This is a genomic window from Paenibacillus sp. J31TS4 (genome assembly GCF_018403265.1).
Taxonomy (GTDB): Bacteria; Bacillota; Bacilli; order Paenibacillales; family NBRC-103111; genus J31TS4.
The window spans coordinates 1319281-1375439 of record NZ_BOSI01000001.1; the positions used below are offsets into that span (position 1 = coordinate 1319281).

Annotated in this window: 56 protein-coding genes (2 of these 56 only partly in view); 22 read left to right on the forward strand and 34 right to left on the reverse strand. The window is 60.1% G+C overall.

Features of this window, described 5'->3' with window-relative positions; all coding sequences use genetic code 11:
• From KJS47_RS06015 to KJS47_RS06030, 4 genes are all read right to left on the reverse strand, one after another.
• Positions 1-703 carry the beginning of a SpoIID/LytB domain-containing protein gene (locus KJS47_RS06015; RefSeq protein ID WP_213523648.1) on the reverse strand. It extends 5114 nt beyond the left edge of the window, so only the first 703 of its 5817 coding nucleotides appear in the window; its start codon is at positions 701-703; its stop codon lies beyond the left edge, outside the window.
• Positions 704-1063: 360 nt separating this feature from the next.
• The gene (locus tag KJS47_RS06020; RefSeq protein ID WP_213523650.1) at positions 1064-2050 is read right to left on the reverse strand and encodes an ABC transporter permease; all 987 of its coding nucleotides are present in this window, start codon (positions 2048-2050) and stop codon (positions 1064-1066) included.
• A gap of 1 nt (position 2051) precedes the next feature.
• Positions 2052-3560, reverse strand: coding sequence for a sugar ABC transporter ATP-binding protein (locus KJS47_RS06025; protein WP_213523652.1), 1509 nt, complete (start codon positions 3558-3560; stop codon positions 2052-2054).
• A gap of 101 nt (positions 3561-3661) precedes the next feature.
• A complete protein-coding gene (locus tag KJS47_RS06030) occupies positions 3662-4762 on the reverse strand; it encodes a sugar ABC transporter substrate-binding protein (RefSeq protein ID WP_213523654.1) in 1101 nt (366 codons plus the stop codon).
• Positions 4763-4972: 210 nt separating this feature from the next.
• Here KJS47_RS06030 and KJS47_RS06035 point away from each other — a divergent pair, with 210 nt between their 5' ends.
• The 3 genes from KJS47_RS06035 to KJS47_RS06045 all read left to right on the forward strand — a co-directional run bounded on the left by KJS47_RS06035 (position 4973) and on the right by KJS47_RS06045 (position 6860).
• The gene (locus KJS47_RS06035) at positions 4973-5791 is read left to right on the forward strand and encodes a class I SAM-dependent methyltransferase (RefSeq protein WP_213523656.1); all 819 of its coding nucleotides are present in this window, start codon (positions 4973-4975) and stop codon (positions 5789-5791) included.
• Between the two features lie 80 nt (positions 5792-5871).
• On the forward strand, positions 5872-6444 hold the full coding sequence (locus tag KJS47_RS06040) for an RNA polymerase sigma factor (protein WP_213523659.1): 573 nt from the start codon (positions 5872-5874) through the stop codon (positions 6442-6444).
• Positions 6441-6860 (forward strand): hypothetical protein, encoded by a 420-nt coding sequence (locus KJS47_RS06045; protein WP_213523661.1) that lies wholly within the window; start codon positions 6441-6443, stop codon positions 6858-6860. The genes KJS47_RS06040 and KJS47_RS06045 overlap by 4 nt, the downstream gene beginning before the upstream one ends.
• Before the next feature lie 158 nt (positions 6861-7018).
• On the opposite strand, the gene KJS47_RS06050 is transcribed toward KJS47_RS06045, so the two are convergent.
• Together KJS47_RS06050 and KJS47_RS06055 are read right to left on the reverse strand one after the other, a co-directional pair.
• On the reverse strand, positions 7019-7750 hold the full coding sequence (locus KJS47_RS06050) for a polymer-forming cytoskeletal protein (RefSeq protein WP_213523662.1): 732 nt from the start codon (positions 7748-7750) through the stop codon (positions 7019-7021).
• Positions 7751-7754: 4 nt separating this feature from the next.
• Positions 7755-8399: a DUF4004 family protein gene (locus KJS47_RS06055; RefSeq protein WP_213523664.1), complete on the reverse strand. Its 645-nt coding sequence runs from the start codon at positions 8397-8399 to the stop codon at positions 7755-7757.
• Positions 8400-8655: 256 nt separating this feature from the next.
• Here KJS47_RS06055 and KJS47_RS06060 point away from each other — a divergent pair, with 256 nt between their 5' ends.
• Together KJS47_RS06060 and KJS47_RS06065 are read left to right on the forward strand one after the other, a co-directional pair.
• On the forward strand, positions 8656-10419 hold the full coding sequence (locus KJS47_RS06060) for an ABC transporter ATP-binding protein (RefSeq protein WP_213523666.1): 1764 nt from the start codon (positions 8656-8658) through the stop codon (positions 10417-10419).
• 69 nt (positions 10420-10488) lie between these two features.
• Positions 10489-11043, forward strand: a complete 555-nt coding sequence (locus tag KJS47_RS06065) for a GNAT family N-acetyltransferase (protein WP_213523668.1) — start codon at positions 10489-10491, stop codon at positions 11041-11043.
• Here the strand turns inward: KJS47_RS06065 and KJS47_RS06070 are convergent.
• From KJS47_RS06070 to KJS47_RS06085, 4 genes are all read right to left on the reverse strand, one after another.
• Positions 11036-11740 carry an AIM24 family protein gene (locus tag KJS47_RS06070; protein WP_213523669.1) on the reverse strand — a complete coding sequence of 235 codons (705 nt, stop codon included), beginning with the start codon at positions 11738-11740 and terminating at the stop codon, positions 11036-11038. The two genes, KJS47_RS06065 and KJS47_RS06070, sit on opposite strands and share 8 nt — an antisense overlap.
• A 19-nt stretch (positions 11741-11759) precedes the next feature.
• Positions 11760-12218 (reverse strand): CDK-activating kinase assembly factor MAT1, encoded by a 459-nt coding sequence (locus KJS47_RS06075; protein ID WP_213523670.1) that lies wholly within the window; start codon positions 12216-12218, stop codon positions 11760-11762.
• A 193-nt stretch (positions 12219-12411) separates the two neighbouring features.
• Positions 12412-13056: an SdpI family protein gene (locus tag KJS47_RS06080; RefSeq protein ID WP_213523671.1), complete on the reverse strand. Its 645-nt coding sequence runs from the start codon at positions 13054-13056 to the stop codon at positions 12412-12414.
• Positions 13053-13334: an autorepressor SdpR family transcription factor gene (locus tag KJS47_RS06085; protein WP_213523672.1), complete on the reverse strand. Its 282-nt coding sequence runs from the start codon at positions 13332-13334 to the stop codon at positions 13053-13055. Before KJS47_RS06085 ends, KJS47_RS06080 begins: the two co-directional genes overlap by 4 nt.
• A 218-nt stretch (positions 13335-13552) precedes the next feature.
• On the opposite strand from KJS47_RS06085, the gene KJS47_RS06090 reads away from it, so the two are divergent.
• Positions 13553-15022, forward strand: a complete 1470-nt coding sequence (locus tag KJS47_RS06090) for an ATP-binding protein (RefSeq protein WP_213523673.1) — start codon at positions 13553-13555, stop codon at positions 15020-15022.
• A gap of 73 nt (positions 15023-15095) precedes the next feature.
• Here the strand turns inward: KJS47_RS06090 and KJS47_RS06095 are convergent, their stop codons facing one another.
• Positions 15096-15953, reverse strand: a complete 858-nt coding sequence (locus tag KJS47_RS06095; RefSeq protein WP_213523674.1) for a metallophosphoesterase — start codon at positions 15951-15953, stop codon at positions 15096-15098.
• A gap of 85 nt (positions 15954-16038) precedes the next feature.
• Positions 16039-16308 (reverse strand): hypothetical protein, encoded by a 270-nt coding sequence (locus KJS47_RS06100; RefSeq protein WP_213523675.1) that lies wholly within the window; start codon positions 16306-16308, stop codon positions 16039-16041.
• A 387-nt stretch (positions 16309-16695) separates the two neighbouring features.
• Between KJS47_RS06100 and KJS47_RS06105 the strand changes: the two genes are divergently transcribed.
• Positions 16696-17583, forward strand: a complete 888-nt coding sequence (locus tag KJS47_RS06105) for an arylamine N-acetyltransferase family protein (protein ID WP_213523676.1) — start codon at positions 16696-16698, stop codon at positions 17581-17583.
• Positions 17584-17758: 175 nt separating this feature from the next.
• Here KJS47_RS06105 and KJS47_RS06110 read toward each other — a convergent pair whose 3' ends face one another.
• Complete coding sequence (locus KJS47_RS06110) at positions 17759-18718, reverse strand: hypothetical protein (RefSeq protein WP_213523677.1); 960 nt, start codon at positions 18716-18718, stop codon at positions 17759-17761.
• Between the two features lie 220 nt (positions 18719-18938).
• Here KJS47_RS06110 and KJS47_RS06115 point away from each other — a divergent pair, with 220 nt between their 5' ends.
• Complete coding sequence (locus tag KJS47_RS06115) at positions 18939-19034, forward strand: YjcZ family sporulation protein (protein ID WP_213523678.1); 96 nt, start codon at positions 18939-18941, stop codon at positions 19032-19034.
• Positions 19035-19098: 64 nt separating this feature from the next.
• Here KJS47_RS06115 and KJS47_RS06120 read toward each other — a convergent pair whose 3' ends face one another.
• Both KJS47_RS06120 and KJS47_RS06125 read right to left on the reverse strand, forming a co-directional pair.
• On the reverse strand, positions 19099-19899 hold the full coding sequence (locus tag KJS47_RS06120; protein WP_213523679.1) for a Cof-type HAD-IIB family hydrolase: 801 nt from the start codon (positions 19897-19899) through the stop codon (positions 19099-19101).
• Positions 19896-20645: a pseudouridine synthase gene (locus KJS47_RS06125; protein ID WP_213523680.1), complete on the reverse strand. Its 750-nt coding sequence runs from the start codon at positions 20643-20645 to the stop codon at positions 19896-19898. The genes KJS47_RS06120 and KJS47_RS06125 overlap by 4 nt, the downstream gene beginning before the upstream one ends.
• A 223-nt stretch (positions 20646-20868) precedes the next feature.
• On the opposite strand from KJS47_RS06125, the gene KJS47_RS06130 reads away from it, so the two are divergent.
• Positions 20869-21348, forward strand: coding sequence for a thioredoxin family protein (locus tag KJS47_RS06130; protein ID WP_213523682.1), 480 nt, complete (start codon positions 20869-20871; stop codon positions 21346-21348).
• Positions 21349-21418: 70 nt separating this feature from the next.
• Here KJS47_RS06130 and KJS47_RS06135 read toward each other — a convergent pair whose 3' ends face one another.
• The 3 genes from KJS47_RS06135 to KJS47_RS06145 form a co-directional block, all read right to left on the reverse strand.
• A complete protein-coding gene (locus KJS47_RS06135) occupies positions 21419-21853 on the reverse strand; it encodes a DUF309 domain-containing protein (protein ID WP_213523684.1) in 435 nt (144 codons plus the stop codon).
• Between the two features lie 99 nt (positions 21854-21952).
• Complete coding sequence (yjbM, locus tag KJS47_RS06140; protein WP_213523685.1) at positions 21953-22753, reverse strand: GTP diphosphokinase; 801 nt, start codon at positions 22751-22753, stop codon at positions 21953-21955.
• Positions 22754-22778: 25 nt separating this feature from the next.
• Positions 22779-23897, reverse strand: a complete 1119-nt coding sequence (locus tag KJS47_RS06145; protein WP_213523686.1) for a quinone-dependent dihydroorotate dehydrogenase — start codon at positions 23895-23897, stop codon at positions 22779-22781.
• Between the two features lie 234 nt (positions 23898-24131).
• Here KJS47_RS06145 and KJS47_RS06150 point away from each other — a divergent pair, with 234 nt between their 5' ends.
• Positions 24132-24272, forward strand: a complete 141-nt coding sequence (locus tag KJS47_RS06150; RefSeq protein WP_213523687.1) for a hypothetical protein — start codon at positions 24132-24134, stop codon at positions 24270-24272.
• 94 nt (positions 24273-24366) lie between these two features.
• Here the strand turns inward: KJS47_RS06150 and KJS47_RS06155 are convergent, their stop codons facing one another.
• The 3 genes from KJS47_RS06155 to KJS47_RS06165 form a co-directional block, all read right to left on the reverse strand.
• Entirely contained in the window at positions 24367-25821 is a 1455-nt protein-coding gene (locus KJS47_RS06155; RefSeq protein WP_213523688.1) for a L,D-transpeptidase family protein, read from the reverse strand.
• 179 nt (positions 25822-26000) lie between these two features.
• On the reverse strand, positions 26001-26234 hold the full coding sequence (locus KJS47_RS06160; protein ID WP_213523689.1) for a ferredoxin: 234 nt from the start codon (positions 26232-26234) through the stop codon (positions 26001-26003).
• A 150-nt stretch (positions 26235-26384) separates the two neighbouring features.
• Entirely contained in the window at positions 26385-27686 is a 1302-nt protein-coding gene (locus KJS47_RS06165) for a DNA polymerase IV (protein ID WP_213523690.1), read from the reverse strand.
• A 266-nt stretch (positions 27687-27952) separates the two neighbouring features.
• On the opposite strand from KJS47_RS06165, the gene cimA reads away from it, so the two are divergent.
• Positions 27953-29569, forward strand: coding sequence for a citramalate synthase (gene cimA, locus KJS47_RS06170; RefSeq protein WP_213523691.1), 1617 nt, complete (start codon positions 27953-27955; stop codon positions 29567-29569).
• Between the two features lie 235 nt (positions 29570-29804).
• Here the strand turns inward: cimA and KJS47_RS06175 are convergent, their stop codons facing one another.
• The gene (locus KJS47_RS06175; protein WP_213523693.1) at positions 29805-30341 is read right to left on the reverse strand and encodes a TlpA disulfide reductase family protein; all 537 of its coding nucleotides are present in this window, start codon (positions 30339-30341) and stop codon (positions 29805-29807) included.
• 173 nt (positions 30342-30514) lie between these two features.
• Here KJS47_RS06175 and KJS47_RS06180 point away from each other — a divergent pair, with 173 nt between their 5' ends.
• A complete protein-coding gene (locus KJS47_RS06180; RefSeq protein WP_213523695.1) occupies positions 30515-31867 on the forward strand; it encodes an MFS transporter in 1353 nt (450 codons plus the stop codon).
• A 303-nt stretch (positions 31868-32170) separates the two neighbouring features.
• Positions 32171-32617 carry a M67 family metallopeptidase gene (locus KJS47_RS06185; protein ID WP_213523697.1) on the forward strand — a complete coding sequence of 149 codons (447 nt, stop codon included), beginning with the start codon at positions 32171-32173 and terminating at the stop codon, positions 32615-32617.
• 36 nt (positions 32618-32653) lie between these two features.
• On the opposite strand, the gene KJS47_RS06190 is transcribed toward KJS47_RS06185, so the two are convergent.
• Complete coding sequence (locus tag KJS47_RS06190; RefSeq protein ID WP_213523699.1) at positions 32654-33400, reverse strand: exonuclease domain-containing protein; 747 nt, start codon at positions 33398-33400, stop codon at positions 32654-32656.
• Positions 33397-34494 carry a DUF294 nucleotidyltransferase-like domain-containing protein gene (locus KJS47_RS06195; RefSeq protein WP_213523701.1) on the reverse strand — a complete coding sequence of 366 codons (1098 nt, stop codon included), beginning with the start codon at positions 34492-34494 and terminating at the stop codon, positions 33397-33399. The genes KJS47_RS06190 and KJS47_RS06195 overlap by 4 nt, the downstream gene beginning before the upstream one ends.
• Before the next feature lie 528 nt (positions 34495-35022).
• On the opposite strand from KJS47_RS06195, the gene KJS47_RS06200 reads away from it, so the two are divergent.
• Complete coding sequence (locus tag KJS47_RS06200; protein ID WP_213524985.1) at positions 35023-35439, forward strand: MerR family transcriptional regulator; 417 nt, start codon at positions 35023-35025, stop codon at positions 35437-35439.
• Positions 35440-35481: 42 nt separating this feature from the next.
• On the forward strand, positions 35482-36171 hold the full coding sequence (locus KJS47_RS06205) for a zinc metallopeptidase (protein WP_213523703.1): 690 nt from the start codon (positions 35482-35484) through the stop codon (positions 36169-36171).
• Positions 36172-36323: 152 nt separating this feature from the next.
• On the opposite strand, the gene gltC is transcribed toward KJS47_RS06205, so the two are convergent.
• Complete coding sequence (gene gltC, locus KJS47_RS06210; protein ID WP_213523704.1) at positions 36324-37217, reverse strand: glutamate biosynthesis transcriptional regulator GltC; 894 nt, start codon at positions 37215-37217, stop codon at positions 36324-36326.
• Between the two features lie 155 nt (positions 37218-37372).
• Here gltC and tpx point away from each other — a divergent pair, with 155 nt between their 5' ends.
• Positions 37373-37876, forward strand: a complete 504-nt coding sequence (gene tpx, locus KJS47_RS06215; RefSeq protein ID WP_213523706.1) for a thiol peroxidase — start codon at positions 37373-37375, stop codon at positions 37874-37876.
• 216 nt (positions 37877-38092) lie between these two features.
• Here the strand turns inward: tpx and KJS47_RS06220 are convergent, their stop codons facing one another.
• The 8 genes from KJS47_RS06220 to KJS47_RS06255 all read right to left on the reverse strand — a co-directional run bounded on the left by KJS47_RS06220 (position 38093) and on the right by KJS47_RS06255 (position 46523).
• Entirely contained in the window at positions 38093-38482 is a 390-nt protein-coding gene (locus tag KJS47_RS06220) for a DUF1499 domain-containing protein (RefSeq protein ID WP_213523708.1), read from the reverse strand.
• Positions 38483-38668: 186 nt separating this feature from the next.
• Positions 38669-39598 (reverse strand): 1-phosphofructokinase, encoded by a 930-nt coding sequence (pfkB, locus tag KJS47_RS06225; protein ID WP_213523710.1) that lies wholly within the window; start codon positions 39596-39598, stop codon positions 38669-38671.
• A gap of 32 nt (positions 39599-39630) precedes the next feature.
• On the reverse strand, positions 39631-41223 hold the full coding sequence (locus tag KJS47_RS06230; protein ID WP_213523712.1) for a UDP-glucose--hexose-1-phosphate uridylyltransferase: 1593 nt from the start codon (positions 41221-41223) through the stop codon (positions 39631-39633).
• A 76-nt stretch (positions 41224-41299) separates the two neighbouring features.
• Positions 41300-42286: a UDP-glucose 4-epimerase GalE gene (gene galE / locus KJS47_RS06235; RefSeq protein WP_213523714.1), complete on the reverse strand. Its 987-nt coding sequence runs from the start codon at positions 42284-42286 to the stop codon at positions 41300-41302.
• Between the two features lie 81 nt (positions 42287-42367).
• Positions 42368-43534 (reverse strand): galactokinase, encoded by a 1167-nt coding sequence (locus tag KJS47_RS06240; RefSeq protein WP_213523716.1) that lies wholly within the window; start codon positions 43532-43534, stop codon positions 42368-42370.
• An 82-nt stretch (positions 43535-43616) separates the two neighbouring features.
• Positions 43617-44483: a class II fructose-1,6-bisphosphate aldolase gene (fba, locus tag KJS47_RS06245; RefSeq protein ID WP_213523718.1), complete on the reverse strand. Its 867-nt coding sequence runs from the start codon at positions 44481-44483 to the stop codon at positions 43617-43619.
• Positions 44484-44595: 112 nt separating this feature from the next.
• Entirely contained in the window at positions 44596-45369 is a 774-nt protein-coding gene (locus KJS47_RS06250; RefSeq protein ID WP_213523720.1) for a DeoR/GlpR family DNA-binding transcription regulator, read from the reverse strand.
• Positions 45370-45665: 296 nt separating this feature from the next.
• On the reverse strand, positions 45666-46523 hold the full coding sequence (locus KJS47_RS06255) for a sugar phosphate isomerase/epimerase family protein (RefSeq protein ID WP_213523721.1): 858 nt from the start codon (positions 46521-46523) through the stop codon (positions 45666-45668).
• 220 nt (positions 46524-46743) lie between these two features.
• On the opposite strand from KJS47_RS06255, the gene KJS47_RS06260 reads away from it, so the two are divergent.
• From KJS47_RS06260 to KJS47_RS06280, 5 genes are all read left to right on the forward strand, one after another.
• The gene (locus tag KJS47_RS06260) at positions 46744-48999 is read left to right on the forward strand and encodes a helix-turn-helix domain-containing protein (protein ID WP_213523722.1); all 2256 of its coding nucleotides are present in this window, start codon (positions 46744-46746) and stop codon (positions 48997-48999) included.
• Between the two features lie 150 nt (positions 49000-49149).
• On the forward strand, positions 49150-50094 hold the full coding sequence (locus KJS47_RS06265; protein WP_249716133.1) for an ABC transporter permease: 945 nt from the start codon (positions 49150-49152) through the stop codon (positions 50092-50094).
• A gap of 9 nt (positions 50095-50103) precedes the next feature.
• Positions 50104-50964 carry a carbohydrate ABC transporter permease gene (locus KJS47_RS06270; RefSeq protein ID WP_213523723.1) on the forward strand — a complete coding sequence of 287 codons (861 nt, stop codon included), beginning with the start codon at positions 50104-50106 and terminating at the stop codon, positions 50962-50964.
• A gap of 67 nt (positions 50965-51031) precedes the next feature.
• Positions 51032-52576, forward strand: coding sequence for an extracellular solute-binding protein (locus tag KJS47_RS06275; RefSeq protein ID WP_213523724.1), 1545 nt, complete (start codon positions 51032-51034; stop codon positions 52574-52576).
• A 138-nt stretch (positions 52577-52714) separates the two neighbouring features.
• Positions 52715-54037: a phosphodiester glycosidase family protein gene (locus KJS47_RS06280; RefSeq protein ID WP_213523725.1), complete on the forward strand. Its 1323-nt coding sequence runs from the start codon at positions 52715-52717 to the stop codon at positions 54035-54037.
• Positions 54038-54143: 106 nt separating this feature from the next.
• Here the strand turns inward: KJS47_RS06280 and KJS47_RS06285 are convergent, their stop codons facing one another.
• Positions 54144-55133, reverse strand: coding sequence for a hydroxyacid dehydrogenase (locus KJS47_RS06285; RefSeq protein WP_213523726.1), 990 nt, complete (start codon positions 55131-55133; stop codon positions 54144-54146).
• A 379-nt stretch (positions 55134-55512) separates the two neighbouring features.
• On the opposite strand from KJS47_RS06285, the gene KJS47_RS06290 reads away from it, so the two are divergent.
• On the forward strand, positions 55513-56159 hold the 5' portion of the coding sequence (locus tag KJS47_RS06290; protein ID WP_213523728.1) for a Gfo/Idh/MocA family protein. The gene runs 379 nt beyond the window's last position; only the first 647 of its 1026 coding nucleotides appear in the window; the start codon lies at positions 55513-55515; its stop codon lies off the right edge, out of view.

The window sequence follows — 56159 nt, forward strand, 5'->3', positions numbered from 1 at the left end:
GGATCGCGGAGCTGCCGCCGTCGGGAGCGACAACGACTTCCACGACGCCGCTTGCCTGCGACTTGGTCGTGGCGCTGAATTTGTCGTTGTATAGAACAAGATGATTGGTCATGCCGGTTGTGAACGGACGGTTCACGCCGCTCAGCTTGGCGGTCCCTCTGCCTTCGGAAGCCGCGGTCCCCGTCATGGCAACGGCAGCCTCGAAGAAGTAGGTGCCGTCCTCCCGGATCGCGAGAACCGAGCGGGACGAGGCGGGCGCGGTGACGATCTCGCCGCGCGTCATCTGCAGGCCGATCGGGGCGCCCGCGTATGTAGGATCGGTATTGTAAAAGTCCATATTGAACGCGCCGACCGCCCGATAGTTCTCGGCATCGACCAGCTTGGCCTGGTTACGGACGGTATCGGTGGCGACGACCCGGCCCTTGGGCGAGGTGACCTCCAGCTTGATTGCGGGATTGGACGGATCGATCTCCATCCGGTTTACCCGTTCGGTATGGCCTCCGCCCTCTAGCAGCAAACTCTGGTGCTGGACGCCGGGGGCGACCGGGTAGCCGTCCTGGCGGACGACGGTGAAGCCGGACGATTCGGCGCGGGCCGTGCCTGTGCCGCCCGGCAGTACCGGGAGCGCCAGACTCCAGAGCATCGCCAGGGCGGCGGCCGCCGAGACGGTCCGACGGGCGCGTTTGGTTATCCAGACGTTCATAGCTACACTCCTTACCTTAATAGAATGCATGGCAGGTTCCTTCTGAATCGCTTAGCGTACTCGGTCAGCTGTCTTGCGCGAGCTTCTATCGGCTTTGAGCAGGCATACCCCCTTTCTGATAATAAAGCGCTTCCAAGATGTTACAAATTCATTCTATTTTTTATGTAACAATAGTTCAATCCTTTTTTTATTGGTTGAACTTTTTTTTCGCGACGAGCTGACAGATTACACGCAAACCCGCGCCCCGCCTGAAAAAAAAGAAGCCCGCCTGCAGGCGGGCCTCCCAGTGAGGAACGGCGTCTCTTATTGTCGAATCCAGGCCTTCGCATGCGGCTAGGCCCTTCCTTGAAAAAAGCACCGTCACGCTCTCCTCCGGTTCAAGTGGACGAACGTCGCCGCCAACGCCAGGATGAGAACGCCTCCCTTGATGATGTCGAAGGCGTAATACGGCATGTTCAGCATCGTGAGGCCGTTCAGCAGCACCCCGATAAGCACGGCGCCGAAGAACGTGCCGATCACGTTCGGCTTGCCCGCCCCGAGCACCGAGTAGCCGACGAAGACAGCCGCCACCGCTTCCATCAGAAGCGAGGCGCCGGCGTCGATTTGTCCCGTTCCGGTTCTCGCGGCGAACAGGATGCCTCCGACGGCGGCGAACGCTCCGGAAGCGACGTAAGCGAGCAGCCGGACCCGGTCGACCCGGATGCCCGACAGGCGCGCGGCCTCGCGGTTTCCGCCCGTCACGTACAGCTGCCTGCCCCAGCGGGTGTACTTGAGCAGCACGTGGACGAGCGCAACGGCGGCGACCATGAGCAGCACCGGCACGGGCAGTCCCAGCCATTTGCCTTTGCCGATCCACAGGAACGACTCGGTGAAGACGCCCGGGGCTTTGGTGCCGTCCGTCATCTGCATGTTGTTATAGACGGAGTAGCCTTTGGTGTACGTGCGGTGGATGCCTCCGATGACGTACATGACGGCCAGCGTCGCCAGCAGATCGGGGATTTTGACCTTGATGATAAGAAAAGCGTTGAGCAGTCCGATCAGGATGCCGATCGCGAGCGGCACCGCCAGCACGACGACGAGCGGCTGCTCGTACCAGACCATAAGCGCGGCGGCGACAACCGTCGTAAGCGAAACCGTCGAACCGACGGACAGATCGAAGCCGTCCACGATCTGGGACAGCGTCACCCCGATCGCCACGAATGTGACGATGGAGATCGAGCGGAGAATATCCGTGAGGTTGTCATACGTCAGGAAGTGCTCGTTCAGCAGCGAGAACAGGACGATGACGGCGGCGATCACGGCAAGCGCTCCGTATTTGAAGGTGGCGTCAAGCCATTTGGACGACATGTTAGCGGGCCTCCCCTGCACTGGCGTAAGATAAGATAAGTTCCGCGGTTGCTTCCGCGGCCGGCAGCTCCCGGACGACCGATCCGTAGCTGAGGACGAGAATCCGGTCGGCAATGCCGATCGCCTCGGCCAGCTCCCCGGTCAAATAGACGATGCCCTTGCCCTGTGCGGCGAGCCGTCCCATGAGCCGGAACATGTCGCTCTTCGCTCCGACGTCGACTCCCTTGGTCGGCTCGTCGAACAGGAACACCTCGGCGTCGGTCGGCAGCCATTTGCCCACCGCCGCCTTCTGCTGATTCCCTCCGCTCAGCCACTTCACCTTGTGCTCTTGCCGGGCGGGTGTGATGCCGAGCTGGGCAATGAGCCGCCCGGCCAGCTCGCGCGCCTCGCTCCGGCGGACGAATCCGAAGGAGCTGACGCGGCCAAGCGACGGCAGCGTCAGATTGTCCGCGAGCGATTCCTCGACGAAGACGCCCTGCCGCCGGCGCTCCTCGGGCACGAGCACGATGCCGGCGCGGATCGCGTCCGCCGGGCTCCCGAGCCGCAGCGGCCGGCCGCCGAGACGGATCTCCCCGGCGTCCGCCGGATCGGCGCCGAACAGCAGGCGGGACAGCTCCGTCTTCCCCGCCCCGACCAGCCCGACGATGCCGAGAATCTCTCCGCGCCGCAGCTCGAAGGACACGTCCTTCACCTTGCTGCCGCGTTTCAAGCCGCGCACCTCGAGCAGCGTCTCGCCGATGGGGACGATGCGCTTCGGGTATTCCTCCTCGAACGGTTTGCCCAGCATAAGCCGGACCACCTCGGCCGAATCCGTCTCGGTGGTCTCGAGAGTCGTTACTTTGCCGCCGTCCCGCATCACCGTCAGCCGGTCGCACAGCTCGAATACTTCGGCGAGCCGGTGGGAGATGAAGACGCAGCCGACACCCGCGTCCCGTACGCTCCGGATCCGCTCGAACAGCCGCTTCGTCTCCTCCAGGCCGAGCGGCGCCGTCGGCTCGTCGAAGACGATAACCTTGGCGTCGTTTGCCAGCGCCCGGGCGAGAAGCACGAGCTGCTTCTCCGCGATGGTCAGATCGGCGGCTTTGGTGTCGACCGGCCTTTCCAGGCCGAGCGAGGCCAGCAGTCCGGCCGCCTCCCGGCGCAGCCGGGCCCAGCGGATCCACCGGCTGCCCGACGCGATCCGGTCGAGGAATACGTTCTCCGCCAGGTCCGCCTGCGGCACGAGCGCCGTGTCGACCTCCTGGTAGACGCAATGAATGCCATGGCGGATCGCATCGCTCGGCTCCTTCCACGTCAGCCGCTCCCCGTTCAGCACGAGCTCTCCCTCGTCCGCCGTATAGGCACCCGCCAGCACCTTCATCAGGGTACTTTTGCCCGCGCCGTTTGCTCCAAGCAGGCCGTGGATCTCGCCGGCCCGGAGTTCAAAATCCACGTCCTTCAGCGCCAGAACGCCGGGAAAGGCTTTGCGGATTCCTTTCATCGCCAGCAGAGGCTCTTGTGTCTTCGTCATAGTGCCATCCTCCTCGTCCGTTCACGCTACCGGTGGAAGCAGAGCGTTCACAAGCACACCCACCGGCGGCGGCCGATGGGTGTGCTAGCTTCCTGTGCCGATTATTTCTTCTCAGCTGCCTTCAGCCAGTCGGTGTAGCCCTGCTCGCTGCTGCCCCAACCCTTGACGTGCTTGGACAGCTCCGCCGTCGAGATCTTCTGCTCCGGCAGGCTCGCCCGGTCGACGAGAACCGGCGGGAGAACGACCTTGTCCGGCGCCTGGTCCCCATGCAGCTTCTGGTACAGGTAGCGCACCTGCACCCGCCCGATGTCCTTCGGATCGACGGCCGCCGAGGCGACCCACGGACCCGATTTGTCCTGGATGAGCTGCAAATCCTCGTCGCTCATGTCGATGCCGTATACCTTGATCTCCGTGCGGCCGGCCTGCTTGATCGCCTGGGCAGCGCCCTTGGCGAACTCGTCCCATGCAGCCCACACGGCTGTAATGTCACCCTTGTTCGGATACTTCTTCAGAATGGCCTCCATCTGGGACTGCGCGTCGAGCATCGGGTTGTTGGCGTTGCCGAACGCGGCAATCTCCTTGATGCCCGGATTCTTGGCCATAAATTCCTTGTAGGCAGCCTGCCGGCGCTCCATCGGCGGGAAGCCGGCAACCCAGATTTTGACGATCGTTCCCTTGCCGCCTGCATCCGCCGCCAGCTTGTCCAGCGTTACCGCGGTCAGCTTGGCGTCATCCTGCTGGAGGTTGACAACGCCGGCTACCGGAATGTCCGAATCGAACGCGACGACCGGGATGTTCTGGCCGACCGCCCGCTGGACGCCCGCTGCCAGCGCCCCGGCGTCGCCGTGGTCGATCAGAATGCCGTCCGGCTTCTGATTGATCGCCGCGTCCAGGTTCGAAGCCATCCGGGCGAGATCGTTGTCGGAAGCGAGCACCGTTACTTTGCCGCCGAGCTTCTCGACCTGCTCCTTGACGCCTTCTATGTATTGGGCAGAGAAGGTTCCCGTATTAAACCTCATGACAAGCGCAATTTTTTTGCCGGACAGCGGATTGGACGTGCTGCCGCTCGCTCCCGCTTCTCCAGATGCGGACGGGCTGATTCCCGTCGACGCCTCCTTGCCTCCGCCGCAGCCGGCCAGCCCCAACGCCAGTACCAGCACTATGGCCAGCCAAGCGGTCCAACGAACGTTTCTTTTCAACATGGTTTCCCCCTCCGAAATAACCCACTAATTTAATGGGTTTTATATGAATTGAAAAAATGATACCACCGACCCCCGGTTCCGTCAATTGAAATTTTGCACCTCCTCCTCTCGCCTCCTAATGCGGCTTTTGGTATACTCTTTCAAACATGCCGCACGCTGCCCTAACAACGGGTACGATGCGCAAGTTCGTTAGAAAAAGGAGGACTTCTCATGGATGCCATTGTCCGTTATTATTCTTCGTTCGATGAGTGGGGCCGGCTCGACCGGGAGCCGCTCGAATTCCGGGTAAACTGGCATATGATCCGCAAGCATTTGCCGCCCGAAGGACGGGTGCTCGACAACGGAGCGGGACCAGGCAAATACGCGATAGAGCTCGCCCGGCTCGGCTACCGTGTGACGCTTTCGGATCTGACGCCCCGCCTCGTCCGGCAGGCGGAGGAGAAGGCCGCCGAGCTGGGCCTGTCGGACCGCTTCGAGGCGTTCCTTACGCTGGACGCGCGTCAGCTGGCCGGTCTGGACGACGGAATGTTCGACGCGGCTCTCATGCTGGGGCCGTTCTATCATCTGCAAACCGAGGAGGACCGGTCCGCGGCGGCCGCCGAGCTGAACCGGGTCGTCAAGCCGGGTGGCGTCGTCTTCGCCGCCTTCATGCCGAGAAGCCGGTTCACGCTCACCTCGATCCAGACTCCCCGGCATTGGAAGCCGCACGATACGATGGACGCTATCGAAGCCTTCCGGGCGTCCGGCCGGTTCGATCACGCGGACGAGGGCCGGTTTACCGGGGCGTACTATTTTCAAGTTGGGGACGTCGTGCCGTTCATGGAGGCGCACGGCTTCGAAACGCTCGGGCTGATCGGCTCGTCCGCCGGCACAGCCGGACAGATGAGCCCGGAGCAATGGCAGTATTGGCGGGAGCGCGGCGAGGAGGAGTGGAATCGGCTGCACGCTATGCTGTACGAGATGGCCGCCGATCCTGCGCTGCTCGGCCTCTCGTCCCACCTGCTGTACATCGGGCGCAAGAGGACGTAAGCGAGAGAGGAAGAAAGTTTCGTTATCTATTGAACAATTCGCTCGTCTGTCCGTTGTAACTGTTTAGAGGGGGGACGACGATGGAAGAGCGGGAGCAAGTCCTCTACAGGCTGGCGAAACGGGGAGACAAAGAAGCACTGCAGGATCTGCTCCGGTCACTTATGCCGGACGCCGCGCGGTTCGTCCGCCGCCTGCTTCCTGGCAGCGGAAGCGTCGAAGAGATCGTCCAGGATGCTTCCCTTGCGCTGTATCGGAATCTGGGGAAGGTCGATTCTGCAGAAATGGTCCGCCCTTACCTGTTTCGAATCATTCGCAATCTCTGCTACGACGAACTGCGGCGAAGAGGCCGTTTTGCCATCGTATCGCTCGACGAGGCAGGTTCGGATTGGCTGGAGAAGACAAGCGACGGCGTGCTGTCTCCGGCCGAGCGGATCGAGGCGGACTGCGAATACAGCGAGCTGCGCGAAGCGATCTTCCGGCTGCCGGAGGCGCAGCGCCAGACGCTCATTCTGTACAGCTATGAGGAGTTCTCGTATGCACAGATTGCCGCCTGCATGAGGACCGATATCGGCACTGTCAAGTCGAGACTGCATTATGCCCGCAAGCAGCTGCGCAAGGAGCTCGCCCTACTGAAGGAGGAGGAAGACGAATGAATGACCAGATTCTTGTATCGTTAATGCAATTGATTGCGCCCGCACGCACGCTGCGGGAGGACTTGGACAAAGGGTTAACGCTGGAAACACTCGACGGTATGGGAGAGTACGTGCTGTCTGCTTTCCGTACTCTACGCGACCGAGTGGTACAGCTGACCTCCGACGAATACGTCCGCTCTCTCGCCGAGCAGATCCCGGGTGAAGCGACCGACAGACAAAAGCAGACGGTCGCCTTCCTCGCCGCCGGGCAGCTCGTCTCTTATCTGGAAGCCAAAACGGGCGTAGGCGGCTTGTCCCACAGCCACGGAGGGGATAATTATCAGATGGCGCCGGTTTTCAACGGGAGCAAGTTCACCCTCTCTTCCCAAGAAGACGTAGACAAGCTGGAAGGCCTGTTCAAAAGCAAAGCCAAATAATCGGAAGGTCCCCGGCCATGCTGCGCTTCGCAATGAACGAGATAACGCTCGGACGAGGAACTATGACTCCTTTCCCGAACAAGCAAAAAGGAGGCCCCCAGGGGACGCCTCCTTTTGCTATGTTCCTCTCTTGTTACGAATGTGAGAGCCGGTTGACCTTAGCCGGCGATCTGCTCCCCGACCGAAGCCTCCGGCGAGACCTCCAGCGTGCCGGTATACTCGACATGGCCGATCTGGCAGCCAGGCCCGATCTGGACATCGTGGCCGCGGACCGTGCGGGCGCGCGTATTCTCGATGTAGATCGTCGTCCCTTCGATCGTCTCGGCCTCGCACATATGCGTCGTGCGGCGGATCCAGAAGAGCAGCGGCCGCAGGAAGAAGCTGCTGAACCCTTCGTCGCGGATCCGGATCGATTCGCCGCCGATCTCCCGTACGCGGGACGGCCCCGACAGGCGGGCGTCTACGTTGTTTGCATTCAGCTCGCCCTCGATCGCGAACGTGCCGTCTATTTGAAAGTCCTCGGCCTGCATATTCCCTCCGACCTTGAGGCTGCCGCTTATCTTCACAGTCTCCGTCTTCAGATGGCTGCCGCACGAGAGCGTGCCGGAGGAGTTGATCTCCACGACATCCAGCTCGTCACCCACCCGGAACGAGCCGGACACCTTGAGCCGCTTGCCGGACAGGCTTCCCTCCAGCTTGCCGGAGCCGCTAACCTTGAACTCTCCCGCCTCGACATTGCCGTCCATTTTGCAGGAGCCCGAGATTTTGACCGTCTCGGCCTCTACGTCTCCATTAATGCGTCCCGAGCCCGAGATCGAGACGTGATCGTAGCTCCCGCCGCTCAAGACCCCGCTGCCCGACAGCTTGGCGTCTCTTCTTTCATTCGTCATCCTGTCATTCCTCCATAAACGGATTGAATTGTTTGTTCAGCTGCTTGGCCAGCTCCTCCAGCCGGAAGTCCGCTGCAACCGGAACAGCCGGGTCGAGCAGCACCGTCTGCGCGCCCGAGGCAAGCAGATGCGTATTGCGCCCGCCCTCCCGCCAGATCAAAAGCCGGTAGTCGGTTCCCGCCATGGCCGGGATCCAGCTGCGGACACAGGCGGCCAGCCGGTCGATGTCCGCCTCCCGCGCCGCGCCCTGCTTGACGAGCAGACAGCCCGCGTACAGGAACAGGAGCTCATGGTACGAGAACCTGCTCTTGCCGAGCCCGCGCTCGAATTGGGACGCTGTCCCCGCATCGTACCAGGCGAACCGCTCGACTTCCTCGTTTCCATAGGACGCATTGGTCCGCTCCGGCGAGAGGAGCCGGCTCAGCTCTTCCAGCGAATACTGATCCTTGAGCTGCTGGATCGCCGCGATCCGCTGGAGGATCTTGTCCCGCGGGAAGTAGGTCTCCTGTCCAGTAAAGGACGACTGCTTGCGAAACCACGCCTCGGGGATGAGATTCTGCCGCTTCCACCGATAAAGCTGTCCGTAAGAAATGCCCGTCGCCTGCAGCAGCTCCTTCTTGGATATCCATGCCTCCATGCTTGCTTCCATCGGTATCCTTCCTTCGTGTTGAGCTAATGTCAATATAACAAAACATTGTTACGTTAACAAGGGGCGAGACACCTTTTTTTCCCTTTTCTGCTCTCCTCCCTCCCGACCCAGGTCCGTCTTGGCATCTGCTCTATCGCCCAAGTCAGGTCGGGTGAGACTATGACTCGAGCAAAACTTTCCCTTTTCGTCGACCAAGCGTCTCCTTATACTAAAAGCATTCCAGCTTCCTGAATATGTAAAATGGGGGACGATCCTATTGAGTACCGGCAAGCGCAGCGTGATCGCTTTGGTCAAACGACCGGGCTTTCGCGGTTTCCTTGCTCTATGCAGCAAGTATAAGAAGCTGTACCTGCTCGTCGTCCTGCTCCAAGCAGCGGGAACCGGCTGCACGCTGTTGATAGCCGAATGGAGCCGGCGGCTGTTCGACGGAGGCACCTCCTTGACCATCCCCGAGACGATCCGGCTCTTGGCCGGGCTGTTCGGCTTCGTTGCAGGCGGTCTCCTGCTCGCTCTAGCGGCTCGGATCGGCAACCAGATCATTAACACCAACGTCGTGTATGCGATGAGACAGATGGTGCTCACCCGGCTGACCCAGCTGTCGTTAAGCTACCACGAGCGCAGGCACAGCTCGGAGTCCAATCATCTATTGTTCGGAGAGCTGGAGCTGGTCAAACAATTTCTCGTCTTCGATGTGCTCCGGCTTCTCTCGCTCCCTCTCGCGTTTTTGTCCGTGGGCGTCTACTTGCTGACCGTCCAGCCGATGCTGGGCATCGTTGCGCTTCTTGTCGGGCCTCTGCAGCTGATCAGCAATCTGGTGATCAAGGAATCGTTCAAGGATCTCGTGGCGAAGCAGCAGCAGTGGGGGAGCAAAGTATTCTTCCATATGGGAGAAGCTCTTGCCGGGATGCGGGAAATTAAAATGAACCGGCTGGAGCCGTCGGTGCTGACCAAATTCCGGGCCGTCTGCGAGGAGAGTATCCGACTATGGATTTCCATTGAGAAGATGGAGGCAGTCCGAGAGCTGATCCGTGCCATTCCGGACCGATTGGGGTATCTGATCGGCATGACTGTCGGAGGTATCCTTTTGGTGAATGGGGAGATTGGGGCGGGGGCACTGGTCGCTTTTTTGACCTTGCTGGACAAAGCCTCCGAGCCGTTCACCAGCCTGGTCCGTATTCTTCAATCGCTGCAAAAAGTGACGACTGGCGCGGAAAAGCTGCTCGCTCTAATGGAGTCGGAGCCTGAGCAGATGGAGCGGGGCGTTTGCCTGCCCGACGCTCCGCCTTCCCTGACGTTTGAACAGGTTTCTTTCGCCTACGAGGAAGACTTACCCGTCCTGAACGCGGTTAGCTTTCATGTTCCGGCAGGCCGGACGCTTGCGCTTGTCGGACCTAGCGGGAGCGGAAAGAGTACGCTGGTCAAGCTGCTCTACCGGTTCTATGAACCGACGGCAGGGAGGATCCTATGGAACGGCATTCCTCTCTCCTCCTGCTCCCTGCATAAGCTGCGCGAGAATCTGGCGATGGTGGCGCAGGACGTCTACCTGTTCGACGGGACCGTGCGGGACAATATCGCCATCGGCGTGTCCGAGGCGGACGGATCGGCGGTCGAACGAGCGGCCGAGCTCTCGCAGTCGGCTTCGTTCATCCGCCGGCTGCCGGACGGCTTCGAGACGCGGGTCGGCGAACGGGGGATTCGGCTGTCCCAAGGGCAGAAGCAGCGGATCGCCATCGCGCGCGCCGTTCTGCGCCGCGCTCCTCTGCTGATCCTTGACGAGCCGACCTCCTCGCTTGATCTCGAGACGGAGGAATGGGTTCAGCGGGACCTGAACAAATGGGCGGCAGGCAGCACCAAGCTCGTCATCGCGCATCGCTTGTCGACGATCCGGCACGCGGACCTGGTGTTGTTTTTGGAGGATGGGGAGGTCAGAGAGTTCGGGCCGCCTGACGAGCTGCTGCAGAGGAACGGCCGTTTCGCCGCTTACTGGCGAAAGCAGGAGATCCCGCACTTTGCTCGTTGAAAGGGACCTTTACAGCGCCGATGAGGGACGCCTATACTAACTAACAATCCCTGGAAAGGAGCGCTATCCATGAAGCTGGAAACGGAGAGGTTGATCCTGCGCGAGTTTGCGCTGGAGGATGTGGCGGCCGTCCATAGCTATGCCGGCAACCCGCTGGTCGCCGCCCATATGATCTGGGGCCCCAACACAGAGCAGGAGACGTTCGCGTTCGTCTGCCGGACGATCGAGATGAGGGAGCGGGAGCCCCGGGTCGACTACGAGCTGGCGCTCGAGCGCAAGGAGGACGGGGTCGTAATCGGCGGCTGCGGCTTCCACCTGTCGGAGCCCCGGCAGGCGGAGATCGGCTACTGCCTGCATCCGGCTTACTGGCGTCAGGGGTACGCCTCCGAAGCGGCGGCAGCGCTCCTCGCGTATGGCTTCGGCGAGCACGGCCTGCATCGTATCTTCGCCACTTGCCGGCCGGCCAATATCGGCTCGGCCAAGGTGATGGAGGCCGTCGGCATGACCTATGAGGGGCGTCTGAAGGAGCATATGTGGCATAAGGGCGCCTGGCACGATTCGCTGCTGTACGCCATTCTTGAGCAGGATTACCGGCCGCGGAGCCGGCCAGGCGACGCTACTTGATGAAGACGCTGCCGAACGGGATGACCTCTCTCAGAATGCGGCGCAGGACGCCGTCCTCCCGCATCTGGCTCTCCAGCGAGGGATCCGCGAGACCGGTCTGCACGAGTACGCTGCCGGTGCCCGTCACCTTCCATTGGTAGTTCATATGCTGGGCGGCGAGCGCGTTGCCGTAGACGCACAGCTCGAGACGGGCGTCCTCCGGATAGGCCATCAAGGAGCCGAGGTCGACATGGAGCGGCTCCTCCGGCACAAGCGGCATCTCCATGACGGCACCCTGGGCGACCATGCCGACAACGCCCGCTCCGCGGAACCGCATGCGCGCCCATTCCCGGGTGGCGAGCAGCTGGGGCAACCGCTGCAGCATGCTCTTCATCTCGAGACCCGACGAGTAGAACAAGACATGGCGAACCGGCACGAGAAGGGACTCTCCCTCCTGCAGCCGGACGCCGTAATACGTATAGCCCGGCGGGACCGCCAGCATCGCCGTACACGGCCCCGTCAGGTCCGACTGAATGATCTTCTTCTTGCGGTACATGCCCTTCCAGTCGAGCAGCCGGTCCTCCCGCTGCCCCGAGCTTCCTCGGAACGCCGCGATCAGGCGCGGACGGAGCACATGCAGCCGCTCTCCCGCCTCCAGCCTCGCCTGGACCCCTTGGGCGGCGGAGGTTCCTCCCGCCGATTCGGTGCGGATGTTCATGCGCCTTCCTCCTGTCTGTCTAATGCCTGCTGCGAAGGGCGACGCGGGCGAGCCGGCCGAGCAGAAAATAGCCGGCGGCGAGCCCAGCGACCGTCAGAACGATCGTCCGGATTCGGGACGCCTTCTCCCGCCGCGCTTCCTCGCTCGTCCTGAGCTCGTCCACCATGGAAGCCAGCTCGCGGTTTTTCTGCTGCAGCCGTTCGTTCTCTTCAAGCAGCTGCCGCTGGGAGGCAGCCATCTGATCGGCCGCCTGCCGCGCGGCCTCCAGCTCCTCCATGGAACGCTGAACCTGTCCCTGCACTTCCTGGTAGCTGTCTCTCATTCGGTCGACCTCCTGCGGCAGCTGGAAGAATCCCTTCACCCGGTCAACGACCCCCGCCTGGGCGGGCGCCGCGCCGGCTGTCAGCAGAACCCCCGCCGCCAGCAGCACGGCCGCCGGCTTCCAAACCCGGCGCCCCGTTCGCGTCGCTTGTCTCATTCTCCCAGCCTCCTTCTTCTCGGTCTCTCTATCTGTTTACCCGCTCGAAGCGGCTTCTTCTCTCTTACGCTGCTTGTCCCCGGATCGTTTCACGCTGGGCAGGCAGCGTTCGTCTAGCACGTCTCTCTTCCTTTTTATCTGGAAGACGCATATGTCCGCCTCTCTCGCAATATAGTACTTAGTAGGCGAGGCTCTACTCGCCGGCTCCGAGACGGCGGCGGTAGTAGTAATAGGAGCTGCCTGTCGACAGGACGAGCACGGCGATCGTCACACTGGCCGTCACCCATACGCGGGCGTCATGCCCGAGGAACGATCCGAGAATGAGCAGCAGGCCGCCGGCGGCGAACAGCTTGCCACTGAGTGCGTGCGTCCGGCTCCAGACGTCTTCGCTTGCGAGCGACCAGGGCGTCCGAATGCCGAAGACGTGATTCGGCTTCACCTTGGGCAGATAGATGCCGAGCAGCAAAAAGAGGATACCGAGCAGAATCGGCAGGACGAGCGTCATGTCCTTCATGTAGCCGACCGCATAGGAAAGCGTCAGCAGATGAATGAAGAACAGACAGCCCAGCACCCCGTTCAGCAGCGCGTCCAGTCCGTCTTCGGGCGGCGTCTGGCTGTTCCGCCTGGCCTCCATAGCCGGGAGCAGACGAAGCAGCACAAAGGTTAGCACCATCAGAAACGGCGTGAAAAAAGCCCCGAACTGGCGCGACGAGTACCCGTTCGGCTCGCCGGAGAAGCTCCAATGCGTCGGAATGCGGTCGGGCAGCTGCGGAAAAAACCAAATGCCGGCGGCCAGGGCCGCAGCCAGCAGGACGACAGGCAGAACCCATTTGGTCATGGTGATCGCTCTCCTTCCCTAAGCTCGAATGGAAGAATCCAACCGAGAAGATCTTGCAGCACCGACTTGTTCAAGGAATAGCAGATATGCTGGCCCCGCCGCTCGTCCTGCACCAGACCTGCCTGCTTCAGCTGGCTCAGGTGGTGCGAGATGCTAGGCTTCGTCATGGCGAAACGGTCCGCAATTTCGCCGGCCGTCAGCTCCCCCTGACGCAGCATCTCGAGAATCATCCGGCGGGTCGGATCCGCCAAAGCTTTGAAAATGGCATTAAGAGGCACGGTTCACCTTCTTTCGGCATGTCCGCCTTTTAATTAGACAATTACCTAAATATCTAATTAAAATTATACTAGTAATTCCTGCTGTTGGAAAGAGGGGAGAAAAGAAAGAGAACGGAGGGCCGTGTGCTTTCGTCCAAAAATTTGATTATAATAGGACAATGGCCAAGCCGCCTGCGCGGCAACTTCGCGCATTATCCGAAAGCAAGAGGACCGCTTCCATGGAATTCGCCAAGCTGTTCTTCGCGAACATCAGCACTCTGTTCACGCTTACTTATCTGGCCAATCTGGCCCATAAATATATGATGGTTCGCCTCCCGGCCGAGCTGCGCCGGGCCGCGTTCGTTTTGCTGGCCGTCTTGGCCGGCTGGACCTCAATCTACTACGGCAACAATCTGTTTCCCGGCGTGATCTTCGACCTTCGCTTCATCCCGATTATTGTCGCGCCGCTGTTCGTCCGAAGCCCGCTCGAGATCGTCTCGATCGGCGTCGGGATCGGGCTCGCCAGGCTTTCGTTCGGGCTCAATTACGCCGCGTGGGTGGGAGCGCTCAATCCGATTCTGCTGAGCCTGCTGTGCGCCTATCTGAACAACCGGTTTCTCCGGGAGCAGCGATCGTTCTTCTACCGGATGTCCCTGATCGCCCTGGCCGTTAATCTGCTGAATGTGATCGTCCTTGCGACGATCGGCGTTCTGCCCGCTGCAGTCTATCTCAGCACCGTCGTCCCTCATACGTTCCCGCTCTGCCTGTTCTTTTCGTTCTTCTTCGTCTTCCTGCTGAGAGACTTCCAGAAAGACTATATCCGATCGGTCGAGCTGAACGCCGCGAATCGGAAGCTGGAGCAGCAGCTGCGGATCATCCGGGAAGGGACGGACGAGCTGATGAAGACGAAGGGAGAGCTCGAGAAGAAGGCGAGCGAGCTGGAGCTCAGCTCCAAGTACAAATCCGAATTTCTCTCGACTATCTCGCACGAGCTGCGCACGCCGCTCAACAGCGTGTTGGTGCTCTCCGAGATGCTCGCCGAAAACCAGAGCGGAGGCCTGAACGCCGAGGAGCTGCAGTTCGCTTCCATCATTCATACTTCGGGGAAGGAAATGCTGGAGATGGTCACCTCGCTGCTGGACCTGACCAACGTCGAGGCGGGCAAGCTGCTCGCGGAGCCCGGAGAGGTCAATATGGGGGAGCTTCAGGCGGTGCTGGGCCGGCTGTATGCGCCGGTCGCGGCCGAGAAGAGAATTCTATACGAGGTAGAGGCGTATCCTGGCCTGCCGGCCATTCTGCCGACCGACGAAAGAAAGCTCCAGCAGATTCTGAAGAATCTGATCTCCAACGCGTTCAAGTTCATCGAGTCGGGCTTTGTCCGGCTGACGATCCGTCCCGCCAGCCCGCTCGAAGTGCTGCGAACGGAGAGCGAGCGCCCGATCGGCGAGTGGATCGCCTTCTCGGTCGCCGACTCCGGGCCCGGAATTCCGGCCGAGCAGCAATCGCTGATCTTTGAAGCGTTCCGGCAGGGAGACGGCGCCCTGACCCGGCGTTACGGCGGCATCGGGCTCGGCCTATCGGTCGCCCGTGAATTTGCCCGGCTGCTCGGCGGCTTCATTCGGCTCGAGAGCGAGCCGGGGAGGGGGAGCGTCTTCACGCTCTACCTGCCGCGGTTTACTCTCGAGCCGCCGAAGTCGCCCGCGGGCTGAGCCCTTCGCGATGCCGCAGCGCCAAACCAAAGAAGCCATCCGGGGGGATGGCTTCTTTGGTTTGGGGGTTCCGCTAGCCGGAAGGAGAGTCCGGCACGAGCCGGTAGACCGCAAGCTCCGGCGGACAGTGGAGGCGCAGCGGGAGATGGACGGTGCCAAGCCCCCGCGAGATGCCGAAGCGTCCGCCGTCCGGCAGCAAGCGCGTGCCGATATGGTACCGTCCGTAGGCGCTTAGCGTGCGACCGAAGGGCCGGATTTGACCGCCGTGCGTATGTCCCGCCAGCAGCAAGTCGAAGGGAAGCCTCCGTTCCTTAATGCCCTTAATAATCGACGGACTGTGAGCCAGCATAAGCAGGAAGGCGGGAGGAGAGGAATCGCTCCCAAGGCCCGCACGGTGCCGAGTGACGTCTGCCGGTGAAGGAAAGCGCGCCAAGCTGTACAGCGAGTTGTCGAAGCCATAGACGGCGATCCGGCCGCCGCCCGCCTCGAGCTCCGTCCATTGATTGGCGAGCACCCGGAGTCCCGCCGATGCGATCTGCTCGAGCGCTCGGTCACCGTCAACCGGACGCTTGCGGAGCACCCCGGTCGCTTCTTCACGCTCATAATTGCCCGGAACGAACAGGACGGGGAGTGGGCTCCGGACGCGGCGCAGCTCCTTGAGTACGGCCGGCAAGTCTGCTTGTCGGGAAGCCAAATCCCCGGTCACGACGACGAGATCCGGCTTTTGCCGGTTGACCAGGTCGGCCAGCCTGCCGTTCAAGTAACGGAGCCGACCGTGGAGATCGGTCACCTGTACGATTGTCACCGGCTCGCGCACCGAGGCGGAAGGGAGGGTGCAGCGCGTCACCCTAACATACAGCGTGCCCGACAGCCAGACGACCGCAGAGGCTGCAAGTGCCGCTCCTAGCGAGAGCGACAGCCAGATTCCCATTCCATCTACTCCTTTCCCGCAGGACAAAGCCTATCGAATCTATGAAAACCGTTTTCATACCAGCACAGCAGGTACGCAACGCAGTTTATCCGATCGGCTCCGGCTGCTCTTTTTTCTTCCGGTACAGCTCTACCATATTGTGTCTCACATTCTCCTCCCGCAGCCGCTCCTCCACGCGCGCGACTGTCTTCGCCAGCTCGTCCGCCACGCTGTCAGGAAGCTCCGCTTCTCCGACCGATTTGACGACGAACAGCAGGCACTGCAGCATATCCTCCATCGCCCCGCTTTTCTCCCCGTTCAAGACCATATCCGTAAGCAGGACGAGATGCTCCAGCTGTTGCTGCGTAACCTTCATATCTCTTGCCTCCGATCCCGCGCGGGCGGCCGGTCCTCTCCCTGACGGAAGTCCTGCCCGCGCGTCTAGGTAACGGGTCTATTATCCCAGTTTTGGAGTCTGGAGAAAAGAGGGAATTCTCCATTCTTCGCCAAAACTCGTCAGCGCTTCCCCCCTTCCTGCGTGCTCTGAACGAATCCTGGACGCTCTTCCCTCGGAAGACCCAACGGCCAGCCTAAACCGGCAAAACGGGGACTTGCGCAACCGCGGCCGCCGAAGTATGGTAAAGACGAACGAGGAAGCCGCGGGCTGCCCCCGATCCTAGTCCGCGGACACAACTTCCTCCCGTCGGTTGAACCCCCAGCGGGCCCGCCGGCACCGATATGTTAAGCGAAAGGGGACATTCCCATGCATGAGTCCAGCCCGACACGGGAAGCGTTAGGCGCACGCCATATCCAAGCCTACCTGGAGAGGATCGGATTTCCCGGCCAGCCCGACGGAAGCGCGGAAGCGCTTGCGCTTCTGCAGCAATGCCATTTCCGCGCCGTTCCTTACGAGAATTTCGATCTGCTGCAGCGGATTCCGCTGTCGCTGGAGCTGCCTGACCTGTATGACAAAATCGTGGTGCGGCGGCGCGGCGGCTACTGCTTCGAGCTGAATGCGCTGTTCGGCTGGCTGCTCCGGGAGCTGGGGTATCCAGTGACCGACTGGATGGCGAGATTCTGGCGCGACGAGCCCCAGCCCCCGCCCAAACGACGGCATCATGTCCTGCTCGTCGAGGCGCAGGGCGAGCGTTACCTATGCGATGTCGGCGTAGGCGGAGTGGTCCCTCTCCGTCCGCTTCGGCTCGTGCCGATGGTCGAGCAGGAGCAGGACGACGAGACCTACCGGCTGGAACGGGACCCGGAGTTCGGCTGGATGCTGCTCGAACACAAGCACGGCGTATGGAGCCGCATCTATTCGTTCACCGAGGAGCCCCAGCTGCCCAAGGATTATGTCATGCCAAGCTTCTGGTGCGAGCAAGCGCCGGAATCCATCTTCCGCCGAGGCGCCATCGCCGCCATTCGGACTCAGGACGGCCGCGTCACGGTCGCGGGCCGTGAATTCCGGCTGTTCGGCCGAGACGGCGTACGCACCTTCACCCCCGCTACCCAAGCCGAGTACCGGGAAGCGCTGCGAACGTATCTCGGCATCGACCTGAGAGAAGCCAGTTTCCTGTATAGTGATTCCTCACCTGGAATCAAAAGCGGCAATCGTATGATTTGTATGCCGGATACCAAGGGAAAGCGAATCTAGACAACAGCGATACTGGAGAGAAGGCAACCATCGATTCTCTTGCTGCCTACAAAAAATTAACCGATAGCGTTCTTGCTAATGTATCCAAGAATTAGGGTTCGATTCACCAAATACCCCTGGTTCCTCATGAGGAACCAGGGGTATTCACCACGTTATTGAGTCGCCAGGAGAACCGTCAGTGCACCTGTTCGTTCACGAGCTCAATTTCGTCGATCAGCTTGTTGCGGTGCAAAAATGACAGGTGAAGCGATTCGACATCCTGCTCCTTCTCCACCTCGCGCAGAATGCGCGAGGCGATGACGCCGGCATCGTCCGTCCGTCTCGTCTGCTCCAGCTCAATGAATCCGCTCAGCCGGGGCTCACCGACGTCGACGGTTGCCGTGGCGATCGGCAGGCCGCCCTCCGCCTGATCATAAATTTCGAAGGTTAGCGCGTCCCCGTCGTCACGAGCCAGCACCGCCGTATACTCCTCTTCCGGCCAATAGAAGAAAGAGTCCTCCTCCTCATCCTCCGAAGCTTCGTACTCCTCGTCGTCGAGAAGGTCTTCATGCGTCAGCTCGATCGTCTCCAACAGGTCGTCGCCGTATACGTGATGAATCGTCAGCGTATCGATCTCCTCTTCGTCGCAATCGAAGACGAGCTCTTCGGTAATCGCCTCGATCTCCTCTTCCTCGGGAAGCAGGAACCATTCCACGATGGCGCTTGCTTCCCGATCGCTCACTTCCATCGCTACATCGGCCACATGGTCGTCGTCGTCGTCCAACACCTGGTATTCGATGCGCGTCACCGGCTCGTCTTCGTCTTCCCAGACGGCGGCGTCTCCCTCCGAGACCCATTCGTCCAGCTCTTCTTCCGACTGCTCGAGCATGACGAACGGACTGCATGTCAGGATGACGCTGCTGTCCGGCGCATCGAGCGCATCCGCCAGCTCCCGCACATAGTCCTGCACGAAGCTGCGGATTTGGTCGCGCTCGTACGGAGTCACCGACTCTTCGTCGAGCTGCACGGCGCCGGCCACGCGGTCGCTTTCCCGGTAGACGAGCAGCAGCGTCCCCGCGAACCTGCCGCCGATCAGGAGGTCGTAGGCTTCGCCTCCAGGTGTTTTCATATCAGGTCTCAGCATAATGTCAGCCATGATGGAATCCCTCCCGGAAGGAATGGAATATGGAGCCTGGTAAAGCCGGCTTTCCCCGTTAGCGTGCCCGGGCAAGCCCGGATTCACTCTCCTAGTCATTCGTCCATTCGTTTCCGGTACAACCGCATACGGTAATGTATGCCGATGGCGGAGCCCGTTCCGGGCTAGGAGGGTTCCTGTCTCCCCGCTTCGGCTGTCCAGAGAAAAGGAGGTCCACCCTATGTCCGCATTTGCCGGCGCCGGTTTTACCAGCACAGGAGCCATCCTGGTGCTGTTCATTCTACTCGTCATCATCAGCGCTTCCTTCTTCATCTGATGATTCAGCCGAATCGGCGGTTTCCGTCGGAATGACGAACTCCTTCCAGGCTAACGCTGCGGCGTTAGCCTTTTTCCAGTCCGAAATGCTTGGCCAGCGCTTTGGCGACGCCTTCTTCGTTATTCGATTCTGCGACCTCGTCGGCGGCCGCCTTGACATCGTCCGGTGAATTCTCCATCGCGATGCCGAGGCCCGCGTACTCGAGCATGCTCAGATCGTTGTAATAATTGCCCATGGCGAGAATCTGGCTGGGGGCGACGCCCTTAGCCTCCGCCAGCCGCCGCAGAGCGTTGCCCTTGCTGGCATCCGGATGCACGATGTCTATGAAGAACCGGTGGCTGCGAAGCAGCAAGAGAGGGCTCTTCATCTGCCGCCATTCGGACTCCACGCGGTCCATCACCTCCTCGGGAGCAAACACCGTGAATTTGACCAGCGGCTCCTCAAACGCGGTCAGGTCCGGGTGCAGAAGCGGCTCGTGCATGAAGTCCTCGTACATCAGACGGGCGTCCTCAGGCAGGTTCTCGACATACAGCTCGAATGGCGTGCAGTAGTCGAAGTGAATGCCTTCTCGGCGGCAGTACGTGACGAACGGAAGCACTTCGGCGGCCGGGAACGAGCATTCGTGCAGCAGCGTGCGGTCGCCCGCATGCACGGTCGCCGCCCCGTTATGCGTCACGACCGCGCCGTCGATCCCCAGCTCCTCAAGAATCGGACCGGTATTGGAGATGCTCCTTCCGGTACAGAGCACGATGTCCGTCCCCCGTTCGTATACCCGCCGGAGCGTCTCGGCCGTCCGGGGACTGAGCCGGTGCTCGTCATCGAGCAGCGTCCCGTCCACATCCAGTGCCACCATGCGATAAGTCATTGCGATTCTCCTCCTTTCAATCCGTGCAGCTCCTCCTCGGATAATTCGCGGTACGTCCCCAGCTTCAGCTCCGGATCGAGCCGAAGAGTGCCCATCGTCAGCCGCTTCAGGTAGATAACGCGCTTGCCCACCGCCTGGAACATCCGCTTGACCTGATGAAATTTCCCCTCATGGATCGTCAGCTCGATGCGCGAACGCGCGCCTTCCCTCGACTCCTCTGCCTCCAGCACGACGAGCTGTGCGGGAAGCGTCCGGTACCCGTCGTCCAGCTCAACGCCATCGGCGAACCGCATCCGATCCTCCTCCCCCACGAGCCCTTCCACCTCGGCATAATACGTCTTGGGGACGTGCTTGCGCGGAGAGAGCAGATTATGCGCGAGTTTGCCGTCGTTGGTGAGCAGCAGCAGCCCCTCGGTATCCTTGTCCAGCCTACCGACCGGGAACAGCTCGTAATGCCGGATGCCGGCATCCAGCAGATCGAGCACCGTCCGGTCCCGGTTGTCTTCCGTCGCCGAGACAACTCCTGGCGGCTTGTTCATCATCACGTAGAGGAATTCCCGGTAGCGGACCGTTTCCCCATCCACCTGAATCGTCTCATGCTCCGGGTCGGTCTGCCGGCCGCTGTCCTTCACCCGGACGCCGTCAACGGTCACCGCTCCGGCCCGGACGAGCTGCTTGATCTCGCTCCGTGTCCCGACTCCGGCATGCGCCAGCAGCTTGTCCAGTCTCTGCGTCTTTCGTTTCATGCCTCGCCCTCCCGTCTGCTCCCTATGAAGCCGCGGCCGGTCGGAGAGGTCTCCTTGCGCGGCGGGCTCCGGAAGCCGTTCACGTATTTGTCATCTTATTTTCGTTAGGATACCGCAGGAAAATGATTAGGTCATGTAGAATAGTAAGTAAGTTGATAACAGGCTACGGCTGTGTCCCTTTGACGCATTCGTCCTGGATTCCCTTGCTAAGGAGGAGCCGATTTTGAAGAAACTCGTCATCTTTTTGGCCGTCATCGTCGTCCTGTTCGGCGGCATGTACGCAATCAACCGGGCAACGAACGGGGAAAAAGACGAGAAAGCCAAGGAGCTGTACGGTGTCCCGGCCAGCCAGCTGAATCCGGTTACCGTCAAGCTGCTGGACGATCCCAACTATCAATCGATCATTCGTCCGGCGGAACTGGAGAAGAAGGTGCTGCAGGAAAAGCAGCCGAGCTTCGTCTACTTCTTCGCATCCGATTGTCCCCACTGCGCCCGGATGACGCCGATTCTGTCGCCGATGGCCAAGGAGCTGAACGTCGAGCTTCCGCAGTTCAACGTGCTGGAGTACAAGGCCGATCGGGCCAAGTACAAAATCGTGGAATGGCCGGTCCTCGCCTACTACAAGGACGGCAAAGAGGTGGAGCGGCTGGTGGGCGAGCAGTCCGAGAGCACCTATCGTGCATTTTTCAATAAGTACAAATAAGCTCACTCTTCCCCGTTTATAGCAAAGGGCCGGCTCACCTCGCGATGAGCCGGCCCTTTGGCCGTCCTCCTCAGGGCGCGGCGTCCGCCGCTCCATTCTCCCGCCTGCGGGCTGCGTATGCCCGCACCTGCTCCTCGAGCACGCCGTCGTGCATGCGGATGGTCAGATCGTAGAACCCGAATGCGTCGGCGTCGTCTCCGGCCGCCGCGAGACCGGCCAGATACGTGCGGACCTCCCCCAGGAGAGTGTCCAGCTCGAGCCCGAGAGCGTCCGCCGGGTACCGCTCCAGCTTGTCGGCCGCCTGCCGGAGGAGCTTGCGCGCGCCTCGGCCGTTGCCGTTGCGGCAGTGGTACAGCCCGACCGCCACCTGCAGCAAGCCCTGCAGGAGCGGATGCCGGCCGTGCTCCAGCCACAGTTCCTCCATGACCTCGTGGCATTCGAAGTAATCCCGTTCCTCGTTGAAGAAGTACAGGAAGGCGATGAAATTCGGCTCCTTCCGAAGCATGCCCCACTCCTCCGATCCGTTATCCGCGTTCGGCTTACGGCGCACGATTCGCTCCCGTTCGGTGCTTCTGCAACGGGCAGCCTCATCCGGCCGGCTGCTTCAGCGGCTCTCCCTCTTGGCGCGGATAATCGCTTCCTCGATCGACAGGGACAGCTGCTTGAGGCTCCAGATATCCTCCTGCTCCCACAGCTCGTTGAACCGCAGCTGATACGTCACGGCCTCCCGCACCCGGTGATAGAAGTACAGCTGCTGAATATCGTTCAACACCTTGGAGACGACATTTGATTTGTCCTCGAACAGCTTCTGGGACTCCATAATCTCTTCGCGGATGCTCGACATCTCCTTGTCGAGGAGATAGGCGGCTTCCGCCGCCTTGCTCAGCCGCTTGGTTACGTCGGGGGGCAGTGCGCCCTTGTATTTATAATTAAGCGAATGCTCGATCGTCGCCCAGAAGTTCATCGCGAGTGTGCGGATCTGAATCTCAGCGAGGACCTTTTTCATGCCGAGCGCCGTCTGCACCGGATACTCCACGATAATATGGAAGCTGCGGTATCCGCTTTCCTTCTTATGCGTGATGTAATCCTTGCAGTAGACGAGCTTCATATCCTCGCGCTGCTTGATCAGCTCCGCCATCCGGTCAATGTCTCCCTCGAACTGGCACATGATCCGGATACCGGCAATATCCTCGATGCCGGTCTCCAGCTGGTCCATCGGCACGTTCAGCTTCTTGGCCTTATCCAGAATGCTGGAGATCCGCTTGATCCTGCCTGTCACGAACTCGATGGGCGAGTAGCCTTCCCTGCTTTTCAGCTCGGCGCGCAGTGTCTTGAACTTAACCTTCAGCTCCTCGACCGCCTGCGCGTACGGCAGCAAAAATTTGTTCCAATCTCTAGAGTCCAAACCGGCCATCCTCCTTTCGGCCTTGCTACCTGACATCGGCACCGACAGCCTCGGACACGGTCCGGAAGCCATCCCGGCGCAGCAGCTCGAGCAGCCCCAGATTCAGCCTCCTGACAAGCTCAGGTCCTTCGTAGATCAACGCGGTGTAAACCTCGACCAGACTTGCTCCGGCCCGTATCTTGGCATATGCGTCCTCCGCCGTAAAAATACCCCCGCAGCCGACGATCGGCAGCTGCCCCTTGGTCAGCCGCGCGATCGTCCGGATGACCTCCGTCGACCGGCCCGTGAGCGGCCGTCCGCTCAGCCCACCCGTCTCCTTGGCGTTCGGATGGCGCAGACCGTCGCGAGCGACTGTCGTATTGGTAGCTATGATACCCGATATCCCGCTCGCCATAGCCGTCTCCACCATATACTCGAGATCCTCGCCGGTGACGTCGGGCGCGAACTTGACCAGCACCGGCTTGGGCGCGGCCAGCGAATGCTCTCTGCCGCTGGACGCGATCCGGCGCTGCTCGTCCCGCTCCTCCAGCACGGCGGCGAGCAGATGCTTCAGGTCGTCGCCGTGCTGGAGCGCCCGTAGGTCGGGCGTATTGGGAGAGCTTATATTGACCACAAAAAAATCCCCATAGGGATAAAGCTTGCGCATGCAGGCCCGGTAATCGTCTGCCGCCTGCTCGTTGGGCGTCGTCTTGTTCTTGCCGATATTGACCGCTACCGGAATCGCGTAAGGGGACGCCTGGCGCAGATTCGCGGCCATTTCGTCCGCTCCCACATTATTAAACCCCATCCGGTTAACCAAAGCAAGGTCGTCCGGCAGCCGGAACAGCCGCGGCTTCTCGTTGCCCGCCTGGGGGCGCGGCGTGACCGTGCCAACCTCCATGAAGCCGAAGCCGATGGACGAAAACCCGCTCACCGCCTGGCCGTTCTTGTCGAGACCCGCGGCCAGCCCGATCGGGTTGGCGAACGGAATGCCCCACAGATCGGTATGAAGCTCCGATGCGGCCGGCGATCCGTACAGCTTCCTCATAAGGGGAAGCGCGCCGGGAATGCGGGGCGTCTTGGCCAGCCCGTCGATCGTCAGATGGTGGGCTTTCTCGGCGTCCATTTTGAACAGTGCCGGCTTCGCCAGCGATTTGTACAGCATATCTAGTCCAACTCCGTTCCTACTTAGTCCTAACCTCCAGTTTACCCCGATCTGACGAAAAAAGAAAGACGGCCTCCCGCCCCCTTCTCTATAGAAGATAGAAGCGCGTACAGGCGGATGCGCCCGCCTTTCCGGTAATGAAAGCGCTGTTATTGTATGCTAGAATAAGAGAACTGGAAGAACGGAGAACGTAGCCGCCCGCCAGTCAATTTCGGATCGAAAGGGTGCTGTCCCATGCAAGAAAAACGAAAGCTAGCCCCCCTGCAGAAGCGAAAGCAGGAGCAGGGGAACAGGAAGGCGCTCTATGTGGTCGCCGGCATCTTCGCCGCGGTAGTCGTCCTCATGGCGGTGCTGCTCATCCTGGACGCTTCCTGAGCAAGGGCTACGCCCTTTGGGCACTTCAGCACTGATAGCCCCGACAGCTCCCAATAGCCCCCGACAAGCCCGGAGCCGTTAATGAAGCCAGCTTTTAATTGAGCCAGTAATAAATCCGATTCGGGTTCTTCTCGCTTTCGCCCGCGGGGAGCGCGAACCGGGCTGCTCCGCGAATCGTCTCCTCCGGCAGCCTGCGTCCCCCTCCCATCGTCACCTTGGTGCCGAGCGGAACCATGGCATACAGCTCCTCGAGATCGGCCTGGTCCATCCGGACGCAGCCGAGCGACTCGTCTTTGCCTATACTGCCCGGCTTGTCCGTGCCGTGAATGGCGTAATCGGTATCGGACAGCTGCATGCCCCTGCTGCCGAATTCGCCTTTGCGCTTGCCTCTCGGCTCCACGACCTTCTCGCTGATCTGATAGGTCCCGGTCGGCGTTCGCGTGCCCCCGAGACCGACCGGATAATTGCGCAGCACATAGTCGCCGCTCACGAGAGCGAGCCGATGCGCGGCTAGATCGACGATGATCTCGAGCGGCTGGTCCGGCGCCGGCGTCTCGATGGCCGCCTCCCCTGCTCCGCCGCCCGCCGGGCTCTCCGGCGCTTGCGAGGCGGGCGAAGACGGCGGCGCTCCCCCGCCCCCGGCCGCCGACGCTTCCTGCGCGAAGGCCGCCCGCATGCCCGGCGTCAGTGCGGAGAGCGCGTTGTCCGGGAAGCGGCCCGTCAGCGCCTCGGGCGTCTCCGGCGGCCGGCCGTGCTTCGCCGCGTACGCCGCATACGCCGTGCGGACGACGAGCCGCTCCTCCTGCGTCCGCGCCCAGTCCGCCAGCGCCGCCTCCGCGGCGGCTGCGCCGTCCGGCTCGCAGCGGCAGGCCTCACGGCTGAGCGACCGCACGAGCCAGGAGCCGGCCGCGCCGCCCGGCTCCACGGCATACAGCGGCTCGAGCGACTCGCCCCACAGCCGCCAGGCGCCGCCCTCGGCGAGCCGGACGCCCGCCGCGAGCGCGCCCGCCTCGCCCGGCTCCGGCAGCCGCACCGGTGCCGCCGCGAAAGCGGTCGGCGTGCGCGCTGCGAGGAGCCTCACGGCGGGCTCCCGCTCGGCCGGCGAATCGGGCGCCTCGGGCGGCGGCTGCCCGGCGACCGGGCCGGAGGATCCGGCGGCGCTCCCGGGCGCGGCGCCGTCGGACGCCGGCAGCACGGCGAGCAGCAGGAGCAGCAGCGCGGCAGCGGCCGTGCGGCTGCGCTTGCGGCGGCCGGCCGTGGCCGCGGCCGGAACGGGGGGCTCGCCCGTCAGCCAGTCGGGAATGGGGCCGGCCGGCGCTTTCTTCTCGAACGCCCGGTAGACGTCTCCCGCCCTTGCATAGCAGTACATCGCCTTGCCCGTCTTGCCCTGCCGGGCGTATTCCTTGCCGAGCAGATACCACGCCATCTGGCTGTCGGGATGCTGCCGGACATACCGCTTGAGATAATCCGGCAGTGCGTTCCAATCCTCGTCTCCCAACTCCTCGTTCCCCGGCGGAACCGACGGTTTCAGGGGCTTATCCGCATCCATGAAGAGGTCCTCCTCCGCTGAATCGTTCTTTTGCTCCTATATCGGCAGACGGGAGGTCTGCCGTTACCTCCCGCATGCCGTCCGCCCACAGACAGAAAAAAAACCGCCTCCCCAGGAGACGGTCCGACTGCTTGTCCTTAATTCGGCTCGCGAAGAACACGAAGATCAGGAGAGGATGGTTAGTTGAAAGGAGTATCGGCAACCTTGATCGAATCGGTCGGACATCCGTCCTGGGCATCCTGCAGATCGTCGTACAGATCCTCCGGAATCTCGGTGATGCCCTGGTTGTTGTCTCCCTCATAAATGACTTCGGCTATTCCTTCGTCGTCGTAGTCGTAAATATCGGGAGCGGTGGCCCCGCAGGCGCCACAGGCGATGCAGGTATCTTTTTCCACCCATGTATACTTGGCCATAAAACTATTCCTCCTCGGTGAGTTCCTCAGACTAAACTATAATACAATTACTAGTAAAGTTCAATCATTCCTGCGAAACTAGATCAGGACTTCCACGCGGTGTCAAGTACATTTTTTCGCATGTCCCTTTGAATAACCCGAGTATTCCTATTAGGAATTGTCATCCCGCTTGTCTTCCTCTTTCCCCAAAAAATCAGTCTGCAGCGACGTCCCCCGAATCCGGTGATTGCGGATCAGCGTCGACGGATCGTCCCCGAGCATGCCTGCCGTCAGAAGCGACTGCTCGCCGAACTTGTCGCGGATGTGGTCCATCGCCTCGTTCAGCTTCTCCTTGCGCGCCGCCTTCTCGTAATCGAACAGATCGAGCTGGATAGCCGCCTCGGCCTTTGGCGTCAAATTCTGCAGCGTGATGCCGAGCAGGCGCACCGGCTCCCCCACGGTCCAATGGCGGTCGAACAGCCGGCGGGCTTCCCGGTAGATATCGTCGATGTTTTCGGTCGGCTCGGGCATCGTATACGAGCGCGTGATCGTCTTCATGTCCGGATCGCGGATCGTGATCTGGACGGTGCCACACACCATCTGCTGCCGGCGCAGCCGGCGGGCCGTCTGGTCGGCCAAATTGAGGAACACGCGGCCGATATCGTCCGGCTCCGTGAAATTGTACGGCAGCGTCGTCGTGTGACCGATCGATTTGTTCGGCTCCCGCTCGGCTCTGACCGGCGAATCGTCGCCGCCGCTCGCCGCCAGTTTCAGCCAGCTGCCGAGCACCCCGAATTCACGGGTCAGAAGCAGCTCGTCGGCCTCCGCCAACTCTCCGATCGTCAGAATGTTAAGCTTCGCCAGCTTGGCCGCTGTTTTGCTGCCAATGCCGTACAGCTCTCCGCACGGCCGGCCCCACAGCACCTCCGGCACATCCCGCAGCCGGAGCACGGTGAGGCCGTTCGGCTTCTTCATGTCCGAGCCCATCTTGGCGAGGAGCTTGTTCGGAGCGATTCCGATGGAGCACGGGAGGCCCAGCTCGGTCCGGATCCGGATTTGGATCTTCTCCGCGATCTCGAGAGGCGTGCCGAACTGCTTGGAGCCCGTAATATCGACGAAGCATTCGTCGATCGACATCGCCTCGACCAGCGGGGAATAGTCATTGACGATCTGCAGAAATCGCCTGGAGAAGCCGCGGTACAGATAAAAATCCGGAGAGATCAGGATCAGTCCGGGACAATGCCGGAGCGCTTCCTTCACGGTCATGCCGGTCCGCACGCCCCTCGCTCTCGCTTCGTAGGAGGAGGTGACGACGATGCCCTTGCGCAGCTCGACGCTCCCGGCTACCGCGATCGGCTTGCCGGCGTACTTGTCCGGCTCGGCGGCAGCGTGAACCGAGCAGTAAAAGGCGTTCATATCGATATGCAGGATGACCCTGCCTTTCTTAGGATAGTATTCGCTGACGTTCTTCATTCCATTTCCCCTCCGCGGACAGCCTCCGCTCCTAGGGCCCCGAAGGGCTTTCTACCGCGGGGCGCAGCCTTCGGCGTCCTGCCCCGGGCCGGACGCCCCGCACCCTTCATCCGTGTTTTTCGCTGTTATTATCAGCATACCGCCGGTCCGCAAAAGCGGTCAAGCTGCCCCCGGCAGCGCAGTCAAATTGGCTATTCCCCCTCAGCTATTTGGTGCTATAATAGGAAAAATACATGTGAACAGGCACAAGAATGAGGGGGAAAGTCATGACTAACGCCATCGCCGTCTTTGACACCACCCTGCGGGATGGGACTCAGGGAGAAGGCATCAGTTTATCAGCCGAGGACAAATTCAAGATCGCCTGGAGGCTCAATTCGCTGGGCGTTCATTATATCGAAGGCGGCAATCCGGGCAGCAACAGCAAGGATATCGAGTTCTTCCAGCGGGTTAAGCAATACCAGTTCTCCGCCAAAATTACGGCGTTCGGGAGCACCCGGCGCAAGAACTCCATCGCCGAGCACGACACGAGCCTGAACCGGATCATCGACTCCGGCGTCAAAGCGGCCACGCTCGTGGGCAAGTCCTGGGACTTCCATGTGACGACGGCGCTGCAGACGACGCTCGAAGAGAACCTGGCGATGATCTACGATTCCATCGCCTACCTGAAGCAGAAGCAGATCGAGGCGATGTTCGACGCCGAGCATTTCTTCGACGGGTTCAAGAACAATCCCGAGTACGCGCTAGCCGCTCTCAAGAAGGCCGAAGCCGCGGGCGCGGACTGGATCGTCCTGTGCGATACGAACGGCGGGACGCTGCCGGGCGAGGTTCACGAGATTGTTACCAAGGTGCGTGAAACGATAGGAGCCAAGATCGGCATCCATACCCACAACGACTGCGAGCTGGCTGTCGCCAATGCTCTCGCGGCGATCCAGGCCGGTGCCCGCCAGATTCAGGGCACGATCAACGGCTACGGCGAGCGGTGCGGCAACGCCAACCTGTGCTCGATTATTCCGAACCTGCAGCTGAAACTGAATTACCGCTGCATCTCGGACGAACAGCTGCAGGAGCTGACCGGTGTCGCCCGGTACGTAAGCGAGATCGCCAACGTCAACATGCCGGTCAACCAGCCTTATGTCGGAGCGGCAGCTTTCGCGCACAAGGGCGGCATCCACGTCTCCGCGATTCTGAAAGATCCGAAGACTTACGAACACATCCAGCCCGAGCTGGTCGGCAACAAGCAGCGGGTGCTCGTCTCGGAGCTCGCCGGCCAGAGCAACCTGTTGTTCAAGGCCCAGGAGATGAATCTGGAGCTGGATCCGACGAGCGAGAGCGCCCGCGAGGTCATCAACCATGTCAAGGAGCTGGAGCACCAAGGCTACCAGTTCGAGGGAGCGGACGCCTCGCTAGAGCTGCTGCTTCGTTCGGCGCTCGGAGAGACGGAGCAGATTTTCACGCTGGAGTCGTTCAAGATTCTGATGGAGAAGACGCCGGGCCGCGGCGTCGCCTCGGAAGCGATCGTCAAGCTGAACGTCCACGGCCAGTCCGTCTATATGGCCGCCGAAGGAAGCGGACCGGTCAACGCGCTCGACAATGCGCTGCGCCGCGCCCTCGAGCAGCACTACCCCGACATTCGCGACATGCACCTGTCGGACTACAAGGTCCGCGTCATCAACGAAAAGGACGCCACCGCCGCCAAGGTCCGCGTCCTGATCGAATCGACCGGCTTCAACAACAAGTGGAGCACGATCGGCGTCTCCGAGAACGTCATCGAAGCGAGCTGGGAAGCGCTGGTCGACAGCATGCGGTACGCGCTCATCGGCAAGAAACGCATCGTCAGCGAGGAACCACAGGACGCCGAGCGGATCAGCATGTTCAATTATTAAGCAAGCAACCAAAAAAGAGCCCGCGGGCTCTTTTTTTTGTTTGCCTTTCGTCGGCGTTTCCCCGTTTCCGGTTCGCCTTGCCGCCTTCCCGCGAGATATGCTTGTCCTCACGTTCCCCGCAAACCTTCCGTGCGAAACATGCTAGTTCACGCTTTCCCCGCAAGCATGCTGTTTCTCGCGCTTCAGCGCCACTCCATCGTCTAAGGCTCGCCGCTTGACTATGCCCTGAAATCCGTCATTTCCCTCCGATTAGACGCTGAATCGTCTTCTCAAGCTCCTTGGGCTCCTGAAGGTGAATGATCTCCTGCACGACCCCATTCTTATCAATCAGAAAGCTGGTCGGGATGAAGCGAATGCCGTACAGATCGCCGGCCTTTCCCTCCTTATCGAGCAGGATGGGGAAAGAGAGCCCGAACCGCTTAACGAACGATTCGGCGTCCGCAAGCTTGTCGTTTGCGGTAAGATTGACCGCATATAGGTCGAACTTATCCCCGTATTTGGCGTACAGCCGCTGCAAATCCGGAGCCTCCTGCTCGCACGGCCAGCACCAGGACGCCCAAAAATTCAGCAGAAGCGGCTTCTCCCGTGCCCCGCCTACCCGGAGATTCGTCCCTTCCAGCGTGCCGAGCTCGAAAGGAGGCGCCAGATAACCGGCTTTCGGCGCTGTCTCGGCGGGCAGCGCCGCTTGCTTGTCCTGAGAGGTTATGTGTTGGTAGACGGCCAATCCCGCCAAAACCAGGACGGCCGCTAGCACTGCCAAAGTTCGTTTCATCGCTACCTCTTTCTTGTTGGTTTGCCGTTTCTTATACTATCCCCTTTTCGTCCGGATTTCCATACCGCACATTCCTGTTCCTCCGAACCGACCTTTCGCTCCAGCTGTTGGCAGAATGCCCGGGGGGACGGCCGGGAAAAGTATATCCATCTGACCGAGAGGAGCCGTATCGAATGGATAGAACGAAATCCGGACAATCGGACGTACGCTTCGAAAGCGAGACGGCGGACGTCGAATTCACGAGCGCCATCGGCGAGCTGCCAGCCCACCGGCCGGGCAAACGGACCCGGAGCAAAGCCAACGGGGGAAAAACCGAAAGCAAAGCGGCGGCCGGCAAAGGCCAGCTCATGGAATTCGTCGCGATCGCCTCGGTTCCGCTCGTTCTCGTACTCGGCAATTCCATGCTCGTGCCCGTCCTGCCCGAGATGCAGCGGGCGCTGGGGATTTCGCAATTCCAAAGCAGCCTCGTCATCTCGCTGTTCTCCATCGCCGCCGGTCTCGTCATTCCCATTATCGGCTACTTGTCCGACCGTTTTTCCCGGAAGGCGATTATGCTTCCGTCGCTGATCGTCTACGGAGCCGCCGGCATCCTAGCCGGGCTCGGAGCCATATGGGGCTCCTACACGACGATTATTATCGCCCGGGCGATCCAGGGAATCGGCGCCGCCGGCACTGCCCCGATTGCCATGGCGCTCGTCGGCGACATGTACAAGGGAGGCACGGAGAGCAAGGCGCTCGGCTTGACCGAAGCCTCCAATGGGGCGGGCAAGGTCGTAAGCCCGATCATCGGCTCTCTGCTCGCGCTAATCGTCTGGTACGCGTCTTTTTTTGCCTTCCCGGTATTCTGCCTGATCTCGATCCTGCTTATCTCCTTCCTGATCAAGGAGCCCAAGAAGGAACGCCAAGCACAGAAGCTCGGCGACTATCTGCACAAGATCGGCTCCATTCTCAAATCCAAAGGGCGTTGGCTCATCACCGCCTTTTTCACCGGGTCGCTAGCCTTGTTCATTCTGTTCGGAGTCCTGTTCTACCTTTCCAACATTCTGGAGGAAGCTCCCTATAACATTGACGGCGTCCGAAAAGGCCTGATCCTGGCCATCCCGCTGCTCGGCATGGTCACAACGTCGTACATTACCGGGTCGGTGATCAAAAAGAACGGCATCCTTATGCGCTGGCTCATGAACATCGGACTGCTTCTGATGGTCGTCTCGCTCGCCCTGACCATCTTCCTATATAAGAACATCTACGTCTTCATCGGGCTGCTGACGCTGAGCAGCATCGGTACGGGACTCGTGCTGCCGTGCCTCAATACGATGATTACCGGCTCGGTGCAAAAATCCGAGCGAGGCATGATTACCTCGCTGTACAACAGCCTGCGGTTTCTCGGGGTCGCCTTCGGTCCTCCGCTGTTCGGCTGGATGATGGACAGGTCCCACTCGCTCGTGTTCATTGCGGTCTCGTCCCTGTCGCTGCTGGCTCTGCTCCTCGTCTTTTTCCTGATCAAGCCCGAAGCCAAGGTCAGCTGATTCCCTGCTAAGAACCAGTGTGCGGCTCGCAGCCTTTCCAGGACAGTTGGACTAGGCGGCCGTCCGGATGGTCCCACCCGGCAAACAAACAGGAAGCCCGATAGGGCCTCCTGTTTGTTTGCATGGCAACGTACCAAAGCACTCTTTCGGGTCGCCAGCACCAGTTGTCCGACGAAGCTGCATAGCCGGCCATGCGTCCTTCTTAGACGCGAGGCAGAACCGGCCGAGACCGGGCTGTTCTTTCCTCCTCCGTGTCGTTATACTGATGGAAAATGTGGAGAACCACGGGGAGGGGAATCAAGGATGAATCGAGTCGCATGCGCGGAGGAGCTGGCCGCCCGGCTGCTCGCTTATTGCGAAGCATGCCGCCCGCTCGAAGGCTGCGGCGTGCTGTGGGGAAGTCGCGATGCAGATGGGCTGCTCATTACCGGGTACCAGCCCCTAGCTAACCGTGCGAATAATCCCGCCCAAGCCTTCCTGCTCGATCCGGCGGAATGGGTGCCTCTCCTGCTGCAGGCGGAAGCTTCCCAGCCCGGCGCGGAATCGCCCGTCGGCCTCTTCCATTCCCATCCCTCCTCGGCCGCCATCCCTTCCGCGGAGGATCTCGCCTCCGAATGGCCGCTGCCCACGTATTGGATCGCCGGCTTTCCCGAGGAAAGGCACCCCGAGCTGGCTGCATACGAACGCACCGGGAAGGGTATTCGCCGGCAGACACTCGTTCTCTTGCCGAGCCCGTGTCGCGGGGAATGAGCGGCTTTCCTCCATTATATAGCTGCCCTCGACCGGCTAGCTCGGCATGCGGCTCAGCCTCTCGTACAGCTCCCCCAACGTTTCCACGCCCCGCTCCAGCAGCCGAGTAAGCATACGTCCCCAAAGCTCGGCTGCGAGGAGCGCATCGTCCAACGCATGATGTCTCCGTCTGTCCCCGATGCCGACCCCGAAGCAGGTCAGCATTTCGTCGAGCGGATATGCTGCCTTCCCGGGCAGCAGCAGCTTGGCCAGCATCATCGTATCGAGCACCCGGTGGCCGAGCTTGACCCGCGAAGTTTTCCACAGGGCAGCGTCCAAAAACTGCTTGTCGTGCCCGCTGCCATGGGCGATGAGCGGACGCTTTCCCGAGAATTCGAGGAATTGGCGGAGCCCGTCGATGAGCTCCGGTGCGCCGGCCGCCATCTCGCCGGTAATCCCGGTCAGCGCCGTGATTTGTTCAGGCACCTCCCGCTTCGGATTGGTCAGGGTGTAAAAGGTCTGCTCCCGCCTCACCGTTCCCCCGGCCACCAGCACGGCGCCGATCGAAAGAATCTCGTCCCCCTGGCGCGGAGAGAACCCGGTCGTCTCGAGATCGAAGACGACGGCGTCCAGATCAGCCAGCCCGATCTGGTACAGCGACTTGGCCCGCTGCTCCTTCATCAGCTGCCGGATGAACGCCATCTGCTGTGCGTTGCGCGAATCGAATAGCGAAGAGATGGCAGGCGTCAGCCCGCCCATCCGGTACAGCTGCCAAATACGACCTGAGCCGCCCGGCTCCTTCATCGGTCTCCTCCTCCCGGCCGCAGAAGCGCGGTCCGTCCCGGACGGTGCCTCGCCTCCACCCATGCCTGCAGCGTCTTGCCGGCTTTGACCCCCTGCTTGAGCTCCCGGACTCTCTCCTTGGTCAGCATGGCAGGCGGGAGCTTCCCCGCAGACATATAGACGCCATGTTCCTCTCGGCCCGGTGCGATTGCGCGGTGCAGCAGAGCCAGCCGCAGCGCGTTCAAGCATTCGTCTGCAAGCGCATAGGGCAGGACGCCGAGCGAGACGAGGCTGCGGATACGGTAAACCGTGGTGGACTCGTGGATACCGTTCTCCAGCGCAAGCAAGCGGATGGCGTTCACAAGCGGGATGTATTCCCCGTACTTCACGTCCACGCTTCCCGTATCTTTGCCATATCGCTCCCGGATCAGCTGGCCGAACACGCCCATCGCCGCCTTGCGGTGCAGCGTGTTGGCAAGAAGCGCCCGAGCCAGCTCCGGGCTGGCCTGCACGGAGCGGAGAATGGTGCCGGCCAGGACGCACGCCAGCTCCGAGTCGCCATGGATGCAGCGGACGTCGGAGACGATAAGCAGGTAGCGAAGCTCCTCCCATGCCGCCGTCTCGATCCAGCCGCGGATCGTCTCGAGCCATGCCTCATCCGAGCGGCGCCAGAACGGCTCCCGGCAGGTCACCTTGCCTTCGCACGGCGGGAAACCTGCCTCCTCCAGCAGCGAGGTGAGACGGAGGCCGAGCTGCTCAAAATACGCCGAAGCCGCTGCTTCCGTGCCCGGTACCTGCCGGTACACCAGGCCATTGTCCTGGTCGCTCCACAGCGTCTGCTCCCTTCGTCCGCCGCTGCCGAACAGCACAAAGGCATACGGCACCGGCGGCCGTCCGAGACCGCGGACGGCCAGCTCCTCCTCAGCAAGCGCTGCCGTGCGCAATAGGATGGCGTCCTGCACGATGTTGACGGTTTCCGTCCATCCGAACGGATCGCTCTCCGGATGTTCCTGCCCAAGCATCCGGTCCATCATCCGTTCGCGCACGCACTTCAGCTCGGCTGGCGTCTTCCCGCAGGCTATCTGCTTCAGCCAATCCTCTCTAGGCACTGCCATTGGGCCGCCTCCCTTCCTCTATCTCTCCCTGCCCCGCCGGGCGTGTGTGTCCTGCTAGATAGATCTTTATCCGATTGGTCTTTCAGTCCCCCGATCGGATATACTTTAGTAACGGGACGGACACGCTGCGCTCTTCATGCCGGCAAGGTTTGTCTTCACCAAATCGTCACGCTTTGCCGATCGATTTGAATTTCCTGCGTACGCTTACAACCATGACTTTTTATGTAACATATACTTACGCGTTGTTTCTCTTTGTTGGTATTATAGCGGGTGGAATTCCCTTTCAGCAACGAAAATTTGACAGCAGCTTGTCTTTTCTCTCCGTTTTTTGGTAAGTATATCTGACATCTTCTAAGTCCCATCTGCTAATTGTTTCCTTTATCCTTCCGTTTCCGGTGACCTGTTCCCCCAATTTTGACCAAAAGCATCACGTTTGACTGTATGGTTTAAATATTTTATGATGGGGCTATCTGCAAGGAATCGGCCTAAGAAGGGAGGAAACGACATGGGGATACGAAGCTTTACCGCATAGGAGAGCTGGCCAAGAAGGCCAAGCTCAGCCAGCGCACGATCGACTATTACACCAAGCTCGGCCTGCTGGTGCCGGAGAAGCGCTCGGACAACAATTATCGCTATTATAGCGATGAAACCTTAGTCCGCCTCAAACGTATTGAAACATTAAAGAAAGAGAAGTATACCCTCGAGGAAATCAAAAGCAATCTGGAGCTGCTGAACAAGGTGAGCCACGACGAGGAAGTAACGGAGAAGCTCAACGGCGTTCAGCTTCATATGCAGCAGCTCGAGAAGGAGATCAAGGAGCTGAGTCCGATTCTCGAGCAGATGAAGCCGCACCAGGTGAAGCGCGCCTACAAGCTGCTGACGCCGCAGTCCGCGGCCTGCATCGAAGCGATTCTGCTTTTGCTCGGCAAGGGACCTCTTCTTTAAACAAAAGATATCATTCTATTGGATAGGATGGAGGAATCAAGCATGTTCTACTTTTCTTACCCATGGGACATCCTCATCATCGCCGCGTTCGGCCTTTCCATCCTGGCTTCCTTCGGAGTCAGGAGAACGTTCAACCGCTGGTCCCAGGTCCATACGTCGTCCGGCATGACCGGCTATGAAGCCGCCAGACGGATGCTCGATGCTAACGGCCTGCACGACGTCCCGATCGAGCCGATTCCCGGCGCGCTGTCGGACCATTACGATCCGATTAGCCGGGTCGTGCGTCTGTCCGAGCCGGTCTACTACGAGAATTCGATCTCGGCCGTATCCGTCGCCTGCCACGAGGTGGGCCACGCCATCCAGCATAAGGTGCATTACCCGATGCTCGTCATGCGCCACCGGATGTTCCCGCTCGTTAATTTCACCTCGAGCTTCGCGCCGATTCTCATCATCGCCGGCCTGATCTTCCAGCAGTTCAACTTCCTGCTCGGTCTCGGCATTCTGTTCTTCTCCGCCGCGGTTCTGTTCCAGGTCGTCACGCTGCCGGTCGAGTTCAACGCCAGCAGCCGCGCCCGCAACTTGATGGTCGCCGAGGGCTTCATCACGAACGAGGAAGAAACCGGTGTCGCCAAAGTGCTCAACGCCGCTGCCATGACGTACGTGGCCGCCGCCTTGATCGCCGTCCTCGAGCTGCTCAAGTACATCTCCATCTTCAACAATCGCAACGATTGATGAACCCTTGAGGCAATCGCCTCTTGGACAGAAGAAGCCCGCTGACCGGTCGAACCGGCAGCGGGCTTTTTTTGATGGGACGAAGGCCGGGGCACCGGCTGCTTACGCTTGGTATGCGGCCTCATGCGGCATCCGGCCAGCGGAGCCATCCTTCACTGCTGCTTGCGGAAGTATTCCAGCAGGAACCGCTGGAACACCTCCGCGACGGGGGGCAGCTTCTCGTCCTTGCGCCGGATAAGCCCGATCGTCCGGGTAACCTTGGGCTCCGTGATCGCTACCTTGGCGGGCTGCAGGAGCGAGGTTTCCGTCAGCGCCATCTCCGGCATCATGCTGACGCCCATCCCGGCCGCAACGAGGCCGCGGATCGTATCGGTCTCCTCCCCTTCGAACTCGATCCGGGGCATGAAGCCCGCCTGCTTGCAGGCCGCCAGCACAATGCGGCGCAGCGAGTAGGCTTCGCTGAACATGACGAACGATTCGTCCTGCAGCTCCTCGAGCCGGATCTCCGTCTCGCTGGCCAGCCGATGCTGCTTGGGCAGAATCGCGAACAGCTCCTCCGTGAGCAGCAGCTCGCCCGCCACAAAATCATGCGTGTCCGGGAACGGGGAGATGAACGACAGGTCGATCTCTCCTTCAATGATATCGCGGATCAAACTTAGAAACGTCCCCTGGCGGAGACGGAATTTCACATTCGGATGCTGCTTGCGGAATGCCGCCACAACCGTCGGCAGCAGATTGATGCCCAGGCTGTGGGGAAAGCCGACACGAACCTCGCCGAGCGTCGGATCGAGGAATTCATGCACCTCCACGACCGCACGTTCGAGATCGGCTAGAATGGTTTCCACGCGTGCTAGGAACAGCTTGCCGACCGAGGTCAGCTGCAGATTGCGTCCTTTTTGCACGAACAGCATGATGCCGAGCTCCTGCTCAAGCTGGTGAATCTGCCGGCTGACGGCCGACTGCGCCACGTGCAGCTCCTCCGCCGCTTGGGTCACGTGCTGCTTCTGGGCGACCTTCACAAAGTATTGCAGCTGTCTTAATTCCACTGCCTTCCTCCTCATACAAACAGCCCTTTCCGGCTTCAGAAGCCCGCGCGCCGCGGTTCCTTCATTGGACAAGGGTCTTCTTTCCATATTATAATAAGTTGCAGCACAAATAAACCAAGTCCTACGACCTGAATTCTAAAGGAGGCCGTTCTTCCATGGCACAAGCCACGTTCAAAGGCAATCCGATTACTCTTGTCGGAACCGAGGTAAAGGTGGGCGATCAAGCGCCCGACTTCAAAATCAGCAAATCGCTGGTCGAGGATGCTTCCCTCTCCGACTATGCCGGCAAGGTGAAGCTCATCAGCGTCGTTCCTTCGCTCGACACAGGCGTATGCGACGCGCAAACCCGCCGTTTCAACGAAGAAGCCGCCAAGCTTGGCGACAATGTCGTCATCCTGACGATCAGCGTCGACCTGCCGTTCGCGCAGTCCCGCTGGTGCGGAGCCGCTGGCGTCGACAAGGTCGTAACCCTGTCCGACTACAAGAACCGCTCCTTCGGCAAAGCTTACGGCGTGCTGATCGAGGAATTCCAGCTGCTCATGCGGTCCATCTTTGTCATCGACGCGGAGGGCAAGGTCCAGTACGTGGAGTACCTGGGCGAAATGACCGAGCATCCGAATTACGAGGCCGCCATCGAGGCTGTGAAGAAGCTCGTCTAATTGGTCCGGTCAAGGTCCCTTACATACGGCATAAAAGCGGAGGAAGAGCTGGCTCTTCCCCCGCTTTTTTTGTTGGACCTTGCGAAATCGGCGCCGCTTTACCGAAACGAGAGAACGAGAAGAGAACCGGCGGGACGGTGAGAGAATAGTCTCCCCTCACCGTCTCCCGCCGGTTCCCTCCCTTCCAGAGCTGCCGGCCGGACCCGGCAGAGCCCCTTACTTCTCGTCCTTGTAAGCGGCCAGCTTCCGGTCCAATGCTTTATAAATGTCGAGAATGGTCCGATAATTGCCTCCGAGATCGCCGAGCGATCCGCGGGATGCCGAATAGATATCGATTGCCGTCTTGACAGGCGTAATGGTGAACAGCGTGATGGTAATGTCCTGCCGGCGGCCGGTGATCGTCCGCTTCTCCACGACGATCTCGCCGACATTCGGCACTTCGTGCAGCAGCTTGTACCCGTTCAGCTTCTTGAGGACGCCGACCACTTCGTCCCATACTTTTTCTTTGGACAGCTTGTAGTACCTTGTCTTTAACAGAGGATCTCTAGCCTTCTCCCCGGTTTGCTCGAAACTTCGCACCAATCCCGCCAATGTTCGCTTCAGCAAAACTCCTGCCCCCTCAATGACTGTCTGCCGGGTGGGTCCCCGACTGTCCTTTCTATCATCTTACCATTGTTTACAGGCAAGCAAAAGAGAAACTAGGCAAAAGAGCCTACAGTGGACCGCAAAAAAGCGGACCTCCCTTTCGGGACGCCCGCTATGGGCCCTAAGAACCCGGCCGCATCCTGCTGCCTACAGCCGGTCGATCCGGATTTGCGGCAGCAGCTCCTCTACCTGGGCGGGATCGACGGTTCCAGCGTCTCGGGTGAGCGCGTTGGCGGTCCCGCAGGCGGACGCGAGCCGCAGACTGTCCTCCATCGAGAGACCCCGGCGGACCGCCGCGGCCATGCCGGCCACGAACGAGTCGCCGCAGCCCACCGTATTCACCGGCGTGATACGGGGCACCGTCACCCGGTACAACTCGCCGCCGATCCCCGCGAGGGAGCCGCCGGCGCCCAGGGAGACGGTGACGCAGCCGATGCCGTCCTCCATGAGACGTCGGATGCTCGCGTGCAGCTCGCTCTCCGGTCCGAGCGGCCGGCCGAGCAGCCGCTCGACCTCCGTCTCATTCGGCTTGATGAAGTCCGGCGAGGCGGCAACCCCGGCCGCCAGCGCGTCTCCGCTCGTATCGAGGAATACCCGGGCACCCTCGGCGCGGGCCGCTTCCATCAGCGAAGCGTACGCGTCGGGAGCCGCCCCCTGCGGCAGACTGCCGGAGAAGGCGACGACCGACGCGCCGCGCGCCAGCTGGCGGATCTTGTCCCGCAGGCGGCTCCAATCCTCCTGTCCGGTCGCCGGCCCCTGCTCGAGCAGCTCGGTCGACCGGCCGCTGCCGCGCTCGATGATGTTCAGACACACCCGCGATTCTCCCTCAATAGCGACGAAATCGTTCGTGATGCCCTGGCGGTCCAGCTCAGTCCGGATGAACCGGCCGTTATGCCCGCCGAGGAATCCGGTCGCTATTACCGGTTCGCCGAGCAGATGCGCGACGCGGGCGACGTTGATCCCTTTGCCGCCCGGAATCGCCCGGATGTCCGGGACCCGCGACACTGTTCCCGGCTCCAACCGGTCGACAAAATAGGATTTGTCGATGGCCGCGTTAACCGTAACCGTTACAATCATCCGTTCTCCCCACCTTGCGTTCGTAATCAGGCTTATGCGCCGTCTCCGATCTCCTGGAAGCCCTCCTCTTCCAGATACCGGCGAAACGCCTCCTGTCCCTCTTGCGTGCGTTTGAACACACCCGCATCCATCAGCACCTCGAGATACTTGCTGCCCACTTCGTCGCGCACAAGCTGCCGCGCTTCGTCCAGCGGCCGGCCTCCGCCGTATCGGCCGAGCAGCTCGTCGATCCAGTCGGCGTGGGCGGCTAACGGATGCCCTTCCCGGCGCCAGTCGGCCTCCCCGCTGGGTGCCGCAGACAGGATGCCCGCGATCTCCTCGAGCTCCTGCTGCAGCCTGCCCGGCAGTACCGCCAATCCCATAACCTCGATCAGCCCGATGTTCTCCTTCTTGATATGGTGGAGATGGGCGTGCGGATGGAACAAGCCGAGCGGGTGCTCCTCCGTCGTCCGGTTGTTGCGCAGCACGAGATCGAGCCGGTACCGGCCGTCCTCCAGACGGCGGGCGATCGGCGTGATCGTGTTATGCGGCGTCTCGGTGCCGTCGTCCGCCCGGCTGAAGGCGAGAATGTCCGCCGCTTTGTCGGAATGGCTCCGCCAGCCGTCCAGCAGCTTGCCGGCGAGGCGCGTCAGCTCGCCGCGGTCCGCGCCCGTCAGCCGGATGACCGACAGCGGCCAGCGGACGATCGCCGCTTCGACGTCCGGAAATGCGGGATGGCGGAAATGCGCGTCTTCACCTGCTTTGTCCATCGCAAACGTATGACGTCCTCCCTGAAAATGGTCGTGGCTCAGAATCGAGCCTCCAACGATCGGCAGATCGGCATTCGACCCGATGAAGTAATGCGGGAAGGCGTCCAGCACGTCGAACAGGCGGACGAACGTCTCCTCGCTCAGCTTCATCGGCACATGCCGGCCGTTCAGCACGATGCAGTGCTCGTTGTAGTAAACGTATGGCGAGTATTGGAAGAACCAGGTCTCCCCGGCCAGCTCGAGCGGCAGGACGCGGAGGTTCTGCCGGGCCGGGTGGTTCAGCCGGCCCGCGTAGCCGACATTTTCGGGACAGAGCAGGCACTTGGGATAATGACCTTGCGGCATGCTCCGCTCGGCAGCGATCGTCTTCGGATCCTTCTCCGGCTTGGACAGATTAATCGTGATCTCCAGCTCCCCATACGGAGTCTTCGCCTGCCAATAGGCGTTCTTCGCGATCCGGTCCATGCGGATGTAGTTCGTCTCGATCGCCAAGCGGTAGAACCAGTCGGTCGCTTCCTGGACGGAAGCCTCACGGGCAAGCTCCTCGAACCGGCGGATCGTTTCTGAGGGACGAGGCATGAGAAGCCCCATCAGCCGGGCATCCAGCAGATCCCGCTGCGTGACCGAGCGGTCCGGCAGCACACCGCGGTCTGCCGCATCGTCCAGAAGACGGTCCAGGATCGGCACAGGGCTGTCCATCGCGTCCAGCTCCCTCAGCTCCTCCCCGCTCCATTCTCCCTGCCAGGGTTCCTCAATCCGGAGCGCGTCCAGCAGCGCGTTTGTCGCCAGATGGCGGTCCGCCGCTTCCAGCAGGCCCTTTCTCTCTCCGAATGCGACGAGGCGCGCTATCTCTTTCCTGCTGTCTGCTTGTGTCATCGTTTCACGCCCCCCATTCTCAAATAGAGGCTTCGGACCGCCTCCGATGATAGGGGCGGCGCCGAAGCCGTTTGCTTTACTCTTCGTACCCGTCCGGGTGCTGCTTGTGCCAGTTCCAAGCCGACGCGACAATCTCTTCGAGCCGATCGCGCTTCGGCTGCCAGCCCAGCTCGCGCTTCGCCTTCTCCGAGGAGGCGATCAGCACGGCGGGATCGCCCGCCCGGCGCGGCTGCACCGCAGCCGGGATCGGATGCCCCGTCACCCGTCTTGCTACTTCGAGCATCTCCTGGACGGAGTAGCCCTGGCCGCTGCCGAGGTTGTAGATGTCGCTGGCTCCGCCGCTGCGCAGGCGGTCGAGCGCTAGCAGATGGGCGTCAGCGAGGTCGGAGACGTGCAGGTAATCGCGGATGCAGGTCCCGTCCTCCGTCGGATAATCGTCGCCGAAGATGGCGACCTGGTCCCGTTTGCCGAGCGGCACCTGTAGGATAACTGGAATGAGATGTGTCTCCGGATCGTGATCCTCCCCGATGCGTCCGCTCTCGTGCGCGCCGGCCGCGTTGAAGTAACGCAGCGATACGTAGCGGATGCCATGGGCCGTCTCGAACCATCTCATCAGACGCTCCATGGCGAGCTTCGTCTCGCCGTACACGCTCGTCGGCTCCGTCTTGTCCGTCTCCTTGATCGGCACCTGCTCCGGTTCGCCGTAGGTCGCCGCCGTGGAGGAGAAGACGATTTTGTCTGCGCCGTATTCCCTCATCTTCTCCAGCAGGATAAGCGTCCCGTGCAGGTTATTGTCGTAGTATTTCGCCGGCTCGGTCATGCTCTCCCCGACGAGGGAGTACGCGGCGAAATGAATAACCGCGTCAATCGCATTCTCCCGGAATACGCCGTCCAGGAACGCAGCGTCCCGCAGGTCGCCCACATAAAGCTTGCCTCCGAGCACCGCCTGCCGGTGTCCCTTCTCCAAATTGTCGACGATCACGACTTCTTCCCCCGCGTCCAGCAGGGCCGCCACCGTATGCGAGCCGATGTACCCGGCTCCTCCCGTCACCAATACCGCCATGATGTGTTTGCCTCCTTTGTCTGTTAGCCTGCCCGTTCGGTAGGTGGAACCGTCCGGGTCGGGCGGCTTAACACAGCTCTGCTAGTCCAGCTCCGTGACCCCGTCTCCGATTTTGCAAACATAGAAGTCCGCCTTGAGTCCGGACCGGGTCGCATAAGCCGTTCCGACCTGCTCGATGAAACGGTCGACGCTGTCCTCGCGGACGAGCGATACGGTGCACCCGCCGAAGCCGGCGCCCGTCATCCGGGAGCCTAGGACGCCATCAATCCGGCGCGCCTCCTCCACGAGGATGTCGAGCTCGCGGCACGAGACCTCGTACAGCGTACGCAGCGATTCGTGGGAGGCATCCATTAGCCGGCCGAACGCCGCGAGATCGTTGCGCTTCAGAGCATCGACCGATGCCAGCACCCGCTCGTTCTCCTCGACGACGTGGCGGGCGCGGCGGCGGACGGTCTCCTCACGGATGGCCGATTCCGCCTGCTCGAACTGCTCCAGCGACAGCTCGCCAAGCAGGTTCAGCTCCGGATAGACGGCGCGCAAGTCCTGGACCGCCTGCTCGCATTGCTCCCGTCTCTCGTTATAGGCAGAGTCGACCAAGCCTCTTCTTTTGTTCGTATTGCCTATCACCAGCTTGTAACCTGTGCTCTCGAACGGCACGCGCTCATAATCGAGCGTGTCGCACTTGAGCAGGATCGCATGATCCCGCTGCCCCATCGCCACGGCGAACTGGTCCATAATGCCGCACTTGACGCCGAGGAATTCGTTCTCCGAGCGCTGCGCGAGCAGCGCCAGCTGGACTCTATCCACCGGCCGTCCTTCCATTGTCAGAAAGGCAAACCCGGTCACCAGCTGAATCGACGCGGAGGACGAGAGACCCGCTCCGTTCGGAATGATGCCGTGGTAGAGAACCTCATAGCCTCCGAAGGTGTGGCCTTCCTTCCCAAGCTCGTAGAGCACGCCCTTGGGATAATTGATCCAGTCGTCCGCCTTGTCGTACACGATAGAGGCCGGATCGATCGTCGCTTTCGCATCGAAGTCGGTGGAGGCGAACGCGATGCCGGGCTCTCGCCGCGGCCGGATGAGCAGGAAGGTACCCAGGTTCAAAGCTGCGGGGAACACGTACCCGCCATTGTAATCCGTATGCTCGCCGATCAGATTGACCCGGCCCGGCGCATAAAAGCAGCGCGCCTTCTCCTCCGAAGGGCCATAGAGTCCGATAAAGGCCTGTTCCAGTTGTTCACGATTCATATAGGTCACCGCCTGGCAGTAGATTAAAATGGGATAGGACAACAAAACGGCCGGCTCGGAGGCTTCCGGGCCGGCCCGGTCATTACCGGCAGTCGGCAGCTTTCCCGATGCTGCCGCACAATCTCATTTTTTCGATGGCCGCTTCCTTCAGCTTTTGCTTGGCGGGCACCATGTACTTGCGCGGGTCGTTCTCCTCGGGATTCGCCGCGAACACTTCTTTGATCGCATCCGAGAACACGATCCGCAGCTCGGTCGCGACGTTCATCTTGGCCATGCCGAGGGAGACGCAGCGCTTGACCTGCTCCTCGGGAATTCCCGATCCGCCGTGCAGCACGAGAGGCACATCGACGCGGTCCGCTATCCGCTTGATCCGGTCGAAGTCGATCTTCGGCTCTCCCTTGTAGATCCCGTGCGCCGTCCCGATAGCGGGTGCCAGCGTCGGCACGCCCGTCAGCTCGACGAACCGCTCGCACTCGTCCGGATCGGCCATGAGCGCCTCATGCTCCGCCACGACGATTTCGTCCTCGACGCCGCCTACCTTGCCGAGTTCGGCTTCGATGTTGACGCCCGCCGCCTTGGCGACCTCGACGACCTTGAGCGTCTGGCGGACGTTCTCCTCGAACGGAAACTTCGAGGCGTCGATCATAACGGACGTGTAGCCCGCGCGAATGCACTGGACGATCAGATCAAAATCCGTACAGTGGTCCAGATGCAGCGCGATCGGCACATTCGACCGGTTGGCCGCCACTGTTGCGGCGGCCGCTATGTAATCGGCGCCGAGATGCTTGACCGTGCCGACGGTCGACTGAATGATGAGCGGAGATTGCGTCTCCTCCGCCGCTTCGACTACCGCTTGCAGCATCTCTAGTGTGTGCACATTGAACGCTCCGATGCAGAACCCGTTCTCTCTTGCCGTGCGGAGCATAGGGGTCGATGAAACTAAAGGCATGTCGGTTCCTCCCTGTTGTTTCTTTTATGATAATTTCGTTTCGTTTCGTTTCATTTATCATTGTACTGCAAACAGACACGAAGTGACAATCCTGTTTCGTCCCCTTTTCTTCTCAGACTAGGATAAGCTCGATGCCGAGCTCGCGAACCCGTCTGGCGTCTTCCGCCGGCAGCTCCTTGTCCGTAATGACCGTATGGACGACGTCGAGCGGAGCGATATGGGAGAAGGTCACCTTGCCGAACTTGCTGTGGTCGGCCACGATGATGACCTGCTTGGCAATGCTGATCATCTCCCGGTTGATGCTTGCCTCCGACAGGTTCGGCGTCGTCAGCCCTTCCCCAAAGTCGAACCCGTCCACACCGAGGAACAGCTTCTCTACCCTCATCTGGCGAATCGTATTCTCCGCGAGCGGGCCGACCATGCCGAACGACTTGGCGCGCAGCTTGCCTCCCGTCAAAATGACGTCCCAGCCGGGCGGACTGCCGACCCACGAGGCAATATTGGCGGCGTTCGTAACCACCGTCAGCTCCTTCTTCCCGACCAGCTTCCTCACCAGCAGCATGCTTGTCGTGCCCGGACTCAGGAAGATCGAATCCTCGTCGTTCACGAGCTGGGACGCCGCCTCGGCGATCCGTTCTTTCTCGGAAGCGAACGCCTCCTCTTTCTCGGTAAACGACTTCTCTCTTATGGAATCGAGCAGGTTGCTCTGCACCGCTATTGCGCCGCCGTGGGTACGGATGAGCATTTCTTTTTCTTCCAGCCTTTCGAGGTCCCGGCGGACGGTGACCGGCGAGACGCCCAGCGCTTCGCTGACCTGCCCCACCGTAACCTTGCCCAGCCGGTTCACCATCTCGAGAATCCGAACGAATCGTTCTTCGGCAAACATCTGGAGGGAACCGCTCCTTTCTACATGACGAACCCTGCCTCGCTTGCACGGGAGGTCAGGACTGTCCTTTTCTGATTGCGGATTTACGTTTGCTTTCGTTTGCTTTCGACCCTTAGCATACCGCATTTGGCCGTTCCTTGCCAGCGTCCTGCGGGGGTTTCTGGCAAACGAGAGCTGCATAGAACAGCCGCAGTGCAGAAAAGCCCCCTGCATCCATCCATACGAACGGTGCATGCAAGGGAGCTTGTGCAATCGTGAATTCTATTTCATCCTGTCTCAATCCCTGCGACCCGGCTTCATCCCGGTTCTCGATAATCCGCCATCAGCTGCTTGTAATTGCGACTGAGCTCGTCCAGCAGCAAGGGCCGCACTTCGTACATGAACGCTCCCTCGTACCCCGACTCGTCCAATGCCCGCATGATTTCCTTCCAATGCAGAACGCCTTTGCCGGGCAGCCAATGCTTCTCATCCAGCCCGTCATTGTCGGACAAGTGAATGGTGACGATCCGTTGTCCCAGCTTCTTGATGAAATCTTCCGGAAGATCCTTAACCAAATGATTCACATCGACACAGACGCCGAGTGCCGGATGGGTGTCCACGAGCTGCACCATTTCCTCTGCCGAGTTCCCAAGGCAAGTGCGGGGAAGACACTCGACCCCGACTTTGACTCCCGTTTCTTCCGAGACAGCAGCGATGGCGCGAAGGGACTCTTTGCACGCTTCCATGCGTCCCGCCCTTCGATTCGGTGCGATCGGCTCAGCGCTAGGATGGAGAACGGTCCGCTCCACTCCCCATTCCCTGGCAAGCCGGAGCACGCCTGATACTCTCTCTACCGCTCCCTGTCTCGCGAGCTCATCCTCTTGGGAGATGTCCCAATCCTGGCCGTAGGGAATATGCAGCGTCCAAATATCGAGACCGGAACGCCGGAGCTCTTCTATGTAAGCTTCGAACTGCAGTTTCAGCTCCGGCCGGTTCGGAAGCTCATTCTTCTTCGCATGCCAAGTCAGCTCCACCCATGCGAATCCGGCCTCCTTGAGTTCACGCACCGCCGGAGGCTGAAGAATGCTGATCGATGTGCCCGGAAGCCATTTGGATGCCGGCGTCTGATTGGCTGCTCCTTCTGTCATCCTATCGCTTTTCAGCTCTTCCACCATTCCCCTCATCCTCTCCTGCCTAGTTTCATTCCCTTTCGATTGTACATTGTAAGGAATTGGAAAGGCCAGAGCTTGGCGAAATTTTGCGAAAAAAGAGTCTGATTTGCTTTTTCTCTTTTTTTTCGAATCGGATAGCCCATCCCCCTCCAGTCTTGTATATTATTTACATTCAAGCATGCCGAGGAGCCTGTACAAGTCTGCAATGGAGGAGGTAATTGTCATGGGACCGCCAGTTGAAGAACGAAAGCATGTCTCCGTCTTTCAAAAACAATTCCTGATTGTCTTCGCCACCATTCTCATTCCTACTCTTTTTCTGCTCTGCCTTCAGCTTTCCCGAACCGCACAGGATGCCCGTTCCCGGCTCGAAGCCTCGGGACAAGACAGTCTGACCCACATCGCAGGCAATTTTGACCTCCTGCTTAACCAATTGAACCAGATCTCCCTTCAAATATCTCTGCAAGCCGGCATTTCCGACATGCTGCGGAATCCTTTTGAGCAGTCCCCTTATGAAATCAGCCAGAACAAGGAATTGCTGCGGAGCTGGCTCAAAACCAATCCGCTGTATTATTCCATGTATCTGAATATCTGGCAGAACGGCAAGGTACTAACGACAGGGGAAGGCATCTACGAATCCGATCAGTTCTTCGACCGGGCCGTTCTGGATAACCTGATCTCTGCATCCTCCGGCCCCGTATCCGCGAAGCCGGTCATGCGGACGCTCCCGGATCCCCCCGGAGTAGATGTGATTACGCTGGGCAGACCCGTTCCCGTCACGCAGCAGGATGCGCTTGGCTTCCTGGTCATCAACTTCCGCAAAGACCTGTTCCTGCAAACGCTGCAGAATGTCTCGCCGGACCCGTCGTCCCGTCTGCTTGTTTATGACGCCCTCAACCAGCCGGTAACCGAAGCGCTGCAAGGATTCGACGAGGCCTCCGCTATCCGTCTCATCCATTCCGGCCCGAATGCATCCTCTATCGTGAAAGTCGGCGGGGAACGCTTCCTGCTGACCGGGCGGTCTCTGCCGGCATCCGGCTGGACGATTGGCCAATTAATCCCGTATGAGAAGTATTACGCCGAACGTATGCAGGAAGGATTGGTTCGGGCCGGATGGATCCTGGCTGCTGTCTTGTTATTGGGAGGGGCGGCGGCGTATTTTTTTGCCTCTCTCTTATACCATCCATGGCGGCAGCTCGCACTCCGGCTCCAATCGCACCTGAAGCAAGGCTCGGTGCAAGAGAAAGACGCCTACACGATGGTGAACAGCGCGATTCACCATGTGCTGGCGTTACTGAGAAAGAACGAGCCCATTATCCGCGACCATCTGGTGCGTGACTTGCTGCTGGAGCCTCTTCAGGATGAGCGGGAGCGAGCCGAACGATTGCGGGAGGCGGGCATCTCCTTTCTGTACGGCCATTACGCCGTCCTGGTCATAGAAGAAGAACCGACTGGCACAAGAGCCGCGTTTTCCAGTCAAAGCTTGTATCTCTTCAGCGTAGCGGAGAAGGAGCTTCAAGCTAGGTTCCTTACGGCAGGGACCATCCTGGAACGCTGCCGGTTCGCCTTTCTTCTGAATCTCGCTGCCGGGCAGTGGGACGAAGAACGGAAGGCGGAGCTTGCGGCAACCATCCGGATGATCCGGGAAACCGTAAGGGTCAGCATGCAGACCGAGCTTTCCTTCTATGTAAGCGGAATTCAGCCGTTGTCCGATGCGGCAAACGCCTACGAGCAGGTTAAGCGGATGATGGCCTACCGCTCTCTCCTTCCGTATGCGGAGATTTACTTCGCGGCCGGCGAGACCGAATCAGGCAGCTTCCCGTACCCTGCCGCTTACCAGCGGCTCCTTCTTCATGCTGTCCTGGCCGAAGACCGCGTGCTCGTGCAGAAGCACTTGAACGAATTCTTCGTCCGCTATCTGGAGAAGCCCGACTATCCGTATCCCCAGCTTCAGCAGATGATCCTGATGCTGATGAGCCATGTGCTCGGCTCTCTGGGCCAGGAGGGTTATGACATCGGCCCCCTCATGGACAAAGTCCAGTTGCTGCAGCTGCAGCATTGCCACAATCGCAAGGATTTGCAGGAGCAGCTCCTCTTCCAGCTGAACCAAATCATCGCGTTTTTGGAGGAAACCAGGACCCGTCATAACGCATACAGCGATATTGTGCAGCAGGCCATCCGGTTCATGACCAGCCATTATGCCGAGCCTTTGTCGATCTCGGACATCGCCGCCTCGCTGAATATAAGCCATTCTCATCTCAGCCGCGTCTTCAAAGCCGAGGTCGGCAAGTCCCCGCTGGACTATTTGACCGAGACCCGGCTGAACGAAAGCAAGCGCCTGCTGATGGACAAGAGCCTACCCCTTAAGGAGATCGGCATGCAGGTAGGGTATCAGGATGTCCAGACGTTCATCCGATCGTTCAAAAAGCTGGAGGGCACGACACCCGGCGAATTCCGGAAACGGGAAATGAACCATTCTTGATCCCCATGAACAAAATTGTGCAGATGCCGCCGTCAGGAAGAAAAGCGACGACGATATCAAATACAGGGAATTTTCAGCTCCCTCCTTTCGAGCTAACATGAAAGCGCCATCATCATAGCTAGGCAACTATCTCGAAAGGAGGATCGCCGCTTGAGCGCCACTGATTCCACGTTTGCAGCCAAACCCCAAAAACCTCTGGTCAGACGACATCCGATGCTCAAGGAGTGGAATAAACACAAATATTATTTTGTCTTGCTGTTCCCTGGCCTCTTGTACTTCCTGTTGATTCACTACTGGCCTATGTACGGCATCACAATCGCTTTCAAGGATTTCAAGCTGATGGAGGGCATTACAGGAAGCAATTGGGTAGGCCTGAAATGGTTCAAGATCCTGTTCGCGGCGCCCGACTTCTGGACGGCTCTAAGTAACACCATCATCATCAGCTTCTACAAACTGGTCTTCAACTTTCCGGCTCCTATCCTTCTCGCCCTGCTGCTGAACGAGGTTTATCATTCCGGGTTCAAACGAATCATTCAGACCGTTGTGTACTTTCCTCATTTTTTGTCCTGGGTCATTCTGGGAGGCATTCTCATCTCGTTGTTCTCTACGGACAGCGGTCTTCTGAAGCTGCTCGGTCTTAGCATCTCCCCGCTGATGGATCCGGGGAAATTCCGGGCCCTTCTGGTGCTCTCCGAGCTGTGGAAGGAAGTGGGCTGGGGAACCATCATTTACCTAGCCGCCATTGCCGGAATCAATCCGGACCTATACGATGCCGGCAAAATCGACGGAGCTAGCCGGCTGCAGTTAATCCGGTACATTACCCTGCCTTCCATTGCAAGCACGATCGTCGTCCTGCTGATTCTGCGTACCGGTCACATCCTTCATGTCGGATTCGATCAGATCTTCATCCTCTACAATCCGCTCGTCTACAGCGTTTCCGATGTACTGGATACGTACGTATACCGGGTAGGCATAACGATGGGGAGGTATTCCTTCGCCACCGCAGCGGGTCTGTTCCAATCGGTGGTCGGGCTAATTCTCCTGCTTTTCACCAACAGAGTCGCCAAGCGGCTTGGTGAAGAGGGACTCTGGTGAGGTGCGCCAATGGATAAATCAATCGGTTCCCGTTTCTTCTCGGCAGCCAATCATACGTTTCTCGTTTTGCTCGGCGTGATGATGATGTATCCGCTGTGGAGGGAGATCAGCCTTTCCTTCTCCTCCAAGGAGGAGGCGCTGCGCGGCGGCTTGTTCTTGTGGCCCAAGCACTTTACCTTGGATGCTTACAGAAGTATCCTGAAATCGGACTATATCTGGACGGCCTACGGCAATTCGCTGTTCATCACGATCGTGGGTACGGTTCTCGCTCTCTTCTTCACTTCCTGTACCGCGTATCCCCTTGCCAAACGGACTTTGCCGTTTAAAAAGGTTTTCGTCTCCTTCGTTCTGTTCACCATGATCTTCAGCGGCGGTCTCATTCCGACCTACCTGGTCATGAAGGAGCTGCACCTGATCAACTCCCTGTGGGCGGTCATCGTCCTGCACCTCGTGTCCGCGTTCAACGTCATCATCATGATGAATTTCATCCGGACGCTGCCGGAAGAGCTGGAAGAATCGGCCATGATGGACGGAGCCAATCCGATCCGCATCTTCTTCGTTATTATTCTGCCGCTGTGCAAACCCGTCCTTGCCACACTCGCGCTATGGATCGCAGTCGGCCTATGGAACAACTTTTTCCATTCGTTTATTTATTTGAACGACAAAAGCCTGATGACGCTGCCGGTGCTGCTGCGGCTTATCATAGCCGGGCAAAAAGAAGCCGATCAGCTCGGCGAGGCCATAGAGACCTCGAGCGAGTCCGTCATTGCCGCTACCATCGTCATTTCCCTGCTGCCTATTCTGTCGGTCTATCCCTTCCTTCAGAAGTATTTCATCAAGGGGACCTTGCTCGGTTCGGTCAAAGCCTAATAGACGCGAGGCTCCATCTGCTTCCTGCCGGTACGGCAGATTACCAAATAGAAACAGGAGGATCTGTATGAAAACAAAATGGACGTTGTTCGGAGGCGTACTGGCCTTAGCCTCCCTCACTGCCGCCGCAGGCTGCGGCAGTGACGCAGACGCGCCGAAGGCGGATGCGAACGGCACGAAGGGCGAGGAAAAGACGATCACTTACCAGTTCATGCGCAACCTGTCCGCCGAGACTTACCCGGCCGACGGCGGCGAAGCAAGAACCGAAATTCTGAGCAGACTGGAGAAAGCGGGCATTCGCGGGTTCGATTATAAGGTGACGCTTGCAAGTGGAGACGACTACAACACCAAGCTCAATCTGCTCGCCACCTCCGGCACGCTGCCCGATTTTTTCGACATTGATGCCAAGACGCTTGCCCGTTTCGTTGACCAGGGGCTCATCCAGCCTCTCGACGACTATCTGAAGCAAGCTCCTAATCTGATGAAGGTCGTGCCCAAGAGCAATTGGGACCAGGTCACCTTTAACGGCAAAATCTACGCCTTGCCGAACGGCAAGCGCCCGGAACCGTTCAATCTACCGAGCGTCACCGGCTTGGTAGTCCGGCAGGACTGGCTGGATAATCTGGGCATGAAGCAGCCCACTACCCTTGACGAACTGCACGAAGTGCTGAAGGCGTTCGTAACCAAGGATCCCGACAAGAACGGCAAGAACGATACGGTAGGCTTGACCGGCATGAAGGATAGCTCTTTCCAGCCCATCTTCGGCGCTTATGGCATTATCCCGACCTTCTGGCTGGAACGGGATGGCCAAATCAAGAAGGGACTCGTGCTTCCGGAAATGAAAGAAGCCCTGACCCTCCTCCAGCAATGGTACAAAGAAGGCTTGATCGATCATGATTTCCCTATCATGGAGACGAAGCAGATGGAAGAGAAGATTGTCAATTCCATTGCCGGCATGTTTGAGGGAAGCTCCTTCTACACCGAGAAGAGTGGCAACTCCGCGTCGCTTGCGCTGAACAAGCTGAATCCGAAATCCCAGCTCAATATGCTTGAAGCGCCGATCGGCCCGGGCGGCAAGCGCGGATACCCGGAAGGCAACGCGGTGGCCGCGGCCCCGCTCCGAGCTTTGTCAGCCAAAGCCCCGAATCCGGCTAAGCTGTTCGAATACTTGAACTGGACAGCGGATACCGAGGATACCGGGGGATCCATGCTGGTCTCCTTCGGCAAGGAAGGCACGGATTATACCTTTGATAAGGCAACCAACTCGATCGACCTGATCACACCTTACGCCGATTTGTATAAGAAAGGGTTTTCCAATCCGATTCGGATGGTCTACATAACGGATCGCCGCAGTGCCAAGCCCGAGATCCGGCATTCGGTTGATATCGTCAACAAAACGCTGATCATCAATCAGCTGTGGAATTCGCTGCCTGCCGAAGTGGATTATCCCGACCTGGAGAAGAAACTGTGGAGGGAATACCTGGTGAAGATCGTGACCGGCGTGTGGTCGGTCGACAAGTATGACGAATTCATTCAGAAGTACTACGCGCAAGGCGGCAAAGAAGTCGAAAAGCAGGCGAATGAGCTCTGGAAGAGCCTGAACAAGAAATAGCAGCACCCGCACACTTTCCGTGCCCATTCCGGCAGCATCCAAAGGTTACCCATCTGTAAGGGAAGGACTATGGGAACGAAACACCTATCTACTTGGAGGAGACGAAATGACCAGTAATCCACTAGGAGGAATGAGAAGATGAAAAGAAAGCGTACCCGCTTGTCTGTAACGATTCTCGCTGCCTGTTTAGCGGCCACTTCCCTCGCCTTTGGCCCGGCTGTCCTGGACGGACCGGCTGTCTACGGCTATACGGCCGAGACCGCCAAATCGAACCCAAAGGGGCTAATCCTTGCTCCCGGAGTGGAGCACGAAACCAAGACGATGGTGTTCGAAACCAAGTTCCGCTTCCGCGAGCAAAACGAAAAAGGCCAAGCCAACGGTCACATCGTGCACGGGGGCGAAGTAACGAATGTCGTGAATAGATTCAAGATAGATACCGCCAATCCCGGGCTGCGAATCGAGCTGGTTTCTCCCGGCGGCAAAGTGGCAGGCAAAGACACCACGACCGCAATGGCCAGGGAGAATGACCGGGAAGGCCACCGCGTTCTAGGCGCCTTCAACGCGGATTTCTTCGACGTCCCAACCGGTGTGCCCATCGGCCTGCAGGTGACGGATGGAGAAATCTACTCGTCTCCGGCGGTCCCGGCTTCCACCTTCTTTGCCGTCATGCCCGATGGTTCCCCGCGAATGGGCGGGGCAGTATCGATCGAATCGATCGTGCAGACCGAAGGAGGCGCTTCTCTTCCACTGGACGGCGTGAACAAAATCCGGACGTCCAGCCTCACCAATGCAGCGATTCTTATGACCGACCGGTTCGGCACCAGCACACAATCGGCGGGTACGGGAGGAGTGGAAGTCGTCCTCTCCCCCGCACAGCCAGGCGCGAAGCTGAAAGCGGGCGAAACGTTGAGCGGTGTCGTGGAGGCGATTCGGACCACGAACAACGGGCCGATTGAGCCGGGCAAATTCGTTCTGGCCGCAAGCGGAGCCAAGGCAAAGTGGCTGCAGGCCAATGCGGCCGCTGGCCAGACCCTCTCCTTCCGAGTGGATTATGGCAGCGAGCTGAATCAGGCCATGTTTCTATACGGGGGCGCCGATCATCCCAACGCCCAGGTGCTCCTGAAGGACGGCGAGATTCCTCCGGCTATCTCGGATTTGATGACGCTCCGGCATCTGGATCACCATCCTCGCACCGTTCTTGCTACCAAAGGGACCGAGGTTTACGTCTTCGTCTTCGACGGCAGGCAGGCCGGATATTCCGACGGGATGTCGTATTTGGAGGGAGCAGCCTACATGCAGTCTTTAGGCATGGAGAACGCGATCAATCTCGACGGAGGAGGCTCCTCTACCTACGCCATCCGAAAGCCTGGCGAATCCGATTTTACGGTCATGAACCGTCCCTCCGACGGAGCGGAAAGACCGATAGGCAATGCGCTTCTGCTCATTTCAACTACTCCATAACCTTCTCGCTATGCAATAGGTTGAGCGTATAAAGGGCGCCGGTCGAGGACCGGCGCCCTTTTGCTGTCTAGATAGTTTTCCAGTCTTCCCTTCCTGCGGGGCAGCGTCAGGCCAGCTGATGCAGGTGGGCGAGATTTACTTCGCCCTCCAGCGGCTCGCCGGCCAAGTAACGGCGAATCTCCTCGACCGCCCATGCTCCGATCCGGAGCTTGCCGTTGTTGACCGCTCCGGCGATATGCGGCAGCAGCACGACGTTAGGCAGCGTCCGGAACGGATGATCTGCGCGCGGAGGCTCCGGATCGGTGACGTCGATGCAGGCGAACAGGCGCCCACGGCTCAGCTCCTCTACGAGCGCATCCTCGTCGATCAGGCTGCCGCGTGCCGTGTTGATGAGCACAGCGTCGTCCTTCATGAGGCCGAACGTGCGGGAGTTGAACATCCGGTACGTCTCGGGCAGGGAAGGCGCGTGGATGGAGACGACGTCCGCTTGCGCGAGCAGCTCGTCGAGCTCCGCCTTCTCCGCGCCCAGCTCCCGTGCCTGCTCGGCCGTCATGACCGGATCATAGACGAGAAGCCGCACCTCGAACTGCCTCATCAGCTTCATGTAATGCCGGCCGGCACGGCCGCCGCCGACGACGCCGACCGTGACACCGTATACCTCGCGGATCCGGTCCTTGCCCTTGTTCCATTCGCCCTGACGGGTCATGCCCGCGAGCTGCCACATGTTCTTTAACGAGGCGATCGTCAGGCCGAGCGCCGTCTCGGCGACGCCGATGCCGAGCGCCCCGTTGCCGCTGCTCACCCGGATGCCCCGCTCGGCGAACTCGGGAGACACGATGCCTTTGACCGTACCGGCGGCATGGACAACCAGCTTCAAATTCGGGGCGCAGTCCAGAATGTCCCGGTCGAGCTGCGGACATCCCCACGAAGTAATCGCAATGTCTGCATCCCGAATGACCGCCATCGTCCCCTCCTTGTCCGGCTGCGCGCCGGTCTGTACCTGTACCGCCCCGAGCTCTCCGAGCCGTGCCATCTGCTCCTCCGAGAATACTCCCTCCCGGACGGAGACTCCGGGAAGCATTGCCAACCGTATCATTTGTGTTCCTCCTCATCATGATTGGGACGCAGGCCCTCTGGTCGGTTCGTCTTCTTCGCACGCCGGAGCGTCCGGATGATGAGCAGGCAGGCGTCCTCCTGGGCTTATCGTCCCGGCCGGCACCGCCGTACCGGGAAACCCTTCTCCCTGCCATTCTGTTGGTAAAAACCGGAATTTGTCAACCATGTTTTTGGAACGCTCCACTTCTCCCGCAGCGAGTTTCACCAACTAGACAACGGTAGTCAAGGAATGCCGTTTTCCCGGAAATGAGAGTCAAGTAAACGCATTCATGCCTGTGGTAGTCTTATAACCGTACCTGCCCCCGCCGCAGCGAGCAGCTGTCCGGGCGGCAAGACAACCAATCCGAAGAGGTGACGAAATGTCTGACAAAATCCGGTTTGCCATCGTAGGTGCAGGCGTCATATCCCCGTTCCATGCCAAGGCAATCGCTGGCAATCCGAATGCCGAGCTTGTGGCGATTTCCGATGTGGACGCGGACAAGGCGAAGAAGCTCGCCTCCGATCTCCAGGTTGCCGATACATATTCCGACTACGAGCAAATGCTGAAGCGCGACGACATCGACGCGATCTCCATCTGCCTGCCGAGCGGCATGCATGCGGACGTGGCGGTTGCGGCAGCCGAGGCCGGTAAGCATATATTCTGTGAAAAGCCGCTCGACATCACGGTGGAGAAGATGGACCGGATGATCAAGACGGCTCGCGACCGTGCGGTCAAGCTGGGCGTGGTCTACCAGCGGCGCACATTCCCTGCCGCCATCGCGACCCGCAAGGCGATCCAGGAAGGCAAGCTCGGCAAGCTCGTACTGGGCGACGCTTACCTGAAATACTACCGCAGCCCGGAGTATTACAAATCCGCCGGCTGGCGGGGCACCTGGGAGCTGGACGGCGGCGGCGCCCTTATGAACCAGGGCGTGCACGGCATCGACCTCATTCAGTGGATGGTCGGCGACGTCGACTCCGTCTATGCGTACGCGGCTCCGCTCGTGCGCGACATTCAGGTCGAGGA

Bases quoted from the DNA above. Each gene is read 5' to 3' on its own strand.
- KJS47_RS06020 (WP_213523650.1), bottom strand. From the start codon at position 2,050: ATGTCGTCCAAATGGCTTGACGCCACCTTCAAATACGGAGCGCTTGCC.
- KJS47_RS06025 (WP_213523652.1), bottom strand. From the start codon at position 3,560: ATGACGAAGACACAAGAGCCTCTGCTGGCGATGAAAGGAATCCGCAAA.
- KJS47_RS06030 (WP_213523654.1), bottom strand. From the start codon at position 4,762: ATGTTGAAAAGAAACGTTCGTTGGACCGCTTGGCTGGCCATAGTGCTG.
- KJS47_RS06035 (WP_213523656.1), top strand. From the start codon at position 4,973: ATGGATGCCATTGTCCGTTATTATTCTTCGTTCGATGAGTGGGGCCGG.
- KJS47_RS06040 (WP_213523659.1), top strand. From the start codon at position 5,872: ATGGAAGAGCGGGAGCAAGTCCTCTACAGGCTGGCGAAACGGGGAGAC.
- KJS47_RS06045 (WP_213523661.1), top strand. From the start codon at position 6,441: ATGAATGACCAGATTCTTGTATCGTTAATGCAATTGATTGCGCCCGCA.
- KJS47_RS06050 (WP_213523662.1), bottom strand. From the start codon at position 7,750: ATGACGAATGAAAGAAGAGACGCCAAGCTGTCGGGCAGCGGGGTCTTG.
- KJS47_RS06055 (WP_213523664.1), bottom strand. From the start codon at position 8,399: ATGGAAGCAAGCATGGAGGCATGGATATCCAAGAAGGAGCTGCTGCAG.
- KJS47_RS06065 (WP_213523668.1), top strand. From the start codon at position 10,489: ATGAAGCTGGAAACGGAGAGGTTGATCCTGCGCGAGTTTGCGCTGGAG.
- KJS47_RS06070 (WP_213523669.1), bottom strand. From the start codon at position 11,740: ATGAACATCCGCACCGAATCGGCGGGAGGAACCTCCGCCGCCCAAGGG.
- KJS47_RS06075 (WP_213523670.1), bottom strand. From the start codon at position 12,218: ATGAGACAAGCGACGCGAACGGGGCGCCGGGTTTGGAAGCCGGCGGCC.
- KJS47_RS06080 (WP_213523671.1), bottom strand. From the start codon at position 13,056: ATGACCAAATGGGTTCTGCCTGTCGTCCTGCTGGCTGCGGCCCTGGCC.
- KJS47_RS06090 (WP_213523673.1), top strand. From the start codon at position 13,553: ATGGAATTCGCCAAGCTGTTCTTCGCGAACATCAGCACTCTGTTCACG.
- KJS47_RS06095 (WP_213523674.1), bottom strand. From the start codon at position 15,953: ATGGGAATCTGGCTGTCGCTCTCGCTAGGAGCGGCACTTGCAGCCTCT.
- KJS47_RS06100 (WP_213523675.1), bottom strand. From the start codon at position 16,308: ATGAAGGTTACGCAGCAACAGCTGGAGCATCTCGTCCTGCTTACGGAT.
- KJS47_RS06105 (WP_213523676.1), top strand. From the start codon at position 16,696: ATGCATGAGTCCAGCCCGACACGGGAAGCGTTAGGCGCACGCCATATC.
- KJS47_RS06110 (WP_213523677.1), bottom strand. From the start codon at position 18,718: ATGGCTGACATTATGCTGAGACCTGATATGAAAACACCTGGAGGCGAA.
- KJS47_RS06115 (WP_213523678.1), top strand. From the start codon at position 18,939: ATGTCCGCATTTGCCGGCGCCGGTTTTACCAGCACAGGAGCCATCCTG.
- KJS47_RS06120 (WP_213523679.1), bottom strand. From the start codon at position 19,899: ATGACTTATCGCATGGTGGCACTGGATGTGGACGGGACGCTGCTCGAT.
- KJS47_RS06125 (WP_213523680.1), bottom strand. From the start codon at position 20,645: ATGAAACGAAAGACGCAGAGACTGGACAAGCTGCTGGCGCATGCCGGA.
- KJS47_RS06135 (WP_213523684.1), bottom strand. From the start codon at position 21,853: ATGCTTCGGAAGGAGCCGAATTTCATCGCCTTCCTGTACTTCTTCAAC.
- KJS47_RS06145 (WP_213523686.1), bottom strand. From the start codon at position 23,897: ATGCTGTACAAATCGCTGGCGAAGCCGGCACTGTTCAAAATGGACGCC.
- KJS47_RS06150 (WP_213523687.1), top strand. From the start codon at position 24,132: ATGCAAGAAAAACGAAAGCTAGCCCCCCTGCAGAAGCGAAAGCAGGAG.
- KJS47_RS06155 (WP_213523688.1), bottom strand. From the start codon at position 25,821: ATGGATGCGGATAAGCCCCTGAAACCGTCGGTTCCGCCGGGGAACGAG.
- KJS47_RS06160 (WP_213523689.1), bottom strand. From the start codon at position 26,234: ATGGCCAAGTATACATGGGTGGAAAAAGATACCTGCATCGCCTGTGGC.
- KJS47_RS06165 (WP_213523690.1), bottom strand. From the start codon at position 27,686: ATGAAGAACGTCAGCGAATACTATCCTAAGAAAGGCAGGGTCATCCTG.
- cimA (WP_213523691.1), top strand. From the start codon at position 27,953: ATGACTAACGCCATCGCCGTCTTTGACACCACCCTGCGGGATGGGACT.
- KJS47_RS06175 (WP_213523693.1), bottom strand. From the start codon at position 30,341: ATGAAACGAACTTTGGCAGTGCTAGCGGCCGTCCTGGTTTTGGCGGGA.
- KJS47_RS06180 (WP_213523695.1), top strand. From the start codon at position 30,515: ATGGATAGAACGAAATCCGGACAATCGGACGTACGCTTCGAAAGCGAG.
- KJS47_RS06185 (WP_213523697.1), top strand. From the start codon at position 32,171: ATGAATCGAGTCGCATGCGCGGAGGAGCTGGCCGCCCGGCTGCTCGCT.
- KJS47_RS06190 (WP_213523699.1), bottom strand. From the start codon at position 33,400: ATGAAGGAGCCGGGCGGCTCAGGTCGTATTTGGCAGCTGTACCGGATG.
- KJS47_RS06195 (WP_213523701.1), bottom strand. From the start codon at position 34,494: ATGGCAGTGCCTAGAGAGGATTGGCTGAAGCAGATAGCCTGCGGGAAG.
- KJS47_RS06205 (WP_213523703.1), top strand. From the start codon at position 35,482: ATGTTCTACTTTTCTTACCCATGGGACATCCTCATCATCGCCGCGTTC.
- tpx (WP_213523706.1), top strand. From the start codon at position 37,373: ATGGCACAAGCCACGTTCAAAGGCAATCCGATTACTCTTGTCGGAACC.
- pfkB (WP_213523710.1), bottom strand. From the start codon at position 39,598: ATGATTGTAACGGTTACGGTTAACGCGGCCATCGACAAATCCTATTTT.
- KJS47_RS06230 (WP_213523712.1), bottom strand. From the start codon at position 41,223: ATGACACAAGCAGACAGCAGGAAAGAGATAGCGCGCCTCGTCGCATTC.
- galE (WP_213523714.1), bottom strand. From the start codon at position 42,286: ATGGCGGTATTGGTGACGGGAGGAGCCGGGTACATCGGCTCGCATACG.
- KJS47_RS06240 (WP_213523716.1), bottom strand. From the start codon at position 43,534: ATGAATCGTGAACAACTGGAACAGGCCTTTATCGGACTCTATGGCCCT.
- fba (WP_213523718.1), bottom strand. From the start codon at position 44,483: ATGCCTTTAGTTTCATCGACCCCTATGCTCCGCACGGCAAGAGAGAAC.
- KJS47_RS06250 (WP_213523720.1), bottom strand. From the start codon at position 45,369: ATGTTTGCCGAAGAACGATTCGTTCGGATTCTCGAGATGGTGAACCGG.
- KJS47_RS06255 (WP_213523721.1), bottom strand. From the start codon at position 46,523: ATGGTGGAAGAGCTGAAAAGCGATAGGATGACAGAAGGAGCAGCCAAT.
- KJS47_RS06260 (WP_213523722.1), top strand. From the start codon at position 46,744: ATGGGACCGCCAGTTGAAGAACGAAAGCATGTCTCCGTCTTTCAAAAA.
- KJS47_RS06270 (WP_213523723.1), top strand. From the start codon at position 50,104: ATGGATAAATCAATCGGTTCCCGTTTCTTCTCGGCAGCCAATCATACG.
- KJS47_RS06275 (WP_213523724.1), top strand. From the start codon at position 51,032: ATGAAAACAAAATGGACGTTGTTCGGAGGCGTACTGGCCTTAGCCTCC.
- KJS47_RS06280 (WP_213523725.1), top strand. From the start codon at position 52,715: ATGAAAAGAAAGCGTACCCGCTTGTCTGTAACGATTCTCGCTGCCTGT.
- KJS47_RS06285 (WP_213523726.1), bottom strand. From the start codon at position 55,133: ATGATACGGTTGGCAATGCTTCCCGGAGTCTCCGTCCGGGAGGGAGTA.